Below are 54,062 nucleotides of genomic sequence, written 5' to 3'. Positions count from 1 at the left end.
TGCATCGCTTTGTCAAGAACTTTTTAAAACTTTTTTATCGACCGAAGTCGTCTTTCAAAGTTTCTTTGTCGCTCACAGCAACTTTTATAGATTATCATATCTTCAATCGCTTGTCAACAACTTTCCAAAACTTTTTTTGTGACAGCAGAGCTGCCAGCGGAGAAAGAGGGATTTGAACCCTCGCACGGCGCGAACCGTCTACACCCTTAGCAGGGGCGCCTCTTCAGCCACTTGAGTATTTCTCCAACGCCTGAATAAGTAATTTATTCAATTTGCCTGCTCTATGTGAGCAAAATTGATTATACCTTACCAGACGCTTATCTGTCAATCACTTTTTTACTTTTTTTTTACTTTTTTATTTCTTTTTCTTTTTTTAATATCACTGTACCGAATTTATGCAGGGTTCCTCTATATTTTTCGCCCCAGGACGTGTACATTTCTGTTGAAAGTGGGAGTTCTATATCCTTGTCTGAAAAATTCTGTATGAAAATATAAACAGCTTTTTCATTCTCTCTGCTGCTGATTTCAATTTCCACAGGAATATCTTCCATAAAGAGAGGAATGTTACATTCCTTTACAATCTTTCTGTACAAGTCGTCATAAAACTGCTGTTCCATATCGGCACAAATATAGTATGCGTTGCCTTTTCCATAGTGATTTTCTGTCAATACAGGCATTCCCTTATAAAAATCTTCTCCATATACAAAATGTGCTTTTGCTCCCTGAAGCTTTACCAATTCACAGAGGTGTGTGCATTGGTATTCCTGCTGCATATTTACAGCCTCTGCAGGCTGTTTTCCCGGATTGCAGAATACGGCTCGGTTGGATTCCCAGTCATAGAGCCCGTCAATTTCCATGCTGCGCACTCCCATAACATCCATTAACCCATGCGGGGTTCCTTCCAGAAAACATAAGTCCGTGGAATCCACAATGCCGGACCAGTATGTCATAATAAACCGGCCTCCATTTTCTGTAAACCTGCGGACTTTCTCCTCAAATCCTGCGCGGAACATATAAAGCATAGGTGCAGCTACAATTTCATAACCCTCTAGTTCCTGCTCCATATCTATTACATCTACATCCAGTCCCAGTTTGCGGAACGCACTATACGATTTTTCTACCGTTTCTTTATAATACAATCCCTGATTTCGCGGTCCCTGGGCATTTTCCATGGCCCAGCGGCTCTCCCAGTCATATACAACAGCCACTTTTGCATAGGTATTACAGCCTGCAATTTCCTTTATCTTTGCCAGACTGTCTCCTACTTCTGTCACTTCTCTAAATACACGGGTATCCTCTCCCCCATAATGGTCAATGACTGCTCCGTGAAACTTTTCGCTGGAACCTCTGCTCTGGCGAAGCTGGAAATACAATACGCCATCCGAGCCATGTGCCACAGCCTGCATAGATGCCGCATGAAGCATACCCGGTTTTTTCAGCTTACTAACCGGCTGCCAGTTGGTTGCAGAGGGACAACTTTCCATAAGGAGAAAAGGTTTCTTCTGAATACTCCTCATAATATCATGCTGCATACCACTGTCCATAGCAGTAAGATATTCTGCTTTTTTATGCCACTGGGGATAATTGTCCCAGGAAATAAAGTCCACAGTATCTTTAAATTTATGGTAATTCAGCCCCTGGTAATCATACATCATATTTACTGTGGTTGGCTTATTGGAACCTGCGTCCCGGATAGCCTGAATTTCATGTTCTGTGAAATCAACGGTTCTGTCCGTGACAAAACGCTTCCAATCCAGATTTAGTCCGTGCAGGGCAGATTCTCCCCTGTCAGACGGACTTTCTATCTGTGAAAAATCCTGATATATATGACTCCAGAAAGTAGTTGCCCAAGCTTTGTTTAAGTTTTCAACCGTTTTATATTTTTCCTTCAGCCACTTGCGAAACTCTTCCTGACACAGAGGGCAGTGACATTCTCCTCCGTACTCATTGGAAATATGCCAGGCTATGACTCCCGGATGATTTCCAAACTGTTGTGCCAGCTTTGTATTGATGATTCTGACCTTTTCCCTGTATACGGGGGAGGTATAGCAGTGATTATGCCTTCCCCCGAACAGATTTCTGTGACGGTCTGCCTCTACCCGCAGCACTTCCGGATATTTATCTGCCATCCACTTTGGCCGGGCGCCGGAAGGTGTGGCCAAAATCACAGAAATATCATTTTCATATAACCGATTAATAATTTCCTGCATCCATGCAAAATGAAACTCCCCCTCATGAGGTTCCAAAACGGCCCAGGAAAAAATGCCCAGTGATACTTCGTTAATTCCTGCTTTTTTAAAATATGCAATATCTTTTTCCAGTATTTCCGGGAAATCCAGCCATTGTTCCGGATTATAATCACCCCCGTGAATCATTTTTCCGAACTGAACGTCTTTTTTCATAAATACTCCTATCAGATTCCCTTGAATCCAAACTTAAATTCCATCTTTTCGCTGACATTCAGCAGATATTCTTCATGTGTCTTAGCGCCCCAGCTGTCATCTCCGCCTACGCCCATCTGCTGTTTGGATACTCTTACCACCGTATAATGTACCTGCGGCAATTCAAAATCATGTCTGGCATTTTCCATTTCATGCGGTGTGTACGGAAGCGCAGAGAAATTCATACTGTCACCGGTGAAGAGCATGCCCCTTCCCTTCTTATCTGTTACAGAAGCCCAGCGAACCCCTGTTTTATTGCCGCATTCCTGTGGATTTAAGTATAAAGCCATATTATCCTGCACCTTATTTTCATAAATGCCCAGTTTTGCGCCTCTTCTTCTGTCCTCATAAGTCTCTTTCGGTCCCATACCGTACCAGGAAACATGGTCGTAATCCGCGTCAAGCTTAAATATTACGCCAAATTCCGGCATATCACCCAGTTCTTTGACCGGGTCATAGGTTAATGCAGTTTCAATATAGCCATCTGCATATACCTTATAGGAAAGCTGACATTCCGCTTCCGGTGTAGTTGGCATGAAATAGGTATAAGTTATCTGTGCATAATCTTCTTTTACTTCAATTTCCGGCATTTTACTATCCGGGTAACGTCCCTCTGAAGGTCTCTTGTGAGACAAATACAGGCTGGCCAGTTTCCACTGTCCATAGCGGGCAGGCATTAAACTTCCTTCGTCATTATCCGTTGGGGTTCTCCAGAAATTAGGCTTTGGAATCATTTTAATCATTTCCACGCCTCCATAACGGTAAGAAACCAGACCTCCATTTAAGTAGGAAAACATCACTTCAAAGTTTTCTCCCCTGACACCGAAATTGTGAATGCTGCGGATAATGTTCATCTCGCCTCTGTGGGATTCCGCTTCTCCCTCTACTTTATAAACCGCTTCACCGAAAGCCACTTCATGTCCCCTCTTGGCCCAGAGTGTATCTTCTTTCAGAGTAAAGGAAACTGTGACCGTATACTCTCCCGGCAAGGTCTGTACCGGTACCGGAAGGACATAGATATCCTCACTTAAAGGCTCTGTATGGGTTTCCATAGGCACTTCCAAAATTTGCTTTCCATCTTTTTTGAGCATAACGGTACATTGGAAAGTATCTGTGTTTACAAACAGATTTTTATTGATAACCTTAACAGACTCCTTGTCTACCTGTGCAGTGATATTCTGATAGTTGAATTTGACCTCCTGCATTTTCGGGGAAGGATTTCTGTCCTTGCCATAAACAATACCATTTCCGCTGAAATTATAATCGCATGGATGCTCATCAAAATCTCCGCCATAGGCCTGGTATTCCCTGCCATAGCGGTCTTTCTTGTCAATAGACTGGTCAATATAATCCCAGATAAAACCGCCCTGATACAAAGGTTCCGTATCTGTCAAATCTGTATATTTGTGCATGGCCCCACAGGAATTTCCCATAGCGTGTGTATATTCGCAACAGATAAACGGCTTGCTTCTGTCTTTTTCCAGAAAAGCTTTGATGTCTTCCACTGTGGTGTACATCTGGCTTTCCATATCGCTGGTATCATTGTAACGCCTGTCATGCATAACCCCTTCATAGTGCACCAGACGAGTGGGGTCTTCCTTTCTGTAGAACTGGGACATCTCATAAATATCTTTTCCACCAAAGGATTCGTTTCCACAAGACCAGATGAGGATACTTGGATGGTTTTTATCTCTCTGGTACATAGAATTTACGCGGTCCAGCATCATAGAAAGCCATTCCGGTCTGTCACAGGGCACTACGCCGTCATATTCCCCGCTTCCCTCCTGAACAGTATCCCAGGAACCATGGCTTTCCAGATTGTTTTCTGCAATCATATAAAGTCCGTATTCATCACACAAATCATAAACCATAGTATCATTTGGATAATGACTGGTTCTGATGGCGTTAATGTTATTTTGTTTCATGGTGACAATATCTTTTACAACATCTTCCCTTGCAGCATGACGTCCTGTAAGAGAACTGAATTCGTGGCGGTTTACACCCTTAAAGACTATTCTCTTTCCGTTAAGCATCATAAGATTGTCTTTCATCTCAAAATGCCGGAATCCCACTTTCTGAGGAATCATCTCTTCCAACTCTCCATCTGTATTCCAAACCTCCAGAAGCAAATCATAAAGTACCGGTGTCTCCGCACTCCAGAGTTCTGGTTTTTCCACATTCATATGAAGAATTGTTTCCTGCTGCATTTCTTCTTCCAAAGTCTGCACAGCTTTCCCGTCCTTTGACAGAGTCAGGCGCACACGTCCTTCTTTAGATGCTTTGATTTTCACTTCCAAATCTGCCGCTGTATAAGTATCATTTAAGAATGTTCTGACTCTTAAATCTTCTACATGTACTTCCGGCACTGTGAATAAATACACATCTCTGTAAATACCGGAAAAACGGAAAAAGTCCTGGTCCTCGCACCAGCTGCTGCTGGTCCACTTAAATACCTGAGCTGCCAGCTTATTTCTGCCTTCTTTCATAAACGGTGTCAGATCAAATTCTGACGGTGTAAAACTGTCCTCACTGTATCCTACAAAAGAACCGTTCAGCCAAAGAGCCAGTCCGCTCTCCGCTCCCTGGAAAGAGATAAAGATTTTTTTGCCCTTCATGCTTTCCGGTACTTCAAAATATTTTACATAGCTGGCCACCGGATTAAAATGGGTGGGAATTTCTCCCGGCTTAATCTCTTCTCTTCCTTCCCATGGATACTGCACATTGGCATACTGAGGCACATCATAACCTTCCATCTGAATATGCGCAGGAACACGGATATCGTCCCAGGACAGACAGCAGTATTCTTCTTTTTCAAATCCCTGCACCGTGCTTTCATAATTCTTTGCATAGTGGAACTTCCATGACCCGTTCAGGCTATACTTAAAGCTTTCCTCCTGCTGCATCATAGCCTCGGCTGAGGAATAATATCTGTGGCTGGAATGTGCCGGCATACAGTTGTCTTTAAAATATTCCGGATTTTTCACCATGGAATAATCGAATCTGTTCATCTCATTTCCTCCTTGAATCGTGCGTAATTATAACTTTATTGTACCATTGATAAGGCTTTTGTTGTATGATATGTTTAGCTAAATAATATAACATTTTGAAACAGGAGATTCTTATGCCTATTTATTTCAGAAACACCCCTGTAAAACAGCCTTTCCTGTTTGATTCCATAGGATATGACTGGTATCAGGAGCCTATGAACCGTCCCAAGGGATATCCTCATTTTCATTACCTGCAAACCGAGCAGGGTATGGGACAAATACATATTCAGGGAAAACATTACACGCTGAATCCGGGAGAGGGGCTGTTTATCGCCCCTTTTGTGGGACATTCTTATCAGAGCATTTCAAAGGAAGAATGGCACACCTGCTTTTTTACTCTAACCGGAACTCTGGAAAGCAGTATCGGCAGGCTTTTGGACAACCAGCAGATTATTTGTGTCGAAAAAGAACTGGGAACTCTTCTGCGAAAGGAAATTGTCCGCATAGCGGGAAAATTTGAAACTCTTCCTGTAGATGCAAAATCCCTTTCTGTAGACTGTTACAGCCTTTTGATGCATTTCGTAGATGGCGGATACACCAAAGACTTGGAAAAAGAGGTTCTTTACAAACGTTATGTGGAGCCTGTGTTAAAGAGAATTGAAACAGATTATGCCTCAGAACTGACCATACAGGAATTAAGTCAACAGGTATATGTCACACCACAGTATCTCTCCCGTCTGTTTCGCCGCTTTCTGGACTGCTCTGCCTATGAATATCTGACAGCCTGCCGCATTAATAAAGCTAAGGAACTGCTGTTGACAGACAACAGCCTGGAGATACAGGAAATTGCCATTCGTACAGGATTTTCCGATGCCAGTCATTTCATTGCCATGTTTAAAAAGGCAGCAGGATTTACGCCCCGTGAATTCCGAAAAATTAACGGCTAAAAACAGGAAAGCGAAACCACAGTGTACAATCTGCGGTTCCGCCTTCCTGTTTTCTTTATTTTCCTTCATTCTCCTGAATGACTTTTTCAATGCGCCGTTTTACTTCTGCGGCAATCTCCACGGTCTTCATATCCTTGTACTCTTCATACAGCATAGGTTGCAGAATATGAACCTGTACCTTGATTTTCTCTATGGATTTCGTGTCAAAAGACTTGTAAGAGTCAATCAGAGCCACCGGAACAATGGGACATCTGGCTTTCGTAGCGCTTTTAAAGCTTCCCCCTTTAAATTCATGTACATGGTTGGGGTCCTTGGTCCTGGTTCCTTCCGGAAATATCAGGTAGTTCCTTCCCGATATAACTTCCTTTGTCACCTGCTGAATGACCTTCATGGACTGCCTTACATCTTCCCGGTCAATGGCATAGGCTTTCATACAGGCAAATACCTGCTTTAAGAACGGAATGTTCTGCACTTCTTTCTTCATGACCACAGAAAAGGGTCTGGGGCAGGCCTGCATAATGGCAAGCACATCAAACAGTCCCTGGTGATTCGGGAAAAGCATAAAGCCGTCCTCTTTCGGAATATTGTCCTGTCCATGAATGTCAATGACAATCCGTCCGCCCTTAATGGCGCGCCGGTCAATAAAACGAAGCATTTTATAACGCTCTTCCTCTGTATACTTCTCTACATGCCTTGCATAGTAACACAATTTAAACCACATAAAGGGCACCAGCAAAATGTTGTATGCCACCATAAGTAATATTCGTTTCACTGTCTTTCTCCCCTATCTGGACAATTCTTTAAACTTATTCTGCAGACTGTTCTCGTACTTTGGATTTTTTCTGATAAACGCCTCATATTCCTTTTCGTATTTCTTGTAGTCCTCTGTTTTCACAAATTCCTGATAATTTTCCCTGGATGCCTGGCTCATCTCGTCCGTCACATCTTTTGCCGGGACTGCATAATACTTCTTGTCCTTCTCCTTCACATAATAAAAGGACAGCGCCGGGACTTCCTGGATTTCTTTTTTTATCTCCACCTCATAATTGTACCAGACGTAAACCAGCTTTTTCTTATCTGCTGTTCCAAGAGTATCTGCTTTTTCAAATTTTACTTTATCTGCCTCATGGGCTTCAAAATACTTCATGTTGTAGTTCATCTCTTTTTGCACGGCGTCATCTGTCTTCTTATCCAAATCCAGACCAAAGCACTTTTTTACCGCCTCCCCATCTTGATTCTGATAAGCGCTGATGAGAGATTTCACTACCGCTTCCGGTGTTTTATGGCTGACCTTTGTACCGCAGCCTGCGAACAGAATTGCAGTACAAAAAACTGTCCCCAATACCAACCCTCTTATTTTTCTCATCTGTATACTCTCCTAACTTCTCCAATATCTGAAACTTCCTATTCCTGCACCGGTGTCTCCCCTTCTGTTTCCTCTGCAGGTGTTTCTTCCTCTTTCTCTCTGACCTTAGCAATACTTGCAACCGTAATATCATCTTTTAAATCCATCAGTTTCACACCGGAGGTAATTCTTCCCAGAATAGAAATTCCGTCACATTCCAGACGAATGATAATTCCCTCTGTAGTAATCATCATGATTTCATTGCCGCTGTTTACCGCTTTTACTCCGATGACATTTCCGGTCTTCTCCGTAATCTTATAGCACTTCACACCTTTACCGCCGCGGTTCTGACGGGTAAATTCCCCTATGGATGTTCTCTTTCCAAGTCCTTTTTCCGATACAATCAGCAGATAGTCTCCCTGACAGGTAAGCTGCATACCGATAACCTCATCATCCTCAATGAGATTAATACCTCTTACACCCATGGAAACTCTTCCTGTGCTTCGGACATCATTTTCATGAAAGCAGATACACTGGCCGAACTTGGTTACCAGGATAATATCCTTTTTGTTGTCTGTAAACTTCACTTCAATCAGTTCATCATCTTCCCGAAGAGAAATAGCTGCCAGTCCTGTTTTTCTCACGTTGGCATATTCTTCAATCGGAGTCTTCTTCACCAGACCGTTTCGAGTCGCCATAAAGAGATAGCTTCCCGCCTTAAATTCCCGGATAGGAATAACTGCGCTAATCTTTTCATCCGGCTGTAACTGCAGCAGGTTGATAATTGCCGTTCCCCTTGCCGTACGGCTGGCTTCAGGAATCTCATAAGCCTTGATACGGTACACTCTTCCCGCATTTGTAAAGAACATGAGGAAGTGATGAGTGGTAGTCATCAGCAGTTCTTCAATATAATCGTCATCAATGGTGGACATTCCCTTAATTCCCTTGCCGCCTCTGTTCTGGCTGCGGAAATTGTCTACCGTCATTCTCTTAATATAGCCCAGTTTTGTCATGGCAATGACTGTATTTTCTCTTGGAATCAAATCCTCCATGGAAATATCAAATTCATCATATCCGATAGAAGTTCTTCTGTCATCGCCGTATTTGTCTGCAATGGTCAGAATTTCTTCCCGGATAACTCTCAGCAGCAGGTTTCTGTCTGCCAGAATTGCCTTTAATTCCTTGATTTTCATCTGCAGTTCGTTAAATTCCTTTTCCAGACGCTCACGCTCCATGCCGGTCAGCTGGTACAGACGCATGTTGACAATTTCCTGTGCCTGCACGTCGGAAAATTCAAAGGTTTCCATCAGAGTTTCCTTTGCTTCCACTCTTGTCTTAGATGCACGGATAATGCGGATAACCTCGTCAATTACATCCAGAGCCTTTAAAAGACCGGATACAATGTGGGCTCTTGCCTCTGCCTTATTCAAATCATACTGCGTTCTTCTGGTGACAACCTCTTCCTGATGTGCCAGGTAGTGTTTCAGCATTTCCAGAAGACTCATAACTTTAGGCGTATTGCCTACCAGCGCCAGCATAATTACGCCAAAGGTATCCTGCATCTGTGTGTGCTTGTAAAGCTGATTCAAAATGACATTGGCATTGGCATCTCTTCGCAGGGTAATACAGATACGCATACCTTCCCTGTTGGAATGGTCATTGATATCCGTAATACCGTCAATTTTCTTATCTCTTACCAGTTCTGCAATTTTTTCAATAAGTCTGGCTTTATTTACCATATACGGCAGTTCTGTGACAATAATCTGGCTCTTGCCGTTTGGCATGGTTTCAATATCCGTTACCGCACGGACTCTGATTTTTCCTCTTCCTGTCCGATAAGCTTCTTCTATGCCTCTTGTTCCCAGAATGGTTGCACCGGTAGGAAAATCCGGTCCCTTGACAATGGACAGAATTTCCTCTATCTCCGTCTCTCTGCCCTCTTCAATCTGGTTGTCAATGATTTTCACCACGGCCTGAATCACTTCCCGCAGGTTGTGAGGGGGAATGTTCGCCGCCATACCGACTGCAATACCGGAAGTTCCGTTTACCAGAAGGTTCGGGTATCTGGAAGGCAGCACCGTAGGTTCTTTCTCTGTTCCGTCAAAGTTCGGCACAAAGTCAATGGTATTCTTGTTAATGTCTGCCAGCATTTCCATGGAAATCTTGCTCAGACGTGCCTCTGTATAACGCATAGCCGCCGCACCGTCTCCGTCCACAGAGCCGAAGTTTCCATGACCGTCTACCAGCGGATAACGGGTAGACCAGTCCTGTGCCATATTTACCAATGCGCCGTAGATAGAACTGTCTCCATGAGGGTGATATTTACCCATGGTATCGCCGACAATACGGGCGCATTTTCTGTGTGGTTTATCCGGTCCGTTGTTCAATTCTATCATGGAATAGAGAATTCTTCTCTGTACCGGCTTCAGACCGTCTCGAACGTCAGGAAGGGCGCGGGAGGCAATAACGCTCATGGCGTACTCAATGTAGGATTCCTCCATTTTCTTCTGTAAATCTACTTCCTGAACCTTGTCAAAAATATTTTCTTCCATTTAGCTTCTCCTTATTGTTCCGGGTTATCAGATATCAAGATTCTTGGCATATTTCGCATTTTCTTCGATAAATTCGCGTCTCGGCTCTACCTTGTCTCCCATCAGGGTGGTAAAGGTCAAATCCAGCTCAGAGGTGGAATCTTCATCCATGACAACACGCATAAGAATACGTCTTTCCGGGTCCATCGTAGTTTCCCAGAGCTGGTCTGCGTCCATCTCTCCAAGTCCTTTGTATCTCTGAATACTGCAGCCCTCCAGACCGATTTCAGACAGAATATCTGCCTGCTCTTTCTCGGTATAGGCATAGTAAGTCTTACGATTCTTTTCCAGCTTGAAAAGAGGCGGTTTCGCCAGGTACACATAGCCCTGCTTAATCAGTTCCGGCATAAAACGGTACAAAAACGTCAGCAGCAAGGTTGCAATATGAGCGCCGTCCACATCCGCATCCGTCATAATGATAATCTTGTGATAACGAAGCTTGGAAATATCGAAATCCTCATGAATACCCGTTCCAAAAGCGGTAATCATGGCCTTAATCTCCGCATTGGCATAAATCTTATCCAGGCGGGCTTTTTCCACATTCAGAATCTTACCTCTAAGAGGCAGAATAGCCTGTGTGGCACGGCTTCTGGCAGTCTTTGCAGAACCGCCTGCGGAATCACCCTCTACAATATAGATTTCGCATTTGCTCGGGTCTTTGTCCACGCAGTCTGCCAGTTTTCCGGGCAGAGACATACCCTCCAGCGCGGATTTTCTTCTGGTCAGTTCTCTGGCCTTTCTAGCCGCATCTCTGGCTCTCTGGGATAAAATAGATTTCTCCACAATGATTTTTGCCACGGACGGATTCTGTTCCAGATAAATTTCCAGCTGGCTGCTCACCACATTGTCCACTGCACCTCTGGCTTCGCTGTTGCCCAGTTTCTGCTTAGTCTGTCCTTCAAACTGCGGGTCTTCGATTTTTACACTGATAACGGCAGTAATTCCCTCCCGAATATCCTCCCCGGTGAGATTCTGCTCGCTCTCTTTTAACAGTTTGTTTTTTCTTGCATAATCATTAAAGGTCTTTGTAATGGCATTACGGAATCCCATAATATGAGTTCCGCCTTCCGGCGTGGTAATGTTGTTTACAAATCCGTAAGTGTTTTCCGTATAGGCATCGTTGTGCTGCATAGCCACTTCTACCATGACGCCGTCCTTGTTGCCCTCAAAATACAGAATATCCTCATACAAAGGGGTTGCACTTCGGTTCAGATACTGTATAAACTCTTTGATACCGCCTTCATAGTGAAAAACCGCCTGGATTTCTTCTTCCTCCCGCTTGTCTCTGGCAATGATTTTCAATCCCTTTGTCAGAAACGCAAGTTCACGGAAACGGTGCTTCAAAATATTAAAGTCAAATACTGTTTCCTCAAAAATTTCCGGGTCCGGATGGAAGGTAACCATAGTTCCGGTTTTCTCCTTTTCACACTCTCCTACCACCTTCAGGCTGTACATGGTTTTGCCCCGCTCATACCGCTGTCTGTAAACCTTTCCCTCATTGTAAATGGTAACCTCCAGCCAGGTAGACAGCGCATTTACAACAGACGCACCTACCCCGTGAAGACCGCCGGATACCTTATATCCCCCGCCGCCGAATTTTCCTCCTGCGTGAAGAATGGTGAATACAACTTCAACAGCCGGAATTCCTGCTTTATGGTTGATGCCTACCGGAATTCCCCTGCCGTTATCAATAACGGTAATGGAGTTATCTTCATTGACAGACACATCGATAGTATCACAATACCCTGCTAAAGCCTCGTCTACTGCATTATCTACAATTTCATAAACCAGATGGTGAAGTCCTCTTGAAGATGTGCTGCCGATATACATACCTGGTCTTTTTCTTACGGCTTCCAGACCTTCCAGAATCTGAATCTGGTCCGCGCCGTATTCTGTCTTAATTTCTGTACTCATGCATTTCCTCCTGTTTTCCGGTATTCACCGGTGATTTGGCGGTTTACGGACAATAAACATTTCCCTCAACCACTTTAAATATCTTATTTATGTGAAATCTTCTGTCAATAAAATCGTCCAGTCCCGTACAGGTTATCATCGTTTGCACCTGGCTGATACTGTTCAGAAGATAGTTCTGCCTGTTAGAATCCAACTCGGACAATACATCATCCAAAAGAAGAATTGGCATATCCTTGATTTTTCTTTTCACCATATAGATTTCAGAAAGCTTCAGAGAAAGCGCGGCTGTCCGCTGCTGCCCCTGAGAACCGTATTTGCGGATGTCCATACCGTTTATCTTTACACACAGGTCGTCTCTGTGGGGACCTGTAGAAGTCATCTTAAAACGGCAGTCTTTTTCCCGATTTCCGGAAAGCTCTGAAAGAAAATGTTCACTGTCTGTACTTGGCTCATAAATCAGTTCAATTTTTTCCTTTCCGCCGGTAATCTTGCTATGTATTTCCTCAATAATGCCGTTCATCTCATCTAAAAAGGCTTTCCGCCCCTCAATCACTGCGCTGCCGTAGCTTGCCATCTGCTCGTCCCAGACCTCCAAAGTTGACATAAGAGACGGCTGAAAAGAAATATCCTTCAACAGCTTATTTCTCTGATTCAAAATCCGATTATAGCTGGAAAGGTTGGACAGATACAGTTTATTAAGTTGACATAATTCCAAATCCATGAACCTCCGGCGTTCACCGGGACCGTTTTTAATAATATTTAAGTCCTCCGGTGAGAAAAACACCAGATTCAGAATCCCAAAAAGCTCCCCGGCCTTTTTAATGGGAATCCCGTCAATGGCAATTCCCTTGGCCTTTGTCTTTTTCAGATGCATGTCAATTCTCCGGGAAATCCCGTTTTTGTTCACATACATACGGATATGGGATTCATCCGAGTCAAACTTTATCATCTCTCTGTCCTTGCTGCCTCTGTGAGATTTTGTGGTTCCGCACAGATAGACAGCTTCCAGAATATTGGTCTTTCCCTGGGCATTGTCCCCATAGAAAATATTGGTTCCTTTATCAAAATTCAGCGACAGCGTTTCATAATTTCTGTAATTCTTCAGCTCTATTGATTCGATATACATAGGCCACCCTTACTGCTTCCAACTATTTTATAATTTTTACTTCCTGCCCCTGGTAAGAAAGCACGTCTCCATCGTAAAGTTTGCGTCCTCTTCTGGTATCCACTTCGCCATTTACCAGAACTTCTCCGTCCTGAATGACATATTTTGCTTCCACCCCGTCCTGCACCAGGTTTGCGGCTTTCAAAGCCTGACCTAATTTAATAAATTCATCGCGTAATTTAATAGTTTCCATGTGTACTCCTTTTATCTGCTCACGGCATTGAAGTTAACCGGAAGAATCAGGTAAATATACTGCTGATTATCGTCCCGGATAAAGCACGGAGCCTTGGCATTCATCAGATAAATGCTGACCTCCTCATCATCAATGACCTTCAGTGCGTCAATCAAAAACTTAGGGTTAAAGCCAATCATAATGTCTTTTCCCTCTTTTTCAATGTCAATGTCCTCTTTCATGGAACCAACCTGAGAATCAATCTGCAGTTCCATCTGTCCATCCTGAATGTTAATGATAATCGGTTTTTTATCCCCTTCTTTTACAAACAGAGTGGCACGGTCAATACAATCTAAAAATTCTTTTTTGTTAATTTTTACTTTTGTTTCATAATCACTGGAAAGCATCTGGTCTACCTTGAAATACTCCCCTTCAATCAGGCGGGATACCACCTTTGTGTCATCAAACTCAAAGAGAATGTGGTTGGCAGACAGATAAATATCTACCATATCTTCCAGTTCTCCGGATAAAATCTTGCTGATTTCGTTCAGTGTTTTTCCCGGAACTACCACCTTACGGTTTTCACATTCGTCCTGCAAGCCGATTTTCCGGATAGAAATGCGGTGTCCGTCCAGAGAAATTACCCGCAGCATATTGTTTTCAATCTGGAAAAGCTCTCCGGTCATCAGCTTATTGTTCTCATTTACTGCAATAGAAAAGATAGTCTGACGGATAATTTCTTTTAAAGTAAACTGTGAAACCCGTATACAGTCATTCTTTTCAATTAAAGGTAAATAAGAAAAATCTTCTCCTGATTTTCCGGGAATATTGAATTTTGCTTTTTCACAGGTAATGGTAGCATTTAATTTTTCATCTGTTTCAATGGTAACATCATTATCCGGAAGCTTGCGGACAATTTCGGAAAAGATTTTTGCATCCAGTGCAAGGATACCTTTTTCCAAAACCATACCCTGAACACGGGTTTCGATGGCAAGTTCCATATCATTAGCCGTCAGTTTGATGTCATTGGTTGCTGCATCAATAAGAATACATTCCAGAATGGGCATAGTTGTTTTTCCTGGTACGGCTTTCATGACAATGCTGACACTTTTTTGAAGTTCAGATTTTGGGCAAATTATTTTCATGTGTGAATAACTTCCTTTCTGTGTGAGGTGGTTAAATATAAAAATAAATGAATAACAAATCCGTAGTAATCGCCGTAGGGGCTGTGAATATGTGAATAAGTCCCGAAACCCGTGAAAATACGGGCTTTATGTGTATGGATAACTTTGTGGGTCCATGTTGAAGTTCCAGTGTAACGGCTGTTGATAAAAATGTGGGTAAAAAACCGTAAATTTTTTCAACAGAGTTGTCCACATATAATTCACACGATATTCACTTTACGTTGTGGATAAAGTTCAGGTTATTTTGAGGGGTTTATTTTCTTCTGTAAAATATCAATAATTTCTTTGGTGGATTCGGAGGTTTCCAGTTCCGCCTCGATTTTATTAATACCATTCATAATTGTGGTATGGTCCCTTCCTCCCAGGACTTTACCGATATTTTTCAGTGTGACTTCTGTCATATGACGGCATAAGTACATCACAATCTGCCGTGGAAATACGACTTTGGAATTTCGTTTGTTGCCGGTCAGGTCAGCAGGAGATAAGTCAAAGTGTTCTGCCACAATATCAATGATAAGTTCAGGGGTAACGATGCGCTTCTGATTAGGAGAAATAATATCTTTTAATACTTTTTCAGCTAAAGGCAGATTGATTTCGCTTTTTTCCAGATTGGCGTAGGCCATAATTTTGTTTAAAGCGCCCTCAAGCTCACGGATATTGGATTTTATATTTTTGGCAATGTATTCGATGACCGCATCGTCTATCTGATAACCGTCCAGTTCTTCCTTTTTCCTTAAAATCGCCATTCTGGTTTCATAGTCAGGAGAGGAAATATCTACAATTAAGCCCCATTCAAACCGGGAACGGAGACGATCTTCCAGGATTTCCATATCTTTTGGCGGCTTATCTGAGGATATGATAATCTGCTTTTTCGCACTGTGCAGCGCATTGAACGTGTGGAAAAATTCTTCCTGTGTAGATTCCTTTCCTATAATAAACTGAATATCGTCAATGAGAAGAACATCGATGTTCCGATATTTTTCCCGGAACTTGGACATAGTGGAATTATTACCATTACGAATAGATTCAATCAGTTCGTTGGTAAAATATTCACTGGTGACGTAAAGTACTTTGGCGTCGGAATTCTGCTGCAAAACATAGTGGGCAATGGAGTGCATTAAGTGGGTTTTTCCAAGACCAACCCCTCCGTAGATAAACAGCGGATTGTAGGATTCCCCCGGAGATTCCGCTACGGCCACGGACGCGGCATGTGCCATCTTGTTGTTGTTTCCTACCACAAAGGTGTCGAAGGTATAGCGGGGATTTAAGTTGGCTTTTGCAATATTTTCGTTGTGGTCAATGGGATTTGCCACGGCTTTTTCCTTGATTTCTTCCTCAATTTCATCTGGCAGAATAAAAGAAATTTCAAAATTTTCCCCAGTAGCTTCTGCAATCGCTACTTTTAAAGGCAGGAGATACTTCTTATTAATATAATCCAAAGCAATATTTTGGTTATTAATGTTGATAGTGACCACATTTCCCTCTACTTTATAAACCTTTAAGGGCTTCAGCCAGGTGGAAAAGGAAATATCGGACACATCATGTTCGACCTTAATCATATTTAGAATCTCTGACCATTTTTCCTGAATTATGTGCATTTTCAATTCTCCTAAATCGTATTATATGCCGGTTTTCAAACACAAAAATATATGATTGACTGATTACTTCATTCAATCATAGGCAAAAAAAAGTATTATTATCTATATAATATAATAAAAAACCGTTTTTATCAATGAAAAGTTGAAGAGAAATAGAAGAATTACGGCATTGGAGACGATGTGGGTATGTGGATAAGTGTATGGATACTATTAATATAGGAAGAAATATTCTGGTGAGTGTGAAAAAATTGACAAAATGTGGGCATGTTTGTATGTGGATAGAAATGTGTGGATAATGAGGATTGTCTAAAAATAAAAGATTGTGGAAAACCTGCAATGTGAAAAATGTGTATAAGGTAAAAAACAGAATCCACATGTCGAAAACCGTTGAAAAATAAGGCTTTTTAAGATTTTGGAAAAGGAGTATGTGAATATATGGTGAGAGTTATCCACAAGTTATCCACATTTTGTGGATAAACTTACGTAAACTTAAAAAATGTGAATAAGTCGGTGTATAAAAATATGGATAAAATTAGTTAAAAGAAAAAATTCGTAAAAGTCTGTGGAAAAGAAGTGGAGAGATGTGGACAACTGAAAAAAGAGAGAAATACACAGAAAAAATGCCAGAAAAACCGCAGAAATAGAAAGAAAGGCTTGACGAACACCGACTTTATGAATATAATTGAAATGATGTTTTATCATGCATAACTAGAGGTGACATCTGAATTAAACAATATCGGAAAGATGTCCATTAATATAAGGGAGGTGCCTTGAATATGAAAATGACATTTCAGCCAAAGAAAAGACAGCGTTCCAAAGTTCACGGATTCAGAGCTAGAATGAGCAGTGCTGGCGGAAGAAAAGTTTTAGCTGCTAGAAGAGCAAAAGGAAGAAAAAAATTATCAGCATAAGACCGCAGACATGTGGTCTTTTCTTCTCTTTGCGGTAAAGGATAGGGTATGAAATATTCGGAATCATTAAAAAAGAACAGAGATTTTCAGCTGGTTTATAAAAGAGGAACATCATTTGCGAATCGTTATCTGGTTATGTACATTAAGGAAAATCAGCTGAATCGTAACAGACTTGGTATATCTGTAAGCAAGAAAGTGGGAAATAGTGTAGTAAGACATCATTTGACACGATTAATCAGAGAGAGTTACCGTCTGAATGAGGAAAAATTTTGCTGCGGATATGATATAGTAGTTATTGTCAGAGTAAGTGGAAAAGAGCAGGGGTTCCATTCTTTACAGAGTGCCTTGCTGCATTTGGGAAAACTCCACAAAATAATGAGAAGTGAAGAGAATGAAAAAAATATTAATCATCTTGATTAAAGGATATCAGAAATATTTGTCGCCGCTTAAAAGCACACGCTGCCCTTATATTCCCACCTGTTCGCAATATGGGTTGGAGGCTGTTGAAAAATACGGAGCGCTCAAAGGGGGGCTTCTGGCAGCATGGAGAATTTTAAGATGTAATCCCTTTTCAAAGGGAGGGTATGACCCGGTGCCGTAGTGCACCGAAAGAAAATAGAAGGGTGACAAAAACAGAAGGAGGAAACTGTTTTGGGTGTGTTACTGACTAAGAGTACCATGCCGATTGTAAACTGGGTAGCAGAAGTGCTGGGCTGGCTTATGAACGGCATTTATAGTATCGGAGTGCATAATTTAGGTCTGTGTATTATTATCTTTACACTGATTATCTATGCTTTTATGACTCCGCTTCAGATAAAACAGCAGAAATTTGCAAAAATGAATGCGGTTATGTCCCCTGAATTGCAGAAAATTCAGAAAAAATACAGAGGAAAAAAAGATCAGGCTTCTCAGATGAAGATGCAGGAAGAGACTATGGCCATTTACGAAAAATATGGCGTATCTCCAACAGGAAGCTGTCTGCAGATGTTAATCCAGATGCCGATTTTCTTTGCTTTGTATCAGGTTATTATTAAGATTCCGGGATATATCGGCGGAATTAGACATGTCTTTGATGCAGCTGTTGCAAATATTACAGAGGTAAAGGGATATTCTCAGATTATCCTGGACTTTGTACAGGAACACGGCATTAAAAATGCCTACCTGCCATTAGAAGGAACGTTAACGAACAATCAGGTCGTAGACTTTTTATATGCACTGTCTCCCTCTCAGTGGGACCAGCTTGCAGATGTAAATAAATTCCAGGGCTTTGCTGATGTGTTGAATCAGGCAGCAGATAAACTGCATCCCATGCAGAATTTCCTGGGTCTGAACATTGCGGACAACCCATGGGCGCTGATTCAGTCCGGATGGAATTCTCATAGCTATGTGTTGATTTTTGCAGCAGTGCTGATTCCGGTGTTGGCATGGGCGACCCAGGTTCTGAACATGAAGTTAATGCCGTCTGCAGCAAGCACCAGTGACAACGGAGCTGCGTCTTCCATGGAAGCCACTATGAAGAGCATGAACATGATTATGCCTTTATTTACAGCATTTATCTGTTTCACATTCCCGGTTGGTATTGGTATTTACTGGATTATAGGTGCGGTTATCCGAAGCGTGCAGCAGGTTGTAATTAACAGACATTTGAATAACATGGATATGGACGAATTTATCCGTAAAAACAAAGAAAAAATGGATAAAAAGCGTGCCAAGAGAGGGGTTACTACCCAGAACATCAGTCAGCAGGCCAAGATGAGTGTTCGTAATATTGAAGAGCCAAAAAGAAAGACCATTACAGAAAAGAGCAATTCTGTGAAAAATACATCAGGCTACAGCACCTCTGTACCGAAGACAAAGCCGGGCAGTCTGGCATCCAAGGCGAACATGGTGGCACAGTTTGATGAGGCGCACAAAGGAAAAAAGAAATAAGGTAAGGGGGAAAGAAGATGGAATTCAAAGAGTTTTCCGCAAAAACTGTAGACGAAGCGATTACAAAGGCAAGTCTTGAATTTGAAACATCGAGTGAAAATCTGGAGATTCAGGTAATTTCTGAGGGTAAGACAGGATTTTTAGGCTTTGGTACAAAGCCGGCGATTATTAAAGTGAAAAGAAAAGAAATCCCGGTAAAAACCACAGAAGAAAAGAAGGAAACAAAAAGAGAAGTAAAAAACACTCCTGTAAAAGAAGAGAAAAAACAGACTGTTGTGAAGGAAGAGGCGCCTGCTAAAGAGCCGGAACGTGTACGGGAAGAGAGAAAAGCAGTGGTAAGAAGCGAAGAAGAAATCGCGGAAATCAAGGCTGAAGCTGAGAAATTCCTTACAGGAGTATTTAAAGCCATGGAACTTCCGGTAGAAATTAAGATGCAGTACAAAGAAGCGGAAGGCAATCTGGATATTGAATTTGTTGGAGAGGATATGGGAATCCTCATCGGTAAGAGAGGACAGACTCTGGATTCACTCCAGTACCTTACAAGTCTGGTAGTCAACAAAGGCAGACAGGGATATATCCGTGTGAAGCTGGATACAGAAGACTACAGAAACAGAAGAAAAGAAACGCTGGAAAATCTTGCCAGAAGCATTGCCTACAAGGTAAGAAAGACCAGAAAGACTGTATCTTTAGAGCCTATGAATCCATATGAGAGAAGAATTATTCACTCTGCACTGCAGGGTAACCGTTATGTGGAAACTTACAGTGAAGGAAATGAACCTTACCGTCATGTGGTAGTAAAGTTAAAAAACAGATAACAACATACAGTAAAACATCATTATTCTAGGTGAAAGCGTGAATAAGAAGGGTTATCCCTGCGCTTTTGCCTGGAATATTTTTTTAGGAGGGATTTTATGACAGATACCATAGCAGCAGTTGCTACGGCCATGACTGCGTCAGGAATCGGAATTATCCGTATGAGCGGGCCGGACAGCCGGAAGATTGCCGGTAAGGTATACCGCTCGAAAGGTGGAAAGAAAAGGATAGAAGAGGTGTCTTCTCACACCATAAATTATGGTTTTATCTGTGACGGGGAGGAAACCATAGATGAAGTTCTGGTCATGGTTATGGACGGTCCCAGAAGTTATACAGGAGAGGATACCGTGGAGATTGATTGCCATGGCGGTGTGCTGGCCATGAAAAGAGTGCTGGAAACCGTGGTGAAGTACGGGGCCAGACCGGCGGAGCCGGGAGAGTTTACCAAAAGGGCCTTTTTAAACGGCAGAATGGATTTGTCCCAGGCGGAAGCCGTCATTGACGTCATCAATGCCAAAAACGAGTATGCGCTGAAAAGTTCCCTGGGGCAGTTAAAGGGAAACATTCAGAAGGCCATTCAGGAAATCCGAGAGAGGATTATTTATCAGATTGCCTATATTGAATCTGCCCTGGATGACCCGGAACACATCAGTATAGACGGGTACGGAGAGACGTTGGGAAAAGAAATAGAACTTCTCAAGGAAAGACTGCAGCAGCTTCTGCAGACGGTACGGGAAGGGAAACTGATGAAAGAGGGAATTAAGACCGTAATTCTGGGGAAACCCAATGCGGGAAAATCTTCTCTTTTAAATATATTGGTGGGGGAAGAAAGGGCCATTGTCACGGATATCGCAGGCACAACCAGAGATATTCTGGAAGAAAGCATTGTGCTGCACGGCATTTCCCTTCGCATGATTGACACAGCGGGAATCCGCAGCACAGAAGATGTGGTGGAAAAAATCGGTGTGAAAAAGGCCATTGAATATGCAAAAGACGCGGATTTGATTCTGTATGTGGTGGATTCTTCTGTGCCGTTAGATGAAAATGACAGGGAAATTCTCGAGCTTCTGCAGGACAAACGCGCCATTGTTATTTTGAATAAAGCAGACCTTGAGCCGGTGGTCACAGAGGACATATTGAGAAAGAAAACAAAGCATGCAGTAGTGTCCATTTCAGCAAAAGAAGAAGAGGGAATTGACCTTCTGGAACAACAGATGAAAGACATGTTTTTCGATGGGGAACTGTCCTTTAATGATGAGATTTATATTACCAATGTGCGTCACAAAGCGGCTCTGGAAGAGGCAAAAAGAAGCCTGGAACTTGTGGAAAACAGTATTCAGATGCAGATGCCAGAGGACTTTTTCTCCATTGATTTGATGAATGCGTATGAGGCGCTGGGCAGTATTATCGGAGAATCTGTGGGCGAGGATTTGGTGAATGAAATTTTCTCCAAATTCTGTACAGGCAAGTAAAACAAAGGAAAAATATAGAAAGGATAGGGACAGGAATGAGTGTATTAGAAGAAAATTATGACGTTGCCATTGTAGGGGCCGGACATGCCGGCTGTGAGGCGGCTCTGGCCTGTGCAAGGCTGGGACTGGAGACGATTATGTTTACGGTCAGTGTGGAAAGCATTGCGCTGATGCCCTGTAACCCCAATATCGGAGGAACATCCAAGGGACATCTGGTGCGGGAAATTGACGCGCTGGGAGGAGAGATGGGCAGGAATATTGACAAAACATTTATTCAGTCCAAGATGCTGAATGTGTCCAAAGGGCCTGCGGTACATTCTCTTCGGGCTCAGGCGGACAAGCAGGAATACACCAGAGAAATGCGGAAAACTTTGGAAAACACAGAACATCTCACCATTCGTCAGGCAGAGGTAACGGAGATTTTGGCACAGGATGGCAAAGTACAGGGAGTGAAGACCTATTCCGGCGCCCGGTATCATACAAAGGCTGTGGTGCTCTGTACAGGAACCTATTTAAAGGCCAGATGTATTTACGGTGATGTGAGTAATTATACAGGGCCAAACGGATTGCAGGCGGCCAATTATCTCACAGATTCCCTGAAAAAACTGGGTGTGGAAATGTTCCGTTTCAAGACAGGAACACCGGCTCGAATTGACAGAAGAAGTGTGGATTTTTCCAAAATGGAAGAGCAGTTTGGAGATGAGAAAGTAGTTCCGTTTTCTTTTTCAACCAACCCGGAAGACGTACAGATTGAGCAGGAATCCTGCTGGCTGACCTATACCAATGAAAAAACCCACGAAATTATCCGGAAAAATCTGGACCGTTCCCCTTTGTATTCAGGTATGATAGAGGGTACCGGTCCCAGATACTGCCCGTCTATTGAGGATAAGGTTGTAAAATTCGCGGATAAAAACCGTCATCAGGTGTTTATTGAGCCGGAGGGACGTTACACCAATGAAATGTATGTAGGAGGTATGTCCAGTTCTTTGCCGGAAGATGTACAGTATGAGATGTATCATTCCGTGCCGGGGCTTGAGCATGCGAAAATCGTGCGGAATGCCTATGCTATAGAGTATGACTGCATCAATGCCAGACAGCTGTATCCCACACTGGAATTTAAGAACATCAAGGGCCTGTTTTCCGGCGGTCAGTTTAACGGAAGTTCCGGATATGAAGAAGCAGCGGCTCAGGGTCTTGTAGCCGGTATAAACGCGGCTATGGAGGTATTGGGAAAAGAGCAGATGATACTGGATCGTTCCGAGTCTTATATTGGTGTGCTCATTGATGATTTAGTGACAAAGGAAAACCATGAACCTTACCGTATGATGACCAGCCGGGCTGAGTACCGCCTGCTGCTGCGTCAGGATAATGCGGATTTGCGTCTGCGGGAAAAGGGATATCAGGTGGGACTGGTCAGTCAGGAACAGTATGATTATATTCAGTGGAAGAAAGAAAAAATTGCAGAAGAAGCAGAGCGCATGGAGCATGTGCATGTAGGAGCAGTAAAAGAGGTGCAGGAACTTTTGGAAAAATACGGAAGCACACCGCTGAAAAACGGGATTTCCCTGGCAGATTTAATCCGAAGACCGGAATTGACTTATGACATTGTGGCGCCATTTGATAAAAAAAGACCGGAATTGCCGGATGATGTAAGAGAACAGGTCAACATCAACATTAAGTATGACGGCTATATTAAGCGGCAGTTAAAGCAGGTAGAGGGATTTAAGAAGCTGGAAACAAAGAAACTTCCGGAAGATATGGATTATGATGCTATCAGTGGCCTGCGTATTGAGGCCAAACAGAAATTAAAAGAATACCGTCCGGTTTCCGTGGGACAGGCTTCCCGTATTGCAGGAGTGTCTCCGGCAGATATTTCCGTGCTGCTGGTTTATATGGAAACTTACAGACGAAACAGATAAGGAGACCTATCATGAATTATGATTTAACCCTTCTGAAACAGGCATGTGAAGAATACAAAATTAGCCTGACAAGTGAGCAGGAACAGCAGTTTATACAGTATTACGAGCTTCTGACAGAGTGGAATAAAGTAATGAATCTCACGGGAATTACGGAGTTTGAGGAGGTTTTGGTAAAGCATTTTGCGGATAGTCTGTCCATTGCAAAGGGACTGGATATGGAGAAAATTCACACCTGCATTGATGTGGGGACAGGAGCCGGATTTCCTGGAATCCCTCTGAAAATTGCATTTCCGCATTTAAAGGTGACGCTGCTGGATTCCTTGAATAAACGCCTGAATTTCTTAAATGAAGTTATCAGCCGGCTGGGACTTGAAGAAATCGAAACCGTTCACGGGAGAGCAGAGGACGGAGCACGCAGGGCAGAACACAGAGAACAATATGATTTGAGCGTGTCCAGAGCCGTATCCCGTCTGGCGTCCTTATGCGAGTATTGTATGCCTTATGTGAAGGTAGGAGGAGTATTTGTATCCTACAAAGCAGAAAAGGCGTCAGAAGAGCTTACAGAGGCCAAAAAAGCCATATCCGTACTGGGCGGAAAACTGGAAAAGGAAGTGGCCTTTCAGCTTTGCCGGACCGATATGGAAAGAGATTTGATTGTTATTAAAAAGGTGAAGAATACCCCGAAAAAATATCCGAGAAAAGCAGGAACACCTACAAAAGAACCTATCGTATGACAAAAAGTGAGCATGCTCGATTTTTACGGTTAAGCATGCTCACTTTTATACGAAAAATCATTTCTGATTTCACAGAAAAAACACATTCTCGTCTAATTTTTATCACAAATTCCCCATAGAATAAAAAAGTCAAAGTAGCTTTATTGCGCTTGTACATAAATCAAAGGAGGGACAGTTTTGATTGAGGTAAGAAATCTAGTCAAAAAATACGGCAGTCATATGGCGGTAAATCATTTGAATTTTACCATAGAGAAAGGGAAAATTTACGGTTTTCTCGGTCCTAATGGTGCGGGAAAGTCCACAACCATGAATATGATTACCGGATATATTGCGTCTACAGAAGGAGAGATTCTCATTGACGGACACAATATATTGGAAGAACCGGAAGAGGCAAAGAAAAAAATCGGATATTTGCCGGAAATTCCACCGCTTTATGTGGATATGACAGTCAGCGAATACTTGAAATTTGTAGCTGAACTGAAATCAATACCAAAGGAGAAGAGAAGCGGAAATATCAATGAAGTTATGTCAACTACAAAACTGCAAAGTGTAAAGGACAGACTGATTAAAAATCTTTCCAAAGGATACAGGCAGAGAGTGGGACTGGCGCAGGCTCTTCTGGGTTATCCGGAAATTATTATTTTAGATGAACCTACCGTAGGTCTGGACCCGAAACAGATTATTGAAATCAGGGATTTGATTAAGAGTCTGGGAAATAAGCATACCGTTATTTTGAGTTCTCATATTCTTTCTGAGGTCAGCGCAGTATGTGATCATGTGCTCATTATAGACAAGGGAAAACTGGTGGCCAGTGACACACCTGAAAATTTGAGCAAGGTTATGGCAGGGGCAAATTCTCTGGAGCTTACGGTGAAGGGAAAAGAAGAGGTCATCCGAAAGGCTCTTGATATGGTAGAAAATATTGAAGAGCTTGTCTACCACCAGTCCATGATAAAAGACGCATGTGACTTTACAGTGAAGATTGCCGGAAATCAGGATATGAGAGAGAATATATTCTTTGCCCTGGCGGAAGTGAAATGTCCAATTCTGAAAATGCAGTCCAGTAATATGAGTCTGGAAGAAGTATTCTTAAAACTGACAGATGATGGAAGAAGCATCAGTTCGGAAGTGGATGAGATGTTTGAAGCGGATACTTCGGAAAATCTGGCAGAAGATAGCGATGCTGAGAGCGGAAAAGAGGAGGAGAAATAGTATATGCTGGCAGTTTATAAAAAAGAATTGAGAGGGTATCTTACCTCCATGATTGGATATGTGTTTGTGGCGTTTATTTTGTTAATACTGGGCATTTACTTTACTGCCTATAATCTGCAGTATGCAAGTCCGGATTTTGGCGCTACACTGAATTCTGTAACCTTTATCTTTTTGATTATTACACCGATTTTGACAATGAAAATACTGGCTGAAGAGAAAAAAAATAAGACTGACCAGCTTCTTCTGACAGCTCCGGTATCAGTTTGGAAAGTAGTTTTAGGCAAGTATCTCAGCATGGTTACCATGTATTTGATTCCGGTAGTGATAGCAGGTTTTTATCCTTTGATTATGGGAAGATACGGTACGGTGTCCTATGCAATGGCTTATACAGCGCTTTTGGGATTTTTCTTTCTGGGATGTGCACAGATTGCCGTAGGAATGTTTCTGTCTTCTGTGACAGAAAGCCAGGTGATTGCTGCAGTTCTTACTTTTGGCGTTTTGTTTTGCAGTTTTATGATGGATGGCATTACCAGTTTCTTTTCTGATACGGCCATAACTTCTATGATGGCCTTTCTGGTGTTAGTGATTATTCTGGGTGTGATTATTTACCAGATGACAAAGAGTGTCGTCCTTTCTGCAGGGGTCAGTGGGGTTTTGGCGGTAGTCACCCTGGTGGTTTATATTATAAAACCAACGGTTTATTCAGGACTGATTCAGAAAGTGCTGGGACTTCTAGCGATATCCAATCAGTTTGATAATTTTGTAGGCGGTATTTTGGATATGACAGGTATTCTTTATATGCTTTCCGTTATCTGCATTTTTGTATTTCTGACCATTCAGTGTATACAAAAACGGCGTTGGAGCTAAGGTAAACTTATTTTAGAGGAAAGGAAATGCAGATATGAAGAAAATAAATTTGAAAGAAATGATAAGCAGCTACAGGGAACAGAGAAAGCGAAATAAGAAGCTTTTGAAGCATGGAACCTATAGTATGGCGGTAACAGCCGTGGTAATTGCCATTGTTGTGGTTTTGAATCTGGTTGTGCAGGAAATTCCCTCCAAATACAGAGAAATTGATTTGAGCAGCCAGAAGTTATATACCATAGGCGAACAGACGGAAAAGATTTTAAAGAACCTGAAAAAGGATGTAACTTTGTATTACATTGCCCAGGACGGCACAGAAAGCAGTGATATAAAAAATCTGTTGGAAAAATATGAGGAAGGCAGCAAGCACATTACAGTAGAGCAAAAAGACCCGGCTGTATCTCCTAAATTTGCTTCTCAGTATACTTCTGACAATATCAGTAATAACAGTATTATTGTAGTATGCGGAGATAAGAGTAAGGTTGTAGATTACAGTTCTATGTATGAGACATCTATCAATTATCAGACCTATTCACAGGAAGTTACGGGATTTGATGGAGAGGGCCAGCTTACAAGTGCCATTAACTATGTAGTATCCGATAATATGCCGGTTTTATACAATTTGGAAGGCCATGATGAATCCTCTATGAGTGAAACTATGAAAGAAACCATAGAGAAGGCAAATATTGAAATTAAGTCTTTAAATCTGCTTTCAGAAGAAGCTGTCCCGGATGACGCAGAGTGTCTGTTTATCTTTGCTCCGGCAACAGATTTGACGAAAGAAGAGGCAGATAAGATTATTTCTTATTTGGAAAATGGCGGGAAAGCATTGATTGTTTCTAACTATACGGATGAAGATATGCCGAATTTTGAATCCGTATTGGAAAATTACGGTGTTCAGCCTGTAGATGGCATTGTTTTAGAAGGAAATACGGATAATTACGTTTCCCAAAATCCATATTATTTGCTGCCAAATATCGAAAGCGGTGAGATTACTTCTGAACTTTCCTCACAGAGCAGATACGTGCTGGTACCTCTGGCGCAGGGGATTAAAAAGGCCGATAATATAAGAGATACCCTGAATATCAGCAGCATACTGACAACTTCCGACAGTGCTTATTCCAAGACAAATCTGAAAGATATGGATACTATGGAAAAAGAAGACGGAGATATTGATGGTCCATTTGATCTGGCTGTGTCTATTACCGAAAAAGTAGGAGACGATAAGGAAACGCAGATTGCTTATTTTGCTTCCGCTTCCATTTTCAATGACAGTATAAATTCAATGGTTTCAGGAACAAACTATGAACTGCTGTCTGCTTCTCTGGCATGGATGTGCAGCACAGATGACAGCAATCAGATTTCGATTCCAAGTAAATCTTATGACACGACGACACTGACTGTGCCTACAGCAGATATTAACTTCTGGAGCATTTTTGTAACCGGTGTGCTTCCGGTATGTACCCTGTTAATTGGATTTGGTATCTGGATGAAGAGGAGAAAACAGTAATATGAAAAAAAAGAAAAAAGGACTTCTGGCAGCAATTGTTGTTCTGGTTGTTCTTGTAGGCGTATATGCAGTAATGCGTGTGGCCATACCGGATGAAGACCAGTCCACAGACACAGAAGAAAGCAAAGAAACAGCATTCGAGGAAGATGCAGCAGATATTACCAAATTGAAAATACAGTCAGGAGAAAACACATATACGTTTACTCATGAGGACGATACCTGGAAATATGCGGATGATGAAAATTTTCCATTAAGTGAATCACAGTTTTTAAATATTGTGTCTAGCATTACCTCCATTTCTTCCACAAGAGAACTGGAAAAAACGGATAATTTGGCAGATTATGGACTGCAAAACCCGGAAGTGCAGGTGGTTGTGACCGATAAAGATGGAAAAGAAACAGAACTGAAGTTCGGTGATGTCAACGATTCTGTGTCCGGCTGCTATATGAGTAAAAGTGGAAGTGATACCATTTATTTGGTGGATTCTTCAGTAAAATCCGGTCTTCAGTTTAAAATCACAGATTTAGCAGATAAAGAAGAGATTCCGTCTATTACGGCTTCTACAATCAAAAATGTGGAAATTAACAGTAATGGAACGGTGCAGACGTTGGAAACCAATGATGCATCAGAAACGGGTTGGACTTATAAAGACCGTGATGGAAATACTACGGCCGTAGATAGTTTAAAAGTGGGAGAATATATGAATAATTATTCCGGTGTTTCATGGAATGATTTTGTTACTTACCGTACAGATAATCTTTCAGAATATGGACTGGATAATCCGACTACCATTACCGTGAATTATCAGGTGACCGAAACAAAAGAAAGCTCTGATGAAGATACTGATGATGAAAGCAAGAGCAGTTCGGATTCTTCTTCAGATGAAACAGAACAGGTTACTGTAAATAAGCAGGCTGTGTTCTTAATTGGTAAGCAGGATACAGAAGGTAATTATTATGCAAAAATGCAGGACAGCAAATATATATACACACTTTCTGCTGATAAGGTAGAGAGCATGCTCAATATAAATCCAGAAGACTTGGTAAGCAGCCTGGTAGCAGATTATTCTTTTGCTGATTTGGACAAAGTAACATTTGTAAGAAACGGACAGACTTATACTGCTGTCAAGAAAGAAATTGAAGTGGAAAAAGATTCGGATGATAAAGACAGTAGTGATGACAGTACAGAAACAGAAACAAAGTATTACATCAATGATAAAGAAATTGATAAGACAGCATTTTCTACATTCTTTAGTACAGTGACCTCTATGGAATGGCAGGAACAAAATCAGGGCATTCAGGCAGAAGGGACACCAGATATTACCATCACATTTGAAAAAGAGGGAGGTATCAACAATACAGTAGAGTATCATGCATATGATGCCAACTTTTATTTAGTCAAAGATTCAAAAGGCAATGAAATGATGGTAAATAAAATGAAGGTAAAAGAAATGTTGGATGCCTTTGATTCTATGATAAAAAACTGGGAAAGTGGAGAAACAAAATAAAGAAATACTTTAAAGAGTGTAAGACTTGAAAAAGCAGCCCCAAATGTTTCACGTGAAACATTTGGGGCTGCTCTTATATAGAAAAGAAATAAGTTACAAATAAATTTTCAAGGTTTCTGTAAACTCCTGTGGAGTTTCCAAATGTGGAAGGTGTTTTGCGCGTTTCATTTTGCATGTTTCGATTGCCGGGTTTAATTCTATATAAGCGGAGGCAATTTCTTCACCTTCTGGTTCGGTTTCTCCGGTAAGAATTACAATACTCTGGTTAATACATTTCAGTGCATGAGTAATGCTATTGTTGGTATACAAACCACAGAGACTGGAAAGAAGATATTTAGCACTTCCTAAATCCTTATGTGCGGTTTCATAGTAAGTGTCAATCAGTTCCGGTGTAGTATGGAAAGGATTGTATAAGTATTTTTCTGTAAAAAGTAATTGCACGTTGCTCTGGCTGGTTTTCATATTATATACCAGGGTGCCGAATACAGGAATTTCCAATAAGAATTTATACAATTTACTTCGTTTACCAGGCGCTTTATTTAAACTTGCTAAAGAAGGTGGATTAATCAAAATCAATTTACCAAACAAGTCTGATTCGCTGTGGCAGGCCAGCAATGCAAAGGAACTGGAATATCCGCAAACGGCAATGTCTGTTTTTTCATGAATTACATTCTTAATGAAGTCACAAATCAATTGTACATATAAATAATTGGTATAAGTGATTTTGGGTTTTTCTGAACGTCCGCAGCCCAGTAAGTCTAAAGCATAGACAGTGTGCTCTTTTGACAATTCATCAATCACCTGGCTCCATTCATAGGCAGAACTGTAAACAGTTAAGTCATGAATTAACAAAAGCGGAGAACCCTGTCCTTTTTTTTGATAATAAATATTACCAAATCGCCAATTATAAAAATTCTTGGCGGAAGATTTCAGTAAATTTTTTAAGACAGCGGTAGCAAAGATGACACGATTGATAACATAAATAATGCCGGTCGCCAAGGTAAAAAGTATACTTATAGTTAATAGTTTATGCTTATTTTCTTTCATGAAACAGTGCACCTCCTGATGAATTTATATGAATATTATAAAGCATTCGGCTCGATTATACAAGAAAAAGTGAGAGAATACAAAATATCACACAAAATGTTTCACGTGAAACATTTAAAAAATATATTTTTAAGAAGTGTATTTAAAAAATACATAAAATTAATGTTTCACGTGAAACATTGGTATGGCAATCAAATGGGAAAGGTGCTATAATAAGTTTTGAAATATTACACATAAAGATACTCATCATAATAAGGGGAAATTTAAGTGGGAAGAATTATTGCAATCGCAAATCAAAAAGGTGGCGTAGGAAAATCAACTACAGCCATCAATCTTTCTGCATGTCTTGCAGAATTAAATCAAAAGGTGCTGCTTATTGATATTGACCCACAGGGGAATACAACAAGCGGTGTAGGTGTTGATAAGGATAATGCAGAAGCAACACTTTATGAGTTATTGGTAGGAGAGTGCGAATTAAAAGACTGTATTGTTGAAAACGTGTACGAAAATCTATCACTAATTCCCTCAAACGTTAATCTTGCCGGCGCAGAAATTGAACTGGTGGGAGTGGAAGGCAGAGAATACCTGCTGAAAAATCAGATTGATACTATTAAGGATAAGTATGATTTTGTTATTATGGATTGTCCCCCATCGTTAAACATTTTAACTATCAATGCTATGACCACGGCAGATTCAGTGCTGGTTCCTATCCAGTGTGAATACTATGCTTTGGAAGGTTTGACACAGTTGATTCATACGATTGAACTGGTTCAGGAAAGGCTAAATTCAGAATTGATTATTGAAGGCGTTGTATTTACTATGTATGATGCAAGAACAAATTTATCTCTTCAAGTTGTAGAAAATGTAAAGAACAACTTAAATCAATCCATTTACAAAACCATTATTCCGAGAAATGTCCGTCTGGCCGAGGCACCCAGTTATGGAATGCCGATTAACCTCTATGATACGAAATCTGTAGGTGCAGAGAGTTACCGGCTTCTGGCTGAAGAGGTCTTAAATAGGGAGGAAGAAGAATGACTGTGAGAAAAGGAGGATTAGGAAGAGGGCTTGACGCTATGATTAGCGAGACAGCAGTTAAGCCCAAGACGGCAGTGACAAAGAAAGCGGCTGTCCGGACAACTAAGGTGACTAAAAAAGACACAGAAGAGAAAGTGAAAGAGGAAGGTTCTGTGCTGATTGTTAAAATGACACAGATAGAGCCCAATCGAAGCCAGCCGCGAAAACAGTTCGACGAAGACGCACTTTTAGAATTATCAGAATCCATTAAACAGTTCGGTGTGCTGCAGCCTCTTTTGGTTCAAAAAAAAGGCGATTATTATGAGATTATTGCAGGAGAGAGAAGGTGGAGAGCCTCCAAACTGGCAGGACTCAAAGAGGTTCCGGTGATTGTCAAGGATTTTTCAGAGCAGGAAACTGTGGAAATTTCATTGATTGAAAATATTCAAAGGGAAAATCTGAATCCGATTGAAGAAGCGGCTGCCTATAAGAGACTTATGGAGGAGTTTCATCTGAAACAGGATGTAATTGCAGAACGGGTGTCCAAAAGCAGAACTGCAGTCACCAATTCCATGCGTCTTTTGAAGCTGGATGAGAGAGTACAGCAAATGCTGGTGGACGAAATGCTGACCACAGGACATGCCCGAGCGTTGCTTGCCATAGAAAATAAGGATGAACAGCATGCAGCGGCTGTAAAGGTCTTTGATGAAAAGTTGAACGTAAGAGAAACGGAAAAACTGGTAAAGCTTTTGTTGAATCCGGCAGAGCCAAAGCCGGAAAAAGAGAAAAATTCTGCAGAAGATTTGGTTTACGAACAACTGGAAGAAAAAATTAAAGGGATTATAGGTTCAAAGGTGGCCATTCGCAGAAAAAATCGCGACAAAGGAAAAATAGAAATCGAATATTATTCACAGGAAGAATTGGAACGCATAGTAGAACTTTTGGAAACTGTAAAGTAAAAGGAGCGGTAAAATACATATGGAGAAATTCGTAAGCAGTCTTCAGTCCTACTCCGGTATTTTGTTACTTATGCTTTTAATAGTTGTGGTTATACTATTAGTATGCGTGTTTAATTTATCATTAGGGCTTAACAGACTGAGCAGAAAATACGCTATCTTTATGAAAGGTAAAGATGCACAGTCTCTGGAAAAATTGTTTAAGAGAAAATTTGAATTAATTGAAAAACTCACAGTGAATTCAGAGATAAATGCAGAAAATATTGCAAAGCTGGAAAAAATGCAGAATATGATTCTGGACAAGTATGGAATTGTAAAATACGATGCATTTGAAGATATGGGCGGGAAGCTGAGCTTTGTATTGGCTATGTTGGATAACAATAATACCGGATTTTTATTGAATGCCATTCACAGCCGGGAAAATTGTTTCCTCTATATTAAAGAAATTGTAAACGGGGAATCTTATGTAGCACTCAGTGATGAGGAAATTCAGGCGTTAAAGAAAGCTGTAAACTTTGGTATCGAAGAAAATGAGTTCGATATATAAGTGAAAACTGAAAAGGAGATTAAAAATGTTAGATATTAGATTTTTGAGAGAAAATCCAGAAGTGGTAAAACAAAACATCAGAAATAAATTCCAGGACAGCAAACTTCCATTAGTAGATGAAGTTATGGAACTGGATAAGAGAAATCGAGAGATTAAACAGGAAGTAGAGGCATTAAGAGCAGAGAGAAACAAGATTTCCAAAATGATTGGCGGTCTGATGAAGGAAGGCAAGAGAGAAGAGGCAGAAGAGGCTAAGAAACAGGTAACTGCTAATGCAGAAACCGTAGAAAAACTGTCAGCAGAAGAAAAAAAAGTAGAAGAAAAAATCAAAACGATTATGATGACAATTCCAAATATCATTGATCCGTCTGTACCAATCGGAAAAGACGACAGTGAAAATGTGGAGGTGCAGAAATATGGCGAGCCGGTTGTGCCGGATTACGAAATTCCGTATCATGCAGATATTATGGAAAGTTTTAACGGCATTGACCTGGACAGCGCAAGAAAAGTAGCGGGAAATGGCTTCTATTATCTTATGGGAGACATTGCGAGACTTCATTCCGCAGTGATTTCTTATGCGAGAGACTTTATGATTGACCGTGGATTTACTTACTGTATTCCTCCGTACATGATTCGCAGCGATGTGGTTACAGGCGTTATGAGTTTTGCAGAAATGGACGCCATGATGTATAAAATTGAAGGGGAAGACCTGTATCTTATTGGAACCAGTGAACATTCTATGATTGGTAAATTTATCGATACCATTATTCAGGAAGAGGAACTTCCAAAAACTCTGACCAGTTATTCTCCATGTTTCCGTAAGGAAAAAGGCGCACATGGCCTGGAAGAGAGAGGTGTGTACAGAATCCACCAGTTCGAGAAACAGGAAATGATAGTGGTATGTAAACCGGAAGAAAGCCCAATGTGGTTTGATAAATTATGGCAGAATACCGTAGATTTATTCCGTTCTTTAGATGTTCCGGTAAGAACTCTGGAATGTTGTTCTGGAGATTTGGCTGATCTGAAAGTGAAATCTGTAGACGTAGAGGCATGGTCTCCAAGACAGAAAAAATATTTTGAGGTGGGAAGCTGCTCGAACCTGGGAGATGCTCAGGCCAGAAGACTGAAAATCCGTGTCAATGGCAAAGGTGAGAAATACCTGGCACATACACTGAATAATACAGTAGTTGCGCCACCGAGAATGTTAATCGCTTTCCTGGAAAATAACCTGCAGGCAGATGGCTCTGTGAGAATTCCGGAAGCATTGAGACCATATATGGGCGGTAAAGAAGTCATTACACCAAACAAATAGATGGAGGTGCAGATTGCACAGTTATTTAAAAGCAATTGGTTTTTCTGATATTACGGATAAGAAAAAGCTGGACCAGATTCTGAAAGAAGTCATTCATACTTATGACGAGAAAATTGTCGTTGAGGATGGAAAACACCATTTGTTTGCAGAATTGTCCAAAATGTTCGGCTGTGATTTTGGGATTACAGTGTGTGGGGAATACGATGAAAATAATGAATTCCAAATGGAATATTATTTTCCGTATTTTCGAGGCACAGGCATTACCCTGCGTGAGCAGGTGAGCATTGAAAAGCATGCAGGGAAAGAATCCTTTGCCGGCGCATGTGATGATATGCGGATAGGTGTTACCATTATCTTCTATCTGCAAAATGCAGGAGAGTATCTGACCCAGCGGGGAAGAGGAAATTTTGCTTCCGGGGGGATGTACAACGTGACGCTGTCCGGTCTGGCGAAGAAGGGAACCATTCTGCTTCCAGTGTGGAAACAGGAGGGACAGGAATCTCAGAGCCGGATAGATGCAGCCAACCGGGGACGCCTTATTGCAGCGGCCAAAAACGGAGACGAGGAGGCCATGGAAAGTCTTACAATAGAAGATATGGATACTTATGCCATGATTTCCGAAAGAATCGAAAATGAGGACATTTACAGCATTGTAGATACATATTTTATGCCCTATGGAATGGAATGTGATTTGTACAGTGTTATGGGGGAAATCCTGGAATGTTCCAAAATGCGTAATCAAAGGACAGAAGAAACCGTTTGGGAACTGCGGATTGCCTGCAATGATGTGGAACTGGATATCTGCATCAATGAAAATGATTTGATGGGGATTCCTGAAGTGGGAAGACGATTCAAGGGCATTGTGTGGCTGCAGGGATATGTGGAATTTGATATGATGTAGGAGAGAAAGGGAGTGCAGACAGGTGAAGTGCTGTGCTTCCTTTTTGCTATGGAATAAAAAACGGGAGCACAGCAGCACGCAGAAGGATATGTAAAACAGTAGAAAAAATTCCTTGAAAAAGGAGGGAAAGTATAGTATCATAGATTAGTAAAGGAAGACAGAAATCAATACTATGTTCTCTTAGTTAAATGGATATAACAAGTGCCTCCTAAGGAGGAACCAAGGTTATCACTTCCTGAAAAAACTTTTGGGTTCAAATCTAGTTAAGAAGAGTAAAAATTGACACGAAGGTATTACCCTAAAAGGGGAGTGCTTTGATGTCACCAACATGAAAAGTAATAGTAATTAACAGCTTGAAAAAAGCTGATAATTAAATAAAGGTTGCCATTACCAAAAAGCCGGAAAACCGCGTGTTTTCAAGGGAAAATGGCATTTTGTCTCGTTAGTTAAATGGATATAACATGGTCCTCCTAAGACTAAATTATAGGTTCGATTCCTATACGAGACGGCCAGTCAAAAGCGTTCGATTGTTAGCAGAAATGCAAATAATGGGGCGCTTTTTTGATTAGAAAAATGCATGAAATTATTGCTTTGAGGATGATTTCCAGCTAACACAATGAAATAATTGTTAGCTGGCAGCTAATAAAAAACAGTATTTTGCAAACATATCGAATCAGGGATACTGCTAACATTTGGGGAAGTACTTGTTGTCACCACTGATTTAGGAATGTAAAATACAGTAGTTCAAAGGAAAAATCCTTTGCAGAATATAATTTGCAAACATATATTAGCTGAAACAATGGAGAAATATATTAGCTGTAGCTAATAGAAAACGAGATGCTCGTTTGGAACTGATTTCAAAAATAATCGGATCCAGACGAGCATTTTTTAGTCTGACCGAAGAAGGAGGAAATGATGACTGAAGTAACGAAAGAATTTATCCAGAAGAATGAAGATGAGAAGATCATTGAAATTGAGATTGAAAGACTTCGTTCATTTAAAAATCATCCTTTTCAAGTGAAAGATGATAATGAGATGCATTTATTAAAAGAAAGTATTGAGAAGTATGGAATTCTCACTCCGTTGATTGTCAGACCTGTGCCGGATGGAGTTTACGAGATTATAGCGGGACACAGAAGAAGACATGCTGCTGAGTTACTGGGATATCGAAAAGTACCGGTAATAATTCGTGTAATGAATGAAGATGAAGCTATTTTGAATATGGTAGATTCCAATCTGCACAGAGAAAAAATCAGTTTTAGTGAAAAGGCTTTTGCTTACAAAATGAAAAATGATGTACTGAAAAGAAAATCAGGTAGGAAAAAAGGCCAAATTGACCACAAAACAAAAAAGAAGAGAACAGTAGAGTTGATTAGTGAAGAATGCGGTGATAGTCCGAAGCAGGTACAACGGTATATTTCATTAACGCGGCTGATACCGGAGTTTTTACAGAAATTGGATGATGAATTGATATCTTTTAATCCGGCAGTTGAAATTTCAGCGTTGAAGAAAGAGGAGCAAAAACAATTGTTGGAAGCTATGGATTATGCTCAGGCCGTTCCATCTTTATCACAGGCACAACGAATTAAAAAGTTAAGTAAAGAAAACCAACTTACATTAGAGAAGATGCAGGAAATTATGAGTGAGATAAAAAAAGGTGAGATCACGAGAGTTGCTTTTACAAATGAGCAGCTTCACAAATATTTCCCAAGCAGATACACACCCGCCATGATGAAACGAGAAATTATAGCATTATTGAAAATCTGGCAGAATGAAAATTGGGAGAAATAAATGGAGGAAAACAGTATGTGTAAAGTTATTTCAGTAGCAAACCAGAAGGGCGGAGTTGCAAAAAGTACGACAACCCTAAATCTTGGAGTTGGATTAGTGAAACAGGGAAAGAGAGTTTTATTGATCGATGCGGATCCACAGGGAAGTTTAACTGCAAGTCTTGGATATGTAGAACCGGATGATATTGGAACTACACTTGCAACTATTATGATGAATATTATCAATGACGAGGAAATTGGAGAAGAAGAAGGAATTTTACATCATAAGGAACAGATCGATCTCCTACCGGCCAATATTGAGTTATCTGCTCTGGAAGTAACCATGAGTAATGTGATGAGCAGAGAGCGGATCATGAAGGAATATATTGATACGATGCGATCACGATACGATTATATTTTAATTGATTGTATGCCGAGTTTAGGCATGATGACCATCAATGCCTTAGTAGCTTCTGATACGGTTCTGATACCTGTACAAGCTGCATATCTGCCGGTTAAAGGACTTCAACAGTTGATCAGGACTATTTCTATGGTAAAGAAGAGATTGAACCGGAAGCTAACGATACATGGAATTCTTTTGACAATGGTGGATTTCCGTACTAATTACGCCAAAGATATTGCTTCCAGAGTGAGAGAAACTTATGGATCTAAGATTTCTATCTTTGAAAATGTCATTCCACTGTCAGTTAAGGTAGCTGAAGCAAGTGCGGAAGGAAAAAGTATTTATTGTCATTGTCCAAATGGAAAAGTATCTATGGCTTATGAAAATCTGACGCAGGAGGTTTTGGAAAATGAAAAGTAGAAGCGGAGAAAAAATCAAATTGACAAGCATTGATGAATTGCTGGGAGTAGTCAATGAAGAGTCTGCAATGGAAATAGAAATCAACAGAATACATGCGTTTAAAGATCATCCTTTCAAAGTATTGGATGATGAAAAGATGGCAGATTTAGTAGAGAGTGTAAAGACTTACGGGGTATTGACACCGGTTTTGTTACGGTCTGATGGCGAAAATGGATATGAGATGATCTCAGGTCATCGAAGGATGCACGCAGCAGCTATAGCTGGCTTGGCAACAATTCCTGCAATTGTAAGAGAATTATCCGATGATGATGCGGTCATTGCTATGGTAGATGCTAATATTCAACGCGAAGAGTTACTCCCGAGTGAAAAAGCATTTGCTTATAAGATGAAACTGGATGCGATGAAGAGACAAGCTGGAAGACCGTCTCAGAAGAATTCTGGTCAAAATGACCAGAATTTTGGAAAGGTATCACGTGATGTTTTGGCGGAAGAAGTTGGAGAAAGTTCAAAACAAATTCAGCGCTACATTCGCCTTACAGAATTGATTCCAGAATTATTGGATATGGTAGATGCAAAGAAGTTGAATTTTACCATTGCCGTTGATATTTCCTACATTGATAAGGAAATGCAGAAATGGATCTACGAGTATATCCGGGATACAGGATTTATCAAACCAAAGCAGATTACAGCTTTGAGAAAACAGTTGGAAGAAGGAACTGTGAATCAAGGATTTATGATCTCGATTTTCAATAGCTGCATAGCAGTAAAAGCACCGGAGAGAAAAGTGGTGTTATCAGGAAAGAAGCTCACAAAGTATTTTCCGGAAGATTATTCGGAAACGGATATGGAAAAGGTGATTGAGGCATTACTGGAACAATGGAAAAGAGAACAGGAATAAGGGTTGTCAAAATAAGACAACCCGAAGAAAGAAGAGATACAGAAGTTTAAAAAAAGGACTTCTATGAGAGAAAGGAAGGGAGGAAGATACATGGACAAAAAAATGAATTTTAAATATTTTTATGGAACAGAAGCAGACCAGTTTAGTTTTTACAGAATACCCAAAGCGTTATTTACCAATGACTGTTTTAAGGATCTTTCCTGTGATGCGAAGATCTTATACGGTTTGATGCTGGACAGAATGTCTTTATCCATTAAGAATCAGTGGTTTGATGAAGAAAATCGGGCATATATCTATTTTTCCATTGAAGATATCATGGAATTATTGAATTGTGGCAGAAATAAAGCGGTGAAATCTCTTCAGGAGCTGGATGATGAAAAAGGGATAGGTTTGATTGAAAAGCGCAGACAGGGCTTTGGAAAGGTTACGATCATCTATGTAAAATCATTTGTTCAGGAGGAATGTGAGGAACAGAAAAAAGAAAAATCAAAGATGGTGAAGTTTATAAATCAAACTTCTGTAGAGGAAGAAGAGACAGAAGAAGTTTACATTTCAAACTTCAAGAAGTCCCAAAAACAAACTTCAAGAAGTCCCGAAAATAAACTTCAAGAAGTTTACATTTCAAACTCTAATAATACTAATATTAACAATACTAATCTTAGTGAGAATAAATCTAATCATATCGTATCTGCAGATGGGATAGGATCCGAAGAGGATGAGATGGAAACGTTACATGCGTATCAATCTCTGATCAAAGACAATCTGGATTATGATTCTTTGTTAGTGAGTCATCCTCATGACAAAAATCAGATTGATGAAATCGTGGATCTGATCGTAGAGACTGTTATGTGTAAGAGTGATAAAGTACTGATTGCAAGCAACTGGTATTCAGGAGCCTTGGTAAGAGGAAAATTCATGAAGCTGGATTATTCCCATGTAGAGTATGTGCTGCATTGTCTGGAAGGAAATACGAGTAAAATCAAGAATATCAAGAAATATTTACTTGCGGCATTGTTCAATGCACCTTCAACAATCAGTGGATATTACCGGGCAGAAGTAAATCATGACATGCCGTGGCTGGCAAGATAGGAGGACAGATATGGGTATTTTAAAAGTGGCAGGAAAAGTGTTATTGATTCCATTGTGGTTTATCATTTCGATCATAGGTGCCGGAGTGAAGCTATTAGTACATATGGTGGCAATCGCAAAAAAGATATTGGGATTGGGAATTATGGCGTTGTTCATTGGAACAGTAATCTGTTATCAAGACTGGCTACAGGCAGCTTTTCTGGTTTGTATGGGAGGTGTTCTGATCTTTATCTTATTTGCTGGAGAATTTATAGATATTGTAATCGACTTACTTAGAGAAAAAATATGTACATTGATTTTAGGTTAAGAAAAGATGACAGTTAAAGTAGCCTTAGTGATTTCAGATAAAAATTATAGAGCCTCTCCTTCAGGGAAAGGCTCTATAAGAAAAGTCCAAACTGAGATTTGTTACAATTTCCACCAAATTGTCTTATCCCTAAAGTATTCAATAAAACCGTTTCTTTGCAAAACACGTTGAGAGGAAAAATTGTCTATTTCTGTTTCTGCAATAATATGTTTTACACTTGCTTGCTTTTTCCCCCATGTGCAAAATGCTTCAACAGCTTCTGTCATATACCCGAAATGTTCATGTTTTTTTCCCAAACCATACCCAATCTCAACTTCTCTATTCTCATTCGGGATATTTTTAAAATCAATCATACCAACTGCAATATTATCATCTTTTTTGACAATCAGCCAAAATGTCAGCCACAAATACACATCGCTATTTGCTTCGATTTTTAAACTCTGCTCATAAAGAATGTTTTTGAAAATCCCCTCTATTTTCTCGCCCTGATATGAACAGTTTAGCCTTTTCTCAAATTCCGGAATATTATCCACTAACATTTCAAGCTGTTCTTGTGTAAGAACGATGATTTTCAATCGTTTTGTTTCAATCACCATTCCCAAAAATCCCCTCTCAAATTCAAGTTTGTTACTCACCAGAAAATTTATAACAGTCTGGAAAAGTTGTTTGGTTTATTAACTTTTTAGCTTTACCAATATGTATTCCTCTCACAACAATAAACGGTAATGAATTTACTTCCTTTAATAGAATACCTGTTGATATTGACAATGCAAAAATTTTTTTCATTTCCATTAGAAATTTTAGCTTATCGTCAGGAATATTGATAATTGAGATATTTCCCCATTCAGCGGGTTTTTCTTCTAACATTTCACAACCATTTTCTATCCATAATACAAAGTTAAACCACTCATCCGGTTCAGCTGTACCTATTGCACCAGCATCAAGAAAACCACATACACAAGCATCTTTCTCAGCCTTGATAACCAATTCTCTATCACCATTATCATTTCCTATACTTAAATAATTCGGAGCATATTTTGCAAATTCATTTACCTTGTACATTTCAACAATACTATCCGTATCGTATAACACACATAAATTGAGAACCATTCCATTAGTTTCTCTTAAAAATTGCTTATATACTTCTGGAAGATCTCCTAAAATATTATTTTCAGAAAAGTTAATCTCATTTTCTGTTGCAGGAGAATTCTTTTGAAATGAAAAGACCTTACTTAAATCCACTTATAATACCCCCTCTACAACTCCAATTTGTCGTTTTCTTTCAGTATATCATAATTATAATCTTTCGGGCAGATAAAAGACTTTTATTTCTACGGAATTGTTTTCAAAATCCATTTCTACATAATAATCCCGGATGAAAATTGATCGGTAATAATCTTGTAAGGAATAAATATCAAGAGTTTTAAAATCGACCAAACACAGCGGGATTGGTTCTTTCTTTTCATTTTCATATTTCCAATATTCTAAGGAAGCAGCAACTTTATCAAGGCAACTTTGGCAGAGATGATCTGTTAGATTTCTTTTGTTTAATTTGTAGTTTTCCGGTAACGTGATATCTATCTCAGCCATTCTGCGGGAAACATCTCCATGAGAGGAATAGGTGATTTCGCCTGTGTTTCCGAAAAGGATATTTGAACCGGTTTTATTTGGTATTTCATTTCCGTTTTCATCATATGCTTTTAGTTGGAAATCTAAGACGTACCAGTCATTGAGGGAAATCAGTCCAACCGTATCAAATTTTCGATAATAGTCCATCATACTATAATCAGAACTTCCACATAAATAGCATGTAGAGATATCTTTCAGGCTTGATTGCAGATCGTCAAAGGTTATTTCTATCCGTTCTTTTGGGGCGTCTGCTTTCAGGGAATGTGTTAGAAAAATACCGTGATGTTGATGGATAGCATAACCGATGAGAAAGGATACAGCTAATAGGATGGTGTACCAGAATAAATCTTTTCTGATATGATAATATTTTTTTCTTTTTTCATGCATGATTGAATTCCTCCGTGAAAAAATATAGTGTACTTAAAATAAGTCCATTTAAAACATTCTACCATTATTTGTACTTAAAATGAACTTGAAATATGAACTTAATATGTACTTATAGAGATGGAGAGAATAATCATGGAGAAAGAGAAGCATTTAGGATTACGGATTGATGCTGAAACGCATAAAAAACTGAAAAGCCTGGCAGAATTTGAAGGGCGTTCGATCAATGGAGAAGTGTTATATTTAATACGTCAGGCAATCATAGAATTTGAAAATAAGCATGGAGAACTGAAATAAAAGAATCTTCACATATGGATACAAGAAAAGCCCGTTCGGTTGTATGGAACGGGCAAATTTTATTTGGCCAGGAAGTTGCTCTGTATTTCCAGCGGCATATTGTAGTTCTGACCACGCTTGATCAGACTGTATAACTTGAAGCTCATGAGTTCCGGACTGGAGTTTAAGCAGCTACAGAGCCCGAAATAGTTCAGATCTTCGTTCTTTGACAGGTCTGCGATTTCTTTATCATCCAGGATAAGATCTGCAGCGAAAAGGTTCGCTTCGTATTCCGTATTATCCCTCATGTTATATAAGACATCATCTTTCATCGGCGCCATTTTGAGCTGAGAACGATGCAGAATGATGTGACCGAGTTCGTGGGCGGCAACGATCTTTTTCTCTTCCTCAGAGAGAAAACTGCTTACCATAACATAAATGGTCTGGCAGCTCATGAAACAGTATCCCTTTAATTTTTCGTAGCGGTCTGTTTCTCCAACGATCACATTCATTTCTTCCAGTATTTCAAAAGGATCCCTGGTCTTGAACTTTTTTACAAGTTTTTCTACTTTGTTGTAAATATATGAATTCCCCAAATATATCACCTCGTGTATGAATCAAACAGAAGCGGGTAATGTTACTTCTGACAATAAAACTATATCCTATAGGCTGTCCAATAATCACCCCATCTATTTGGCATCTAAATATTTCTTTGGTGTAAATTTCTTTGCACGTCTTTTGGAATCCAGATATAAAGACTGGATCTCATCCATAAAGGCTGTTTTGTCTTCATCAGAAAGTTCCCCGCCGGCGAACATTGCAGCGGCCTGTTCTAAGATCTGCTGAGCCTGTTTTGCTCCACGGTTTCCAAATTGTTCAGATGCTTCTGTGATAAAAGCCTCTTCTTCTGTCATGAGATAGGAGATATCGCAGCTTAAAATGTCTGCAAGTTTCTGGTAAAGGTCATGTTTCTTTGGATAACGGCCTTCAATTTCCCATCCCCGAACAGTCCGAAGGGAGACACCGACAGCATCTGCTAATTGGGTTTGGTTGAGTCCTTTGTTCTTTCTTAAATTTTTCACTTTTTCACCGAATGTCATAAAAATACCTACTTTCTAATTGGCGTTTCAGGATCTTTATGTATGATGCTGAAACGGGATAGGAAATAAATTTCCCATAATCAACAAGTTGCCTCTTGACAAGAGGCGAATGATTGCCTATAATGTGAATCACAACAGAACGGCAATTAATTGCCTATAATATAAATGATATTTCCTTTCTTGTCAATGGATTTACTGAAAATTGCCTGTTTTGACACGATCACTATCGTGTGAAAACGAATTGGGATGAGATCGGATTGCTTATGGGAAAGAGAAAGATAGGCAACTTATGGGAGGTGATTGATTTGAAACAGAAGGAAACATTCCTCTGTATTGATCTGAAATCTTTTTATGCTTCTGTTGAGTGTGTGGAAAGAGGACTGGATCCGTTTACTACCAATCTGGTTGTTGCAGATCCGGACCGATCGGTATCCACCATTTGCCTTGCTATCACGCCGGCTATGAAAAAGCTGGGGATCCGTAACCGTTGCAGGATCCATGAGATACCAGATCATATCGAATATATTGTGGCAAAACCGAGGATGCAGCTCTATATGGAGTATTCGGCAAGGATCTATGGGATTTATTTAAACTATGTGGCAAAAGAAGATATCCATGTTTACAGTGTGGATGAGTGCTTTATGGATGTCACAAGATACCTTTCCCTGTATCACCTTACAGCGAAAGAAATGGCACAAAAACTGATGGATGCGGTTATGGAAGAAACCGGAATTACAGCAACAGCAGGAATCGGAACTAATCTGTATCTTGCAAAGATCGCAATGGATATTGTGGCAAAACATATAGAGGATCATATCGGAATGCTGGATGAGATCTCTTACCGGGAACAGTTATGGGGACATAAACCATTGAGTGATTTCTGGCGCATTGGTTCCAGAACAGAGAGAAAATTAGCCGGATATGGAATCCAAACGATGGGAGATATCGCACTTGCCTCTATCCAGTCGGAAGACTGGCTGTATAAAATGTTTGGGATCGATGCAGAACTATTGATCGATCATGCCTGGGGCTGTGAGTCCTGTAAAATGAGTGATATCAAAAATTATCATACAGAAGAGCATAGTCTTTCCAATGGACAGGTGTTGATGAGAAATTACACATTTGAAGAAGCTGCTGTTGTTGTAAGAGAAATGACAGATGTACTGGTTCTGGATCTGGTGGAAAAGGGACTGGTAACGAATTCTGTAACCTTGTGGATCGCTTACGATCATCGTTTTGAGAGGGAGCCATCGAAAGGAACCGTAAGGTTTCCGGATCGTACCAATTGTTCCAAAGAAATGATCGATACAGTAGAAGCGCTTTATCGAAAGATCGCAGATCCACATACCGGGATCAGACGGATAGAGATCATTGCAAATAAGATAACACCGGAAGGCTATCAGCAATATACTCTTTTCCAGGATTCCATAAAAGCAGAAAAGGAAAGACATCTGCAGGAAGCAGTATTGCAGGTGAAAAAGCGTTATGGAAAAAATGCGATCATGCGGGGATCCAATCTGTTGGAATGTTCTACCTACCGGGAAAGAAATAATCAGGTTGGAGGACATCGCGCATAGGAGGTGAAAGTATGCTGGCAAAGGCTTATCAGAAATATTTATATATTCCGAGACCAGTTTCCAAAAGATATCCTATGGATGTGCAGCACAGGGCGAAGCAATTTGCCCCTTTTGCAGCACTTCGGGGATTTGAGGAGATCGTACGGAAACAGGAAATACTTTATGAACAAAGGAAGGTGTTATCCGAAGAACAAAAATGTGGATTGGATAGGAAGCTTCAGATGGTTTCTGTTGGAATGCAGATACAGGCAACCTATTTTAAAGAAAGCCGGGAAATGAAACCGGCAGGCCAGTATCATACGATTTGCGGAACCGTTGAATTTTTTGATCCATCCATTCATTTACGGATTGATGATACGATCATTTTGATCCCGGATCTTTGTGAGTTATCCGGGGATATATTTGAAGAATTGGAATTACCTTGTTAAATACAATCGGCAGAAATTCTTAGTATCCTGGGTGAGTGGGAATCCGGAGAGAATAAGGATGGATGCGCCAGATCAACAAAGCAGGTCTGGGATTTGATGATCATGCTGTTCGTGCAGCTTTGGCACTTACGGAATGGACAACATGATGCTCATAAGGCGGATTTGATTTCCCTTTGATCCGTTGAGTAATAAAATGGACTTTTTTATTATTGCTTAAAGGAGGAAGCCTATGGGATCAGATGCTATCAGATGGCATGTACATTGCTCTGTATGCGGAGCATTTATTGAAAAAAGCGCACATTGCGATTCAGAAGTAGAATGCAAGAAATGTAGAAGCACTTTGGAGATTTTAGTAAAAGATGATATTGTTTCAGTACGCCCTTTGCACATCAAAGATGAAAAACTGAAAGAAAGAATGCGGGTATATTCTCAAAAAGTGATGAATTCCCGAAAGGAAACTAAATAAAATGAGCTGTCAGGATAAGCGGTGGATTTGGCTGGAACCATCAAGGCTGCACCTGATAGCAAGAGTTTGTCAAGGAGCTGAACCTGACTGGAATCATGAAGAGCCCGGCAAAACATTTGCAGATACAATGCAGGATGATATTTCATTCTGTGTCTGTGGAAGCATTTGTTTTGCCGGCTTTTTTTGTTTTCTCAAAAATTAAAAAAAAGTTGAGTTTTTAACCTGTAAAACAGGGCTTTTTCCTTTCTATATATAGAGGGCAAAGTTTCAGTTGTAAAAATCAGAGATACTACGGAATTTTGTATGATATAGCCGAAGGAGGTAATTACATAGGAGCTGCGGACTCCCGTTCAAAAAAAACGGGTGAGTTCGTGGCTAATTGTGATGAGATTCTTATAGAGTTCATGGATCACCCGTAGCCGTAAGGCAGAAAGGTGGTCCATATGTTGACATTAAAAGAATTAAAGAAAGTAGTAAAAGTGGCAGGTATGACAAAGAGAGTCCCTTCTGAAAAGGCGTTAGAAAAAGAAGAGATTGTAGTAAAGGAAATTCTGAGTGGGGAATGTGATATTACCGTTTACGCAAATGGGTATGTGTTATACAGGGAAAACGGAAAGAAAACCATCTTTCCACTCCATTCCTGTAAAGATTATCAATACATGGATGTGAAGGAAGATCGAAGTATTATGAACGAAGAATTTTTTGACAACGAAAATTGGTACATTCGTTTGTTAATGGAAGCAACGGATCGTATGGAAATAAATCAGACTAAGGTGGCATCAAACCATAGACTCGTTTCGTATAGCGATTATGCGGATGACAGGATCTTACTGCTAGATCCAGCTTCAGATTTTCTCGACCAGTATATTGAAAAAGAGATGGTCCGCGATTTCTTAGGTTGTCTAACTGCCAGACAGAAAGAAATCATCCAGTTATTTTACTTTGAAGAAATGAATCAAGAGAAGATTGCAGACTATCTTGGAATCAGACAGCAGAGTGTTTGTGAAATGATGCAAAGAGCACTTTCTGTCATGAAAAAACATGCAGATAAAGAAGAAAATTAAAAAAAATCAAAAAAATTTAAAAAGCACCCTGTAAAACAGGCCGTTTTCCTTTCGTTATATGAAGACGTTTGTAAGAAACACTTCATGTACCTTGAAAAGAGAATAGCCTGCCCGGAGTGATACCTGCCTTGAATGTGCATTGTGCGTGTCCTGACAGAGAAAACGTTTTGGAGATATGGACTCTAAAACAGGAACGGATCCGGGGAAGAGAACAGGAAAACGCTTAAATCTTAAATAAAAAATAATTGTCTGAATCAAAATGAGGATGACAGTAGAAATCATATGGCGGTGTTTGTTTGAAAAAGCAGATACCGCCATATATTTGTGCTGTTATCTCAGCAAAGTGCTGACTGTCCCAAATAGCACAAGACCAGGAAAGGAGGGGATTATTTTCAGGAAAGAATGATGGAAAACGATGAACAAGTATAACGGATAAATAAGATTCAGAAGAAAGGAAGGATTTAAGAACATGAAAGTGAAACAAAAAGCAAAGCGGGTTGTATCCGGATTGCTGACAGCGGTCACTCTTTTATCTACGGTGTTATCACCAATCAACAGTTATGCTGCGGAGCTTCCGAAAGAAAAAAAACTGCCTCTTTTGGAAGAGGTACAAAGCCTGCTAGATGAAGATGAAATTGTTCTGGCAAAGGATCATCAGGTGGAAGTGGGAACAAGTTTTGATGTAAAAACAGATTTTACAGGGTTAGAGATCAAGGACGCGGAAAAAGTAAAGATTACTTTTGAGGAAGCAAAGAATGAGCAGGGAGAAGATTTTACAACATCCCATGCAGATACCTATAAAACTGTTTATCATGTAGAACCGGTCAATCAGGAACATCCGAATTATCAGATCAGCAGAAATGTGACTGTAAAGGAAATAGAAAAAGAGAGTGAAAGTCCTTCAGCAGATGCAGAGCAATCCGAAATAAAAGAGACGGAAGAAGATGAGGAGGATTCAGAGAAGCCGTCAGAAATCCCAACAGAGACAGATGTATCAGAAGAGAATGCTGCTTTTGATGCATTGATCGAAGAAACAATGGATCAGGAAACATATGATGAAGTATCGGGATTGGAACTTCGTGATGTTATGGAACAGGCAGTAGAACAAGGTGTTGATTTTAATGGAATGGAACCAGGTGAGATTACTACAATCAAAGCGATGGCTAGAACTGCAGGTGTAGGATCTCAGCAGGTAACTATTGAAAAAGGTCCAATATACCGATATGCAGACTACGGGCTTGGAACATATCTTACAGAGCCGTATTATATTTCTTATGGAAGTGTAAGAGCAACGGCTTATTGTATCCAGCCGGCAAAACCAGGACCAGGATCAGGTATTTATACCATCACAAAGCTGGCTGACAATCAGGCTCTTGCAAAGGTATGTTATTACGGTACCGATGCGGCAGGTGCAGAAAGTTATTTTGCGAACAAGCACAGGGATTTTTCATCAGGAAAGAGATTTATTCTTGTCCATATGGCGGCTGCTTATGCTTATGGCAGTAGTGATGCGTTCTATGGAACCAATGCAACAGGACAGGAACTAGCAATGGATATTTACAATTATTGTGTAAAGAAGTCTGAGATACCGGATGTGTCCATGTCATTTTCCGATGCCAATGTAAAGGCTTATGTAGAAGGAAATACACAGCGTACAAAGGAAATCACATTCCATGCGGCAGGACAGCAGAGTGTGACGATCAGCCTTCCATCTGGAGTACGTTTTCACAACGTAAGTACAGGAAGTACAAGCGCACCGGGAGCAAAGGTAACAATCCAAGGAGGCACAAAGTTTTACCTTTCTGCACCGCTTACACAGGCAAGTGATACCGCAGAAGTATTTGCTACAACGATGGCAGGCGGATTGAAGAAAGATTATTCGGCGTATAAGCTGACAACCAATGGAAGTGTGCAAGATTTGGCATTTATTTTTGGAGAAGGTGTGGAAACAACAAATAAAGTAAGCCTGAATGTTACATGGACAAAACAGGCGGAAATTGCGATTGTAAAAAATGATAAAGCCACCGGAAATCATCTGGCAGGAGCAATCTATGGTGTTTACCGTGATAAGGAGTGCTCAGATTTAATCACGCAGATGCCTGAGACAGATAAAAAGGGCGCTTCTAAAGTAACAGTCGAAAAGACACAGGATATTGTGTATGTAAAAGAAATCCAGCCACCGGCAAATTATCAGGCAGATCCAACTGTTTATCCGGTAGATGTTAATATCGGTAAAACAAGTACAAAGAATGTTCTGAATGAACGTACTTATGCAAAGATCCATCTGATCAAAGAAGATGCAGAAACAGGGGTAAATCCACAAGGAGATGCGACTTTAGAAGGTGCGGTGTATGGCCTCTATGCGAGAGAAAACATTGTACATCCAGATGGAACAACAGGAATTGTACATAAAGCCGGTGATCTTGTATCTACCTTAAAGGTAGATCAGAAGGGAGATGCTGCGGTAAAAGACCTGTATCTTGGAAAATATTTTGTAAAAGAGATCCAGGCGCCGGAAGGATATCTGTTAGACAAGACAGAGCATGATGTGGAATGTTCTTATGAAGGTGGCACAGTTCCAACGATAGAACGTACTGTGAAATCAACAGAACTTGTTATGAAACAGCCGTTCCAGATCATAAAAGCTGCGAACAATGGAGAAACGGATGCAGATCTGTTAAAAGGGGCAGGTTTCAGCGCTTACTTAAAGAGCAGCCTGGAGAAAAAAGAAGATGGAAGTTATGATTTTTCCCATGCAGAGCCAGTCATCCTTACAGCAGATGGTAAAACGGAAATGTTCACAGATGAGAAAGGGTATGCGTGCAGTATTCCGCTTCCATATGGAACGTATATTGTACGAGAAACAACCACACCTCATAATTATAAACCGGTAGAGGATTTTGAGATTACCATCCGTGAAAACAATCCGGATAAACCGCAGGTTTGGAAGGTACTGTTGGACAAAGAATTTTCCGCAAAGTTAAAGATCATCAAAAAAGATGATGAAACAAAGAAACCGGTGTTAGTAGCCGGCACAGAATTTAAAATTTATGATCTGGATCATAAGAAATATGTGGAACAGGTAACAACCTATCCTACGGTCACAGTCCATAAATCTTTCTTTACGGACAGCCAGGGATACCTGATCTTACCGAAAAACTTAGAGATTGGTCACTATCGTATTGAAGAAGTTACAGCACCGGATGGATATGTTGTCAACAAAAACTATGTAGAGATCACCGTGGATTCGGATACTGCCTATGAAGTAGATGGAGTAAGTGGAGATGTGATCATTGAAGTTTCCTATGAAGATCAGCCGGTAAAGGGAAATCTTATTGTGTATAAGAAAGGTGAGATGCTTTCTGGTTTTGAGAACGACTTTATCTATAAAGAACAGTACCTTTCCGGGGCGGAATTTGAAGTACGTGCGGCAGAGGATATCTGCACTCCGGATCATCAGAAAGATGCAGATGGGAACCGTATCGTACTTTATGCAAAGGATACGCTTGTGACAACGATCACAACGGGAGAGGGTGGAAAAGCTGTAGCAAAGGATCTGCCGCTTGGAAGATACTATGTAGTGGAAACAAAGGCACCGGAAGGATTTGTATTAAATCCGGAGCCAGTAAAGGTTGCATTAACTTATCAGGATCAGGATACACCGATCGTTGAAGCAGAAGCAATCGTAGGAAATGACAGACAGAAAGTCTCTATTTCCGTAGAAAAACAGGATGCAGAAAATGGACGGGTATTATCTGGGGCTGTGTTTGGCATCTATAACAAGAAAAATATCCAGGCAAATGGAAAAGTTCTTGTGAAAGCAGATACCTTATTACAGGAAATGACATCCGATGAGAACGGTATGGCAACATGCACCCTGGATCTTCCATTTGGAGAATACTATGTAAAAGAATTAAAAGCGCCGGAAGGTTTTGTTTCTTCGGATGAGGTTCTGGAATTTGTTGCAGAGTATCAGGGACAGGAGACAAAGATTGTTTCCTTACAGGCCGTAAAGAAGAATGAACCGACTACAGCAGAGTTCACAAAGTCTGATCTGACCACAGGCGTAGAGCTGGAGGGCGCAAGATTGAAGGTCATGGATAAAGATGGAAATGTGATCGATGAATGGACATCTGAAAAGGATAAGCCACATGTGATCAAGCGTCTGGTTGTCGGAGAAACCTATACCCTTCATGAAGAGTTTGCTCCATATGGTTATCTGAAAGCAACGGATGTGACATTTAAGGTCAAAGATACTGCCGAAGCACAGAAAGTGGAAATGAAGGATGAGGTTCCAAAAGGGCTTCTGATCATCAACAAAAAGGGAGAATTTTTAGAGAAGATTACTCTTCTGGATAATGTGAAAGGAACGGTAGAACATTTCTTTGAATATATCACAGGAAACTTAAGTGAAGTCACCTTTGAAGTCTATGCTGCAGAAGATATCAAGGCTGCGGATGGCGTAAGTGCAGATCATTATAAGAAAGATGAGCTGGTAGGCACGATCACAACCGATGAGAAGGGGATCGCAAAAATGGAAGACCTTCCGGTAGGAAAATATTGTGTGAAGGAAGTGAAAACGGCACATGGTTTTGTACTGGATGGAGAGCCTAGATTTGTGGATCTGACCTATCGCGATCAGGATACGCCAGTGGTTACTTTTGATGAAGAATGGCAGAACAACCGCCAGAAGATAAAAGTAACGGTCCTTAAAAAAGAAAAGGATACAGAACGTATGCTGGAAGGTGCGATTTTCGGCTTATTTACAAAAGAAGATATCAAAGGCAGAGATGGAAAAGTCCTGATGGAAGCCGGAACGCTGATCGAGCAGAAAACAACGGATGAAAATGGACAGATCCTTTTCAAAGCAGATCTTCCAGTGGATGGGACCTATATCGTAAAAGAAATCTATGCGCCGGATGGTTTTGTGACATCGAATGAAGAAAAGGAATTCACTTTTGAGTATGGAAAACCGGAAGAAGCCGAGGTTTCCTATGAGTTTGTTTTTGAAAATGAGCCGACAAAGGTAGAACTTACGAAAACAGACCTTACCACAGGAAAAGAACTTCCGGGAGCTCATCTGAAGGTGACAGATGAAGACGGAAATGTAATCGATGAGTGGGTATCTACAGAAAAAGCCCATGTGATCAAGGGGCTGACCGTTGGAAAATCCTATATGATGACAGAAACAAAACCGGCAGATGGATATGTAACTGCTGAGAGCATTACCTTTACAGTAGAAAATACTGCAGAAATCCAGAAACAGGAGATGAAAGATGATGTGACAAAGGTGTTGATCTCGAAACAGGATATCGCAGGAAAAGAACTTCCAGGTGCAAAGCTTACGATCTTAGATGAAGATGGAAAAGTGGTAGAAAGCTGGACATCTACAGAAGAGGCACATTATATAGAGATGCTTCCGATCGGAAAGTACATGCTCAGGGAAGAAACGGCACCGGAAGGTTATCTGGTTGCAAAGGATGTGGAATTTGAAGTAAAAGATACCGCTGAAGTACAGAAGGTTGTTATGGTTGATGAGGAAAAACCAAAAGAAAGCACTCCGGAAGGTGGAAAACCTTCTAAAGATGCACCGAAGACTGGGGATAACACCAACTTGTTGTTATGGTTGATCGTGCTTGGAATGAGCTTCAGTGGAGTGGTAGTCCTTGGAAGAAAAATAAAGAAGAAATAATGTAAGGGAAAGCGTTCATGGAAACCGGAGGGAATCTGTGAACGCTTTTTTGTTAGGAGGAACATGAGGATGGACAGGAGAAGAGATAAGAACCTGATCGTGGAACCAAATGCAGCAATGCCGGGGAGAAAATATAGTGAAGAAAAACCCTGGTCTTGTAAATATTGCTATTGGTGGGGAGGGAGAAAAACGGGCTGCATTGAGAAGCAGTGCTATTATTTGCTTCCCCCAAAGGATTAAGGAAAGAAAGGGAGTGGTTAATTGCAGGATGAAGTGAATGAAAAAATCATAGCTCTGTGTATCCAGACAACCCGGATGAGTACCGGCGTGCTAAAGGCATCTATGAGAAAATTTCTGGATGGAATGAGCAGACAGAAACAGAAACGGGTACAGGTAAAACAGGCTGTCAAAACAGGAAAAGCACAGGAAAAGGGCAGAGAAAAAGAAAGAAAACGACAGGAGATGAAAAAGCCTCATGGAAAGCAGACGATAAAACAACTGATCGCACAGGGAGCACAGCTTACCAATATTCAGATCACGGATCAAAATATCAAGTCATTTGACCGGGTAGCCCGTAAATATGGGATCGATTATAGTCTGAAAAAGGATTCCCATGTGAAACCGCCATTGTATCTAGTATTTTTTAAATCGAAAGATGTGGACGTGATGACGGCTGCATTTAAAGAATATGCAGGCATAGAGCTGGATCAGTCTAAAAAGAAAAAGCCTTCTGTCCGAAAGAAACTGCAGAAGACACAGGAGAGGAAAGCAAAACATCGTCAGAGAGTCAAGACGAAGCAGAAAGTCAGAGGGCAGGAACGATGATCCGGGAAAAGATGCAGAATATCCAGATGAAGAGAGTGGTGATATTAAGTATTCCGTATCTGATCATCTTCTATCTTGCAGATAAATGCTTTTGGCTATACCGCCATTGTATTGGTGACAGTATGATTGAGAAAATCGGTGTGATGCTGATGAATTTCCAACTGGCATTTACGAACTGGCTTCCAAGCTTTTATATGCAAGATCTGTTAGGAGGATTGGTGACTGCGCTTATCTTTCGGTTGATCTTGTATTATAAAGTGAAGAATGCGAAGAAGTTCCGGCATGGAGAAGAGTATGGATCGGCCAGATGGGGAAACCGGAAGGATATCGAGCCCTTTGAAGATCCGGTGTTTGAAAATAACATCATTCTGACCGAAACAGAACGGCTTACGATGAACAGTAGGCCAAAGGCTCCCAAATATGCCAGAAACAAGAATGTGATCGTGATAGGGGGATCAGGATCCGGTAAAACCAGATTTTATGTGAAACCCAATCTGATGCAGATGACAGATCGCGTATCTTATGTGGTGACAGATCCAAAGGGAACAATTATTGTAGAATGTGGAAAGATGCTGGTAAATGGCGGCTATCGGATCAAGGTGCTGAATACGATCAATTTTAAAAAGTCCATGCACTATAATCCATTCCATTATATCCGTAGTGAAAAAGATATCTTAAAATTGGTGAATACCATCATAGCAAATACGAAGGGGGAAGGAGAAAAATCTACGGAGGATTTC

47 protein-coding genes and 2 tRNA genes are annotated in these 54,062 nt (G+C 40.6%); 32 read left to right on the top strand and 17 right to left on the bottom strand.

The genetic code is table 11. From position 1 onward, the window contains the following. Positions 1-157: 157 nt before the first annotated feature. The 3 genes from WKT17_RS13510 to WKT17_RS13500 all read right to left on the bottom strand — a co-directional run bounded on the left by WKT17_RS13510 (position 158) and on the right by WKT17_RS13500 (position 5,449). Positions 158-245: transfer RNA gene (locus WKT17_RS13510), tRNA-Ser, on the bottom strand. Between the two features lie 102 nt (positions 246-347). After that, positions 348-2,402, bottom strand: a complete 2,055-nt coding sequence (locus tag WKT17_RS13505; RefSeq protein WP_173749810.1) for a beta-galactosidase — start codon at positions 2,400-2,402, stop codon at positions 348-350. 11 nt (positions 2,403-2,413) lie between these two features. Further along, positions 2,414-5,449 (bottom strand): glycoside hydrolase family 2 TIM barrel-domain containing protein, encoded by a 3,036-nt coding sequence (locus WKT17_RS13500; protein WP_340273230.1) that lies wholly within the window; start codon positions 5,447-5,449, stop codon positions 2,414-2,416. A gap of 113 nt (positions 5,450-5,562) precedes the next feature. On the opposite strand from WKT17_RS13500, the gene WKT17_RS13495 reads away from it, so the two are divergent. Beyond that, on the top strand, positions 5,563-6,375 hold the full coding sequence (locus WKT17_RS13495) for an AraC family transcriptional regulator (protein ID WP_173749812.1): 813 nt from the start codon (positions 5,563-5,565) through the stop codon (positions 6,373-6,375). A 55-nt stretch (positions 6,376-6,430) separates the two neighbouring features. On the opposite strand, the gene WKT17_RS13490 is transcribed toward WKT17_RS13495, so the two are convergent. From WKT17_RS13490 to dnaA, 8 genes are all read right to left on the bottom strand, one after another. Continuing rightward, positions 6,431-7,147: a lysophospholipid acyltransferase family protein gene (locus WKT17_RS13490; RefSeq protein ID WP_173749813.1), complete on the bottom strand. Its 717-nt coding sequence runs from the start codon at positions 7,145-7,147 to the stop codon at positions 6,431-6,433. A 12-nt stretch (positions 7,148-7,159) separates the two neighbouring features. Further along, complete coding sequence (locus WKT17_RS13485) at positions 7,160-7,741, bottom strand: hypothetical protein (protein WP_173749814.1); 582 nt, start codon at positions 7,739-7,741, stop codon at positions 7,160-7,162. A gap of 38 nt (positions 7,742-7,779) precedes the next feature. Then, entirely contained in the window at positions 7,780-10,272 is a 2,493-nt protein-coding gene (gyrA, locus tag WKT17_RS13480; RefSeq protein WP_340273227.1) for a DNA gyrase subunit A, read from the bottom strand. Between the two features lie 27 nt (positions 10,273-10,299). Continuing rightward, positions 10,300-12,225, bottom strand: a complete 1,926-nt coding sequence (gyrB, locus tag WKT17_RS13475; RefSeq protein WP_291683450.1) for a DNA topoisomerase (ATP-hydrolyzing) subunit B — start codon at positions 12,223-12,225, stop codon at positions 10,300-10,302. A 43-nt stretch (positions 12,226-12,268) separates the two neighbouring features. Then, positions 12,269-13,351, bottom strand: coding sequence for a DNA replication/repair protein RecF (gene recF / locus WKT17_RS13470; protein ID WP_173749817.1), 1,083 nt, complete (start codon positions 13,349-13,351; stop codon positions 12,269-12,271). Positions 13,352-13,373: 22 nt separating this feature from the next. Further along, positions 13,374-13,583 (bottom strand): RNA-binding S4 domain-containing protein, encoded by a 210-nt coding sequence (locus WKT17_RS13465; protein ID WP_173749818.1) that lies wholly within the window; start codon positions 13,581-13,583, stop codon positions 13,374-13,376. Between the two features lie 11 nt (positions 13,584-13,594). Continuing rightward, positions 13,595-14,707 carry a DNA polymerase III subunit beta gene (dnaN, locus tag WKT17_RS13460; protein ID WP_173749819.1) on the bottom strand — a complete coding sequence of 371 codons (1,113 nt, stop codon included), beginning with the start codon at positions 14,705-14,707 and terminating at the stop codon, positions 13,595-13,597. Between the two features lie 278 nt (positions 14,708-14,985). Further along, a complete protein-coding gene (gene dnaA / locus WKT17_RS13455; protein ID WP_173749820.1) occupies positions 14,986-16,344 on the bottom strand; it encodes a chromosomal replication initiator protein DnaA in 1,359 nt (452 codons plus the stop codon). Between the two features lie 776 nt (positions 16,345-17,120). Between dnaA and rpmH the strand changes: the two genes are divergently transcribed. From rpmH to WKT17_RS13395, 12 genes are all read left to right on the top strand, one after another. Then, positions 17,121-17,255 (top strand): 50S ribosomal protein L34, encoded by a 135-nt coding sequence (rpmH, locus tag WKT17_RS13450; protein ID WP_003021823.1) that lies wholly within the window; start codon positions 17,121-17,123, stop codon positions 17,253-17,255. Between the two features lie 48 nt (positions 17,256-17,303). Beyond that, positions 17,304-17,675: a ribonuclease P protein component gene (gene rnpA / locus WKT17_RS13445; protein ID WP_173749821.1), complete on the top strand. Its 372-nt coding sequence runs from the start codon at positions 17,304-17,306 to the stop codon at positions 17,673-17,675. Then, on the top strand, positions 17,647-17,856 hold the full coding sequence (gene yidD / locus WKT17_RS13440) for a membrane protein insertion efficiency factor YidD (protein ID WP_173749822.1): 210 nt from the start codon (positions 17,647-17,649) through the stop codon (positions 17,854-17,856). The genes rnpA and yidD overlap by 29 nt, the downstream gene beginning before the upstream one ends. Positions 17,857-17,912: 56 nt before the next feature. Beyond that, positions 17,913-19,184: a YidC/Oxa1 family membrane protein insertase gene (locus WKT17_RS13435; protein WP_308781666.1), complete on the top strand. Its 1,272-nt coding sequence runs from the start codon at positions 17,913-17,915 to the stop codon at positions 19,182-19,184. Between the two features lie 17 nt (positions 19,185-19,201). Beyond that, positions 19,202-19,999, top strand: coding sequence for an RNA-binding cell elongation regulator Jag/EloR (gene jag / locus WKT17_RS13430; protein ID WP_291683449.1), 798 nt, complete (start codon positions 19,202-19,204; stop codon positions 19,997-19,999). A 96-nt stretch (positions 20,000-20,095) separates the two neighbouring features. Continuing rightward, positions 20,096-21,469, top strand: a complete 1,374-nt coding sequence (mnmE, locus tag WKT17_RS13425; RefSeq protein WP_340273222.1) for a tRNA uridine-5-carboxymethylaminomethyl(34) synthesis GTPase MnmE — start codon at positions 20,096-20,098, stop codon at positions 21,467-21,469. 35 nt (positions 21,470-21,504) lie between these two features. Continuing rightward, positions 21,505-23,388, top strand: a complete 1,884-nt coding sequence (mnmG, locus tag WKT17_RS13420; RefSeq protein WP_173749825.1) for a tRNA uridine-5-carboxymethylaminomethyl(34) synthesis enzyme MnmG — start codon at positions 21,505-21,507, stop codon at positions 23,386-23,388. An 11-nt stretch (positions 23,389-23,399) separates the two neighbouring features. Continuing rightward, entirely contained in the window at positions 23,400-24,122 is a 723-nt protein-coding gene (rsmG, locus tag WKT17_RS13415) for a 16S rRNA (guanine(527)-N(7))-methyltransferase RsmG (RefSeq protein ID WP_291683447.1), read from the top strand. A 177-nt stretch (positions 24,123-24,299) separates the two neighbouring features. Beyond that, the gene (locus WKT17_RS13410; RefSeq protein ID WP_173749827.1) at positions 24,300-25,334 is read left to right on the top strand and encodes an ABC transporter ATP-binding protein; all 1,035 of its coding nucleotides are present in this window, start codon (positions 24,300-24,302) and stop codon (positions 25,332-25,334) included. A 3-nt stretch (positions 25,335-25,337) separates the two neighbouring features. Next, positions 25,338-26,201, top strand: a complete 864-nt coding sequence (locus WKT17_RS13405) for an ABC transporter permease (protein ID WP_291683446.1) — start codon at positions 25,338-25,340, stop codon at positions 26,199-26,201. A 34-nt stretch (positions 26,202-26,235) separates the two neighbouring features. Further along, the gene (locus WKT17_RS13400; RefSeq protein WP_291683445.1) at positions 26,236-27,708 is read left to right on the top strand and encodes a GldG family protein; all 1,473 of its coding nucleotides are present in this window, start codon (positions 26,236-26,238) and stop codon (positions 27,706-27,708) included. A 1-nt stretch (position 27,709) separates the two neighbouring features. Beyond that, positions 27,710-29,215: a DUF4340 domain-containing protein gene (locus WKT17_RS13395; RefSeq protein WP_330026427.1), complete on the top strand. Its 1,506-nt coding sequence runs from the start codon at positions 27,710-27,712 to the stop codon at positions 29,213-29,215. Positions 29,216-29,308: 93 nt separating this feature from the next. Here the strand turns inward: WKT17_RS13395 and WKT17_RS13390 are convergent, their stop codons facing one another. Further along, the gene (locus tag WKT17_RS13390) at positions 29,309-30,262 is read right to left on the bottom strand and encodes an alpha/beta fold hydrolase (RefSeq protein WP_298060537.1); all 954 of its coding nucleotides are present in this window, start codon (positions 30,260-30,262) and stop codon (positions 29,309-29,311) included. 267 nt (positions 30,263-30,529) lie between these two features. Here WKT17_RS13390 and WKT17_RS13385 point away from each other — a divergent pair, with 267 nt between their 5' ends. The 11 genes from WKT17_RS13385 to WKT17_RS13335 all read left to right on the top strand — a co-directional run bounded on the left by WKT17_RS13385 (position 30,530) and on the right by WKT17_RS13335 (position 39,881). After that, positions 30,530-31,300, top strand: coding sequence for a ParA family protein (locus WKT17_RS13385; RefSeq protein ID WP_173749832.1), 771 nt, complete (start codon positions 30,530-30,532; stop codon positions 31,298-31,300). Then, entirely contained in the window at positions 31,297-32,238 is a 942-nt protein-coding gene (locus tag WKT17_RS13380; RefSeq protein WP_291683442.1) for a ParB/RepB/Spo0J family partition protein, read from the top strand. Before WKT17_RS13385 ends, WKT17_RS13380 begins: the two co-directional genes overlap by 4 nt. Positions 32,239-32,257: 19 nt before the next feature. After that, positions 32,258-32,782 (top strand): DUF4446 family protein, encoded by a 525-nt coding sequence (locus WKT17_RS13375; RefSeq protein ID WP_173749834.1) that lies wholly within the window; start codon positions 32,258-32,260, stop codon positions 32,780-32,782. Positions 32,783-32,807: 25 nt separating this feature from the next. Continuing rightward, positions 32,808-34,094 (top strand): serine--tRNA ligase, encoded by a 1,287-nt coding sequence (gene serS, locus WKT17_RS13370; protein WP_294580347.1) that lies wholly within the window; start codon positions 32,808-32,810, stop codon positions 34,092-34,094. A gap of 13 nt (positions 34,095-34,107) precedes the next feature. Next, positions 34,108-34,995, top strand: coding sequence for a DUF3881 family protein (locus tag WKT17_RS13365; protein WP_330027273.1), 888 nt, complete (start codon positions 34,108-34,110; stop codon positions 34,993-34,995). A 436-nt stretch (positions 34,996-35,431) separates the two neighbouring features. Next, a tRNA-Arg gene (locus WKT17_RS13360) sits at positions 35,432-35,503 on the top strand. Positions 35,504-35,910: 407 nt separating this feature from the next. Next, entirely contained in the window at positions 35,911-36,786 is an 876-nt protein-coding gene (locus WKT17_RS13355; RefSeq protein ID WP_117468629.1) for a ParB/RepB/Spo0J family partition protein, read from the top strand. Between the two features lie 15 nt (positions 36,787-36,801). Continuing rightward, a complete protein-coding gene (locus WKT17_RS13350; RefSeq protein ID WP_117468648.1) occupies positions 36,802-37,587 on the top strand; it encodes a ParA family protein in 786 nt (261 codons plus the stop codon). After that, positions 37,577-38,485 carry a ParB/RepB/Spo0J family partition protein gene (locus WKT17_RS13345; RefSeq protein ID WP_117468628.1) on the top strand — a complete coding sequence of 303 codons (909 nt, stop codon included), beginning with the start codon at positions 37,577-37,579 and terminating at the stop codon, positions 38,483-38,485. Before WKT17_RS13350 ends, WKT17_RS13345 begins: the two co-directional genes overlap by 11 nt. A 90-nt stretch (positions 38,486-38,575) precedes the next feature. Beyond that, entirely contained in the window at positions 38,576-39,574 is a 999-nt protein-coding gene (locus WKT17_RS13340; protein ID WP_117468627.1) for a DUF6017 domain-containing protein, read from the top strand. Between the two features lie 10 nt (positions 39,575-39,584). After that, positions 39,585-39,881: a hypothetical protein gene (locus WKT17_RS13335; protein WP_244091057.1), complete on the top strand. Its 297-nt coding sequence runs from the start codon at positions 39,585-39,587 to the stop codon at positions 39,879-39,881. A 101-nt stretch (positions 39,882-39,982) separates the two neighbouring features. Here WKT17_RS13335 and WKT17_RS13330 read toward each other — a convergent pair whose 3' ends face one another. The 3 genes from WKT17_RS13330 to WKT17_RS13320 are packed head-to-tail and all read right to left on the bottom strand — an operon-like array spanning position 39,983 to position 41,897. After that, positions 39,983-40,477 carry a GNAT family N-acetyltransferase gene (locus WKT17_RS13330; RefSeq protein ID WP_117468625.1) on the bottom strand — a complete coding sequence of 165 codons (495 nt, stop codon included), beginning with the start codon at positions 40,475-40,477 and terminating at the stop codon, positions 39,983-39,985. 31 nt (positions 40,478-40,508) lie between these two features. Beyond that, on the bottom strand, positions 40,509-41,123 hold the full coding sequence (locus tag WKT17_RS13325; RefSeq protein WP_117468624.1) for an SMI1/KNR4 family protein: 615 nt from the start codon (positions 41,121-41,123) through the stop codon (positions 40,509-40,511). A 54-nt stretch (positions 41,124-41,177) separates the two neighbouring features. Beyond that, positions 41,178-41,897, bottom strand: a complete 720-nt coding sequence (locus tag WKT17_RS13320) for a hypothetical protein (RefSeq protein ID WP_117468623.1) — start codon at positions 41,895-41,897, stop codon at positions 41,178-41,180. A 132-nt stretch (positions 41,898-42,029) separates the two neighbouring features. Between WKT17_RS13320 and WKT17_RS13315 the strand changes: the two genes are divergently transcribed. Next, positions 42,030-42,191: an Arc family DNA-binding protein gene (locus WKT17_RS13315; protein WP_116440958.1), complete on the top strand. Its 162-nt coding sequence runs from the start codon at positions 42,030-42,032 to the stop codon at positions 42,189-42,191. A 59-nt stretch (positions 42,192-42,250) separates the two neighbouring features. Here the strand turns inward: WKT17_RS13315 and WKT17_RS13310 are convergent, their stop codons facing one another. Together WKT17_RS13310 and WKT17_RS13305 are read right to left on the bottom strand one after the other, a co-directional pair. Beyond that, entirely contained in the window at positions 42,251-42,775 is a 525-nt protein-coding gene (locus WKT17_RS13310) for an ImmA/IrrE family metallo-endopeptidase (RefSeq protein ID WP_225305238.1), read from the bottom strand. An 84-nt stretch (positions 42,776-42,859) separates the two neighbouring features. Then, entirely contained in the window at positions 42,860-43,270 is a 411-nt protein-coding gene (locus WKT17_RS13305) for a helix-turn-helix domain-containing protein (protein WP_009263234.1), read from the bottom strand. 305 nt (positions 43,271-43,575) lie between these two features. On the opposite strand from WKT17_RS13305, the gene WKT17_RS13300 reads away from it, so the two are divergent. From WKT17_RS13300 to WKT17_RS13270, 7 genes are all read left to right on the top strand, one after another. Next, positions 43,576-44,847 carry a Y-family DNA polymerase gene (locus tag WKT17_RS13300; protein ID WP_268999729.1) on the top strand — a complete coding sequence of 424 codons (1,272 nt, stop codon included), beginning with the start codon at positions 43,576-43,578 and terminating at the stop codon, positions 44,845-44,847. Positions 44,848-44,858: 11 nt separating this feature from the next. Further along, positions 44,859-45,275 carry a hypothetical protein gene (locus WKT17_RS13295; RefSeq protein WP_117468621.1) on the top strand — a complete coding sequence of 139 codons (417 nt, stop codon included), beginning with the start codon at positions 44,859-44,861 and terminating at the stop codon, positions 45,273-45,275. Between the two features lie 909 nt (positions 45,276-46,184). Further along, entirely contained in the window at positions 46,185-46,805 is a 621-nt protein-coding gene (locus WKT17_RS13290) for a sigma-70 family RNA polymerase sigma factor (protein ID WP_117468619.1), read from the top strand. 469 nt (positions 46,806-47,274) lie between these two features. Next, positions 47,275-52,497: a SpaA isopeptide-forming pilin-related protein gene (locus tag WKT17_RS13285; protein ID WP_117468618.1), complete on the top strand. Its 5,223-nt coding sequence runs from the start codon at positions 47,275-47,277 to the stop codon at positions 52,495-52,497. Between the two features lie 69 nt (positions 52,498-52,566). Further along, entirely contained in the window at positions 52,567-52,737 is a 171-nt protein-coding gene (locus WKT17_RS13280) for a hypothetical protein (RefSeq protein WP_165853196.1), read from the top strand. A gap of 21 nt (positions 52,738-52,758) precedes the next feature. Continuing rightward, positions 52,759-53,322: a PcfB family protein gene (locus WKT17_RS13275; protein WP_117468617.1), complete on the top strand. Its 564-nt coding sequence runs from the start codon at positions 52,759-52,761 to the stop codon at positions 53,320-53,322. Further along, a partial coding sequence (locus tag WKT17_RS13270; RefSeq protein ID WP_340273189.1) for a type IV secretory system conjugative DNA transfer family protein occupies positions 53,319-54,062 on the top strand: 744 nt, incomplete at its 3' end. The genes WKT17_RS13275 and WKT17_RS13270, both read left to right, overlap by 4 nt.

The organism is Blautia sp. HCN-20427 (genome assembly GCF_037890365.1).
Classification (GTDB): Bacteria; Bacillota; Clostridia; order Lachnospirales; family Lachnospiraceae; genus Blautia.
This window is presented reverse-complemented; position numbering and strand designations above follow the sequence as displayed.

What these genes read in the sequence shown, in the direction of transcription:
- WKT17_RS13505 (WP_173749810.1), bottom strand. Translation starts at nt 2,402, where the DNA reads ATGAAAAAAGACGTTCAGTTCGGAAAAATGATTCACGGGGGTGATTAT.
- WKT17_RS13500 (WP_340273230.1), bottom strand. Translation starts at nt 5,449, where the DNA reads ATGAACAGATTCGATTATTCCATGGTGAAAAATCCGGAATATTTTAAA.
- WKT17_RS13495 (WP_173749812.1), top strand. Translation starts at nt 5,563, where the DNA reads ATGCCTATTTATTTCAGAAACACCCCTGTAAAACAGCCTTTCCTGTTT.
- WKT17_RS13485 (WP_173749814.1), bottom strand. Translation starts at nt 7,741, where the DNA reads ATGAGAAAAATAAGAGGGTTGGTATTGGGGACAGTTTTTTGTACTGCA.
- gyrA (WP_340273227.1), bottom strand. Translation starts at nt 10,272, where the DNA reads ATGGAAGAAAATATTTTTGACAAGGTTCAGGAAGTAGATTTACAGAAG.
- gyrB (WP_291683450.1), bottom strand. Translation starts at nt 12,225, where the DNA reads ATGAGTACAGAAATTAAGACAGAATACGGCGCGGACCAGATTCAGATT.
- recF (WP_173749817.1), bottom strand. Translation starts at nt 13,351, where the DNA reads ATGTATATCGAATCAATAGAGCTGAAGAATTACAGAAATTATGAAACG.
- WKT17_RS13465 (WP_173749818.1), bottom strand. Translation starts at nt 13,583, where the DNA reads ATGGAAACTATTAAATTACGCGATGAATTTATTAAATTAGGTCAGGCT.
- dnaN (WP_173749819.1), bottom strand. Translation starts at nt 14,707, where the DNA reads ATGAAAATAATTTGCCCAAAATCTGAACTTCAAAAAAGTGTCAGCATT.
- dnaA (WP_173749820.1), bottom strand. Translation starts at nt 16,344, where the DNA reads ATGCACATAATTCAGGAAAAATGGTCAGAGATTCTAAATATGATTAAG.
- rpmH (WP_003021823.1), top strand. Translation starts at nt 17,121, where the DNA reads ATGAAAATGACATTTCAGCCAAAGAAAAGACAGCGTTCCAAAGTTCAC.
- rnpA (WP_173749821.1), top strand. Translation starts at nt 17,304, where the DNA reads ATGAAATATTCGGAATCATTAAAAAAGAACAGAGATTTTCAGCTGGTT.
- yidD (WP_173749822.1), top strand. Translation starts at nt 17,647, where the DNA reads ATGAAAAAAATATTAATCATCTTGATTAAAGGATATCAGAAATATTTG.
- jag (WP_291683449.1), top strand. Translation starts at nt 19,202, where the DNA reads ATGGAATTCAAAGAGTTTTCCGCAAAAACTGTAGACGAAGCGATTACA.
- mnmE (WP_340273222.1), top strand. Translation starts at nt 20,096, where the DNA reads ATGACAGATACCATAGCAGCAGTTGCTACGGCCATGACTGCGTCAGGA.
- mnmG (WP_173749825.1), top strand. Translation starts at nt 21,505, where the DNA reads ATGAGTGTATTAGAAGAAAATTATGACGTTGCCATTGTAGGGGCCGGA.
- rsmG (WP_291683447.1), top strand. Translation starts at nt 23,400, where the DNA reads ATGAATTATGATTTAACCCTTCTGAAACAGGCATGTGAAGAATACAAA.
- WKT17_RS13405 (WP_291683446.1), top strand. Translation starts at nt 25,338, where the DNA reads ATGCTGGCAGTTTATAAAAAAGAATTGAGAGGGTATCTTACCTCCATG.
- WKT17_RS13400 (WP_291683445.1), top strand. Translation starts at nt 26,236, where the DNA reads ATGAAGAAAATAAATTTGAAAGAAATGATAAGCAGCTACAGGGAACAG.
- WKT17_RS13395 (WP_330026427.1), top strand. Translation starts at nt 27,710, where the DNA reads ATGAAAAAAAAGAAAAAAGGACTTCTGGCAGCAATTGTTGTTCTGGTT.
- WKT17_RS13390 (WP_298060537.1), bottom strand. Translation starts at nt 30,262, where the DNA reads ATGAAAGAAAATAAGCATAAACTATTAACTATAAGTATACTTTTTACC.
- WKT17_RS13380 (WP_291683442.1), top strand. Translation starts at nt 31,297, where the DNA reads ATGACTGTGAGAAAAGGAGGATTAGGAAGAGGGCTTGACGCTATGATT.
- WKT17_RS13375 (WP_173749834.1), top strand. Translation starts at nt 32,258, where the DNA reads ATGGAGAAATTCGTAAGCAGTCTTCAGTCCTACTCCGGTATTTTGTTA.
- serS (WP_294580347.1), top strand. Translation starts at nt 32,808, where the DNA reads ATGTTAGATATTAGATTTTTGAGAGAAAATCCAGAAGTGGTAAAACAA.
- WKT17_RS13355 (WP_117468629.1), top strand. Translation starts at nt 35,911, where the DNA reads ATGACTGAAGTAACGAAAGAATTTATCCAGAAGAATGAAGATGAGAAG.
- WKT17_RS13350 (WP_117468648.1), top strand. Translation starts at nt 36,802, where the DNA reads ATGTGTAAAGTTATTTCAGTAGCAAACCAGAAGGGCGGAGTTGCAAAA.
- WKT17_RS13345 (WP_117468628.1), top strand. Translation starts at nt 37,577, where the DNA reads ATGAAAAGTAGAAGCGGAGAAAAAATCAAATTGACAAGCATTGATGAA.
- WKT17_RS13340 (WP_117468627.1), top strand. Translation starts at nt 38,576, where the DNA reads ATGGACAAAAAAATGAATTTTAAATATTTTTATGGAACAGAAGCAGAC.
- WKT17_RS13335 (WP_244091057.1), top strand. Translation starts at nt 39,585, where the DNA reads ATGGGTATTTTAAAAGTGGCAGGAAAAGTGTTATTGATTCCATTGTGG.
- WKT17_RS13330 (WP_117468625.1), bottom strand. Translation starts at nt 40,477, where the DNA reads ATGGTGATTGAAACAAAACGATTGAAAATCATCGTTCTTACACAAGAA.
- WKT17_RS13320 (WP_117468623.1), bottom strand. Translation starts at nt 41,897, where the DNA reads ATGCATGAAAAAAGAAAAAAATATTATCATATCAGAAAAGATTTATTC.
- WKT17_RS13315 (WP_116440958.1), top strand. Translation starts at nt 42,030, where the DNA reads ATGGAGAAAGAGAAGCATTTAGGATTACGGATTGATGCTGAAACGCAT.
- WKT17_RS13305 (WP_009263234.1), bottom strand. Translation starts at nt 43,270, where the DNA reads ATGACATTCGGTGAAAAAGTGAAAAATTTAAGAAAGAACAAAGGACTC.
- WKT17_RS13295 (WP_117468621.1), top strand. Translation starts at nt 44,859, where the DNA reads ATGCTGGCAAAGGCTTATCAGAAATATTTATATATTCCGAGACCAGTT.
- WKT17_RS13290 (WP_117468619.1), top strand. Translation starts at nt 46,185, where the DNA reads ATGTTGACATTAAAAGAATTAAAGAAAGTAGTAAAAGTGGCAGGTATG.
- WKT17_RS13285 (WP_117468618.1), top strand. Translation starts at nt 47,275, where the DNA reads ATGAAAGTGAAACAAAAAGCAAAGCGGGTTGTATCCGGATTGCTGACA.
- WKT17_RS13280 (WP_165853196.1), top strand. Translation starts at nt 52,567, where the DNA reads ATGGACAGGAGAAGAGATAAGAACCTGATCGTGGAACCAAATGCAGCA.